Below are 57,671 nucleotides of genomic sequence, written 5' to 3' on the forward strand. Positions count from 1 at the left end.
CGGATCAGGCCCAGGTTGCCTTCCTGCACCAGGTCGAGCATGGTCAGGCCGCGGCCGACGTACCGTTTCGCGACGGACACGACGAGCCGCAGGTTCGCCTCGATGAGACGGCGCTTGGCCATCCGGCCCAGCACGACCAGGCGGTCCAGGTCGAGCGCCAACTGGCTGTCCAGGTCGGGGGCGTTGCTCAGTTTCTCCTCGGCGAAGAGGCCGGCCTCGACCCGGCGGGCGAGGTCCACCTCCTCGGCCGCGGTGAGCAGCGGGATACGGCCGATCTCCCGCAGGTACTGGCGGAACAGGTCCGAGGACGGGCCGCCGGTGTCGACGCGGCCGCGGGGCGGCTCGGGCGGTTCGACCGGCTCGGTCTCCACGTTCTCGATGGCTTCCGCGGGCGGGGCGTCCGGCTCCGTCTCGGGGTGGTGCGCTACACGGCTCTGCGGGGGCACCGCGACGAGTACGTCGGTCTCGGCGTCCTGCTCTGTCGTGTCGTCGGTACTGTTCTCGGTCTGTGCGAGGGTCTGGGTCTGCACGGGGGCGACCTCCAGGATGATCGCTGCCAAGGAGTGCGGCAGCGGTACTTCGGGGGCGGAGTCGGCGGCCTCGCCGCTGTCCGTCCCGTACGCATTGAGCGGAACCGCGGGGGTGTGGGACCCGTTGGGGACGGATCGGCCGCGCTCCGAGGACTCAGGCACCGGAACCCAGTGTGGAGTACGACACACAGCCGCCACGAGGGGCGTGCGGTGACTTTTTGAGTCCGGTCCGTGACCGGGCGGTCACCGGCCGGTTCACGGATGCCCCGCCCTACGGCGATCAGGCCGCTCAGAGCGCGGCGGCGCCCTGGTCTCGTAGAGCCCGGTCGTATTGCTGGAGAACCCACAGCTCGTTCTTCGCAGCAGCCAGTTGGGCCGGATCGCCACCCGCCTCCAGGCGCCTCACCGTGAATTGAATCTCTTGGATACGGCGCTCCACGGCGCGGCGGCGGACGGTGACGAGCTGATCGCCCGCGTAGTTCTCGTCGACCGTCTTGCGCATGATCGCCTCGACGGCCAGCTCGGTGACCATCGCGCGGACCGCGTCGTCGGGGGCGGCCTCGCGGACGCGGACGAGGTAGTCCTGGGAGTCCTGGACGCCGTACTCGGCGCCGCCCGCGTCCATGATCGCCTGGCGTACGGCGGCGTAGGGCGGGGCGGTGAACTCGTCGATGCCGTACGCGTCGAAGGCCGGGGAGACCAGGTCGGGGCGCTGGAGGGCGAGCTTGAGGAGCTCGCGCTCGGTGGCGTAGACGGGGTTGCGCAGGGTGAGGGCGGGACCGGAGACCGCGGGGCGGTGGGCTCCGTCGTACGACGGCTGCTGCGGGCCGCGTCCCGAGGGGGCCGGGCCCTTGCCGCCGCGGTCGCGGGCCCAGCGGGCCAGCTGGGCCACCCGCTTGACCACGAACTGGGTGTCGAGGATGCCGAGCATGCCGGCGAGCTGGACGGCGACCTCGTGCTGGGCGCCGCTGTTCTTGATGCGGGCGACGATCGGGGCGGCCTCGTCGAGTGCGGCGGCGCGGCCGGCGGGGGTGTCGAGGTCGTAACGGACGACGATCTGGCGCAGCGCGAACTCGAAGAGCGGGGTGCGGGGTTCGACCAGGTCGGCGACCGCGTCGTCGCCCTTGGCGAGGCGCAGGTCGCAGGGGTCCATGCCGTCGGGGGCGATCGCGATGTAGGTCTCGGCGGCGAACTTCTGGTCGTCCTCGAAGGCGCGCAGGGCCGCCTTCTGGCCGGCCGCGTCGCCGTCGAAGGTGAAGATCACGCGGGCCGAGCCGTTGTCCATCAGCAGTCGGCGCAGGATCTTGATGTGGTCGCTGCCGAAGGCCGTTCCGCAGGTCGCGATGGCGGTCGTGACACCGGCGAGGTGGCAGGCCATGACGTCGGTGTAACCCTCGACGACGACCGCGCGGGACGCCTTGGCGATGTCCTTCTTCGCGAGGTCGATGCCGTAGAGGACCTGGGACTTCCGGTAGATCGCCGTGTCGGGCGTGTTGAGGTACTTGGGGCCGTTGTCCGCCTCGTAGAGCTTGCGCGCGCCGAAGCCGACGACGTCTCCGCCGATGTCGCGGATGGGCCACATCAGGCGGCCGCGGAAGCGGTCGATGGGGCCGCGGCGGCCCTCCTGGGCAAGACCGGAGAGCAGGATCTCCTTGTCGCTGAAGCCCTTGCCGCGCAGGAACCGGGTGAGGTGGTCCCAGCCCTGGGGGCTGTAGCCGACGGAGAAGTGCGCGGCGGCGGCCTGGTCGAAGCCGCGCTCGGCGAGGAACTGGCGGCCGGTGTCGGCCTCCGGGCTGGTGGCCAGCTGCTCCATGTACCAGTCGGCGGCGATCTTGTGGGCCTCGACCAGGCGGATGCGCTCGCCGCGCTGGTGGGAGGGGTTGTAGCCGCCCTCCTCGTAGCGCAGGGTGATGCCGGCCTGGGCGGCGAGGCGCTCGACCGACTCCGAGAAGGTGAGGTGGTCGACCTTCATCACGAACGTGATGGTGTCGCCGCCCTCCTGGCAGCCGAAGCAGTGGAAGAGACCCTTGCTCGGACTGACCTGGAAGGACGGCGACTTCTCGTCGTGGAAGGGGCACAGGCCCTTGAGGTTGCCACCGCCCGCGTTGCGCAGCTGGAGGTACTCGGAGACGACGGCGTCGATCGGGACCGCGTCCCGTACCGCCTTCACGTCCTCGTCGTTGATCCGTCCTGCCACGCGTGAAGTCTACGGGGAGGTACTGACACCTACGGGACGAGGTTGACGAGGGGAACGTGCGGGTCCGCGAGCGCCTCGGTGTCCACCTGAGCCCTGGACCGGATCAGTTCCTGGATGGGCTCTGTGACGTCCCACACGTTGACGTTCATCCCGGCCAGCACCCGGCCCTGCTTCACCCAGAAGGCGATGAACTCCCGCTTCCCGGCGTCTCCCCGGATCACCACTTCGTCGTACGACCCGGGGGGCGCCCAGCCGCTGTACTCCATCCCAAGGTCGTACTGGTCGGAGAAGAAGTAGGGCACCCGGTCGTACGTCACCTGGCGGCCCAGCATCGCTCGCGCCGCCGCCGGGCCGCCGTTGAGCGCGTTGGCCCAGTGCTCGACCCGCAGCCGGTTGCCGAAGAGCGCGTGGTGGAAGGAGGCCACGTCGCCCGCCGCGTAGATGTCCGGGTCGGAGGTGCGCAGTTGTTCGTCCACGGCGACACCGCCGCCGTGCGCCCGGTCCGCCAGTTCGAGGCCGGCCGCCTCCGCGAGAGCGACGCGCGGGGCCGCGCCGACCGCCGCGAGGACGTCGTGCGCGGGATGCTCCTCGCCGTCGTCGGTGCGGGCCGCGAGGACCATGCCGTCCTGCCCGACGATCTCCGTCAGCCTCGCCCCGAAGTGGAAGCGGACGCCGTGCTCGCGGTGCAGTTCGGCGAAGAGGTTGCCGAGCTCGGGGCCGAGGACCGAGTACAGCGGGGTCGACAGCGGCTCGACGACGGTGACCTCGGCGCCGTACTCGCGGGCCGCCGCCGCCACCTCCAGGCCGATCCAGCCGGCGCCGGCGATCACGAGGTGGCCGTTGTCCCTGCCCAGGGCGGCGAGGACGCCCTTGAGGCGCTCGGCGTGGGCGAGGCGGCGCAGGTGATGGACGCCCGCGAGGTCGGTGCCGGGGATGTCCAGGCGGCGCGGCTCGGCGCCCGTCGCCAGCAGCAGCTTGTCGTAGCGGACGGCGGTGCCGTCCTCACCGAAGCGGACCGTCTTCGCCGTACGGTCGATGGCGTCCACGGTCTCGCCGAGGTGCAGCTCGATGTCGTTGCGCGCGTACCAGGCGGGTTCGTGCACGAAGACGCTGTCGCGCTCCTCCTTGCCGAGGAGGTAGCCCTTGGAGAGCGGCGGGCGCTCGTAGGGGTGGTCGCGTTCGTCGCAGATCAGTATCACGCGGCCGGTGAAGCCCTCCGTCCGGAGCGTCTCGGCCGCCTTCGCGCCGGCGAGACCTCCGCCCACGATGACAAAAGTCTGATCCGCGTCGACCACTTGGTTCCTCCTCGTAAGGGTTCCGCCACATGGGAGCGTCCCGCACGGAGTGTGATGGGGGAAGAGGGAGTGACCCGATCAGGCCACGGAGGGTCACATTCGGACGCGTTTCATGTCACTCCCGTCTCCTCCGCACAACTTGTACCCCGCAAGCATCACAGGTGACCCGTGAGACGGGCGTGAAGCGAACGCGCGGACGCGTCCGTCAGGGACCCGATCTGGTCGACGATCACCCGCTTGCGCGCCCGGTCGTCGGCCGCCCGGTCGAACAGCGCGCGGAACTGGGGGTCGAGGCCGTCGGGGGCGCGGGCGGTGAGCGCCTCCGCGAGTTCGGCGACCACGATCCGCTGGTCGGCCCGCAGCCGCTCCTGCTCGGCGCGCTGCATGACGTACCGGTCGGCGACCGCCTTGAGGACCGCGCACTCCAGGCGGGTCTCGTGCGGTACGACGAGTTCGGCGTCGTATCTCGTGAGCCTCCCGGTGCCGTACCTCCCGCGTGTGGCGGCCTCGGCGGACAGGCAGAAGCGGCCGATGAGCTGGCTGGTGGCGTCCTTGAGGCGGGCCTGCGCCACGGCCGAGCCGTCGTAGCCGTGCGGCCACCACTCCTGGTCCTGGAGGCGGTCGAGGGCCGCGGCGAGCTCCGCCGGGTCGGTGTCCTCGGGGACGTATCTCCCGAGAGCTACCTCGAAGACCGCCCGGCGTTCCGGTTCCGCGTGCAGGTAGTTGGGGTCGATGTGGCCCGCGTGCAGTCCGTCCTCGACGTCGTGGACCGAGTAGGCCACGTCGTCGGACCAGTCCATGACCTGGGCCTCGAAGGTGGTGCGGGTGCCGGGGGCGTCCTTGCGGATCCAGTCGAAGACGGGGCGGTCGTCCTCGTAGACGCCGAACTTCTGGGAACCGGGGTCGGCGGGGTGCGCTCCGCGCGGCCAGGGGTACTTGGTGGCGGCGTCCAGGGTGGCCCTGGTGAGGTTGAGGCCTACCGAGCCCTCCTCGGTGAACCGCTTGGGTTCGATGCGGGTGAGGAGCCTCAGGGACTGGGCGTTGCCCTCGAAGCCGCCGCAGTCCTCCGCGAACTCGTTCAGGGCCTGTTCGCCGTTGTGGCCGAACGGGGGGTGCCCCAGGTCATGGGCCAGACAGGCGGCTTCCACGAGGTCGGGGTCGCAGCCGAGGGCCGCGCCGAGCTCCCGGCCCACCTGGGCGCATTCCAGGGAGTGGGTGAGGCGGGTGCGGGGGCTGGCGTCCCACATCTCGTTGCGGGTGCCTGGCGTGACGACCTGCGTTTTGCCGGCGAGCCTTCTGAGCGCGGCCGAGTGGAGGATGCGGGCGCGATCGCGTTGGAAGGCGGTGCGGCCGGGGCGCTTGTCCGGTTCCGGGGCCCAGCGTTCGGTTGACTGCGGGTCGTACGGCATGTCTTGACAGTACGGGCAGTGACTGACAATTCGCCGGTGGGACTGCCGGGATCTGTCTCATGGCGGGTGCGGCACCACAGTGGCTTGTCGCGCAGTTCCCCGCGCCCCTGACTAGGCCGCCGTGGCCTGCGATGCCCATGCCTGGTGGTAGCGGTGGACGACCAGGTCGGCCATCGCCGGGTGGGTGCCCAAGGGTGCTGACGCGATCCACGGGGCCTTCTGCGCGCACTGCGTCGCGAACAGGCCCGGGGCCGTGAAGTAGGACGCCACCGCCACCCTGTCGCGACCTCGCGCCGCCAGTGCGCGGATCGCCGTGTCGACCGTCGGAGTCGCCGCGGAGGCGTACGCCGGGACCACCGGGACTCCCAGGCGGGCCGCGAGGAGCTGCGCCGTGCGGCGGGTGTCGAGGGCGGACTCCGGGTCGCGGGAGCCGGCCGCCGCGAGGACCACGGCGCTCGTACGGCGGGTCTCCTCGTCCGTCTCCGTGGGCCAGCCCGCCTCCACCAGACGGGCGTGCAGGGTCTCCACGAGAAGGGGGTGCGGGCCCAGCGGAGCCGCCACGCGTGTGCGTGCCGGGGAGGCCGCCGCCATCTCCGGGATGTCGCGCTTCACGTGGTAGCCGCGGGAGAGGAGGAGCGGCACCAGGACGGCCTCCGCCGTGCCCAGGGACGCCAGCGTGTCCGGCAGCAGGGGCTCGTTGAGCTCGATGTGGCCCAGGTGGACCGGCAGGTCGGGGCGCTGTTCGCGGACCTGGTCCAGGAGCCTGTGGACCGTGTTCAGGGTGCGCGGGTCGCGGCTGCCGTGGGCCACGACGACGAGCGCCGGCGCTTCGGAGTGCCGCCTGCCGTCGAGCGGTACGAGGCCCAGGTGGCTGCTGATCCGGTTCATGCACCGATGGTGACGGCCTGAGGTTGCCTCCCCGTTTCACGGCAATAACGCATGCTTTCCAGCGGTTCACCGCGCCGGTCCCGGGGGTGTGAGGAAGCGTGACCTGCGTCTTCGCACGGGGAAGTGAGTCTGGTCACGCGCCGGCGGACGAACCGATCGGCCGGACGGCACGTCTCTGTCTGTCGAACGACCGGGGAGGGACCGTCCGATGCGACTGCCGAGGGTACGCAGACCGCGCCTGCCACGCACGCGTGCCGGGCGGCGCAGGCTCGTGCAGGCGGTGATGGCGGGGTGTGTGCTGGCGCTGCTGCCGTCGACCTGGATGTACGTGACGACGGAGGACCGGCTGCGGACGACGGCCGACGTGCCGCCTGCCCAGGTCGCCGTGGTCTTCGGGGCCGGGCTTTGGGACGGCGAGCCGTCGCCGTATCTCGCCCACCGGCTCGACGCGGCGGCGAAGCTGTACCGGGAGAACCGGATCGAGGTCGTCCTCGTCACCGGCGACAACAGCCGCAAGGACTACGACGAGCCCGATGCCATGCGCGCGTACCTGACCCGGCACGGCGTCCCGGCCACGCGGATCGTCAGCGACTACGCCGGCTTCGACACCTGGGACTCCTGCGTCCGCGCGCGGAAGATCTTCGGCGTGGACAGGGCGGTGCTGATCAGCCAGGGCTTCCACATCCGGCGTGCGGTCGCTCTCTGTCAGGCGGCGGGGGTCACCTCGTACGGCATCGGCGTCGACGCAAGGCACGACGCCACCTGGTACTACGGCGGCGCCCGGGAGATCTTCGCGGCGGCGAAGGCGGCCCTGGACGTGGTGCTGCGGCCGGACCCGCGGTTCCTGGGGCCGAAGGAGACCGGGGTGACGGACGCGCTGGCCTCGGCCCGCTGACCGCGGGTGCGCGGCGCGTTCCTCACCGCTGCGGGGGGTCACGGGGGAGGTCGCCGTCTTGGGCGCGTAACACGGAGCCGTCCCCGGCGTAACACGGCCGACGCACGCTGAGGAGCATGCCGAACTCCGCGACGCCCACGCACTGCCCGTACTGCGCCCTGCAGTGCGGCATGAACCTGACCCCCGCTCCGGACGGGACCGTCGAGGTGAGCGAGCGCGCGGACTTCCCGGTGAACCGGGGGGCGCTGTGCGGCAAGGGCCGTACGGCGCCCGCGGTGCTCTCGTCCCGGGTGCGCCTGACCTCCCCGTTGGTGCGCTCCGGGGGCACGCTGGTGCCCACCGGCTGGGACGAGGCGCTGGACCGGATCGCCGAGGGGCTGTCCCGCACGCGCACGGAGCATGGTCCGGACGCGTGCGGGGTCTTCGGCGGGGGCGGCCTCACCAACGAGAAGGCGTACACGCTCGGCAAGTTCGCCCGGGTCGTCCTCGGTACCTCGCAGATCGACTACAACGGGCGCTTCTGCATGTCGTCCGCGGCGGCCGGCGGGATGAAGGCATTCGGGCTGGACCGGGGGCTGCCCTTCCCGCTGGAGGACATCCCGAAGTCCGGCTGTGTGATCCTGGTCGGCTCGAACCTCGCCGAGACCATGCCGCCGGCCCTGCGGTTCTTCACCGAACTGCGGGAGAACGGCGGCACATTGATCGTGATCGACCCGCGCCGCACCAAGACCGCCGAGCAGGCCGACCTGCATCTGATGCCCCGGCCGGGCTCGGATCTGGCTCTCGCGCTCGGGCTGCTGCACCTGGTGGTGGCGGAAGGCCGCACGGACGAGGCGTACATCAGCGAGCGTACGGTCGGCTGGGAGGACGCGCGGGCCGCCGCGATGGCCCACTGGCCGGAGTACGTGGAGCGGATCACCGGTGTGCCGGTGCCCCAACTCCGCGAGACCGTGAGGCTGTTCTGTGAACCGGAGTCCGCGATGGTGCTCACCGCGCGCGGGCCCGAGCAGCAGTCCAAGGGCACCGACACCGTGAGCGCGTGGATCAACCTGTGCCTGGCGACCGGGCGGGCGGGACGGCCGTTCAGCGGATACGGCTGTCTGACCGGGCAGGGCAACGGGCAGGGTGGGCGCGAACACGGCCAGAAGGCCGACCAGTTGCCCGGCTACCGCAAGCTGGACGACCCGGCGGCGCGGGCGCATGTCGCCGAGGTGTGGGGCGTGGACCCCGACTCGCTGCCCGGCCCGGGGCGCAGCGCCTACGAGTTGCTGGACGCGCTCGGCACGGACATCAAGTCGCTGCTGCTGATGGGCTCCAACCCGGTGGTGTCGGCGCCGCGTGCCGCGCACATCGAGGAGCGCATCAAGTCCCTCGATTTCCTTGCGGTCTGCGACGTCGTCCTGTCGGAGACGGCGGCCCTCGCGGACGTGGTCCTGCCGGTCACGCAGTGGGCCGAGGAGACGGGCACGACGACCAACCTGGAGGGGCGGGTGCTGCTGCGCCGGAAGGCGATCACCCCGCCGGACGGCATCCGCAGCGACCTGGACGTCATGCACGAACTCGCCGACCGCCTCGGGGTGGAGAAGGGCTTCCCGACCGACCCCGAGGAGGTCTTCGAGGAACTGCGCCGGGCGAGCGCGGGCGGCCCGGCCGACTACTCCGGGATCACCTACCGTCGACTGGCCGAGGAGAACGGGGTGTTCTGGCCGTGCCCGACGCCCGTCAAGGACCCGTCCGCCGCCGACGACGCCCACCCCGGTACCCCCCGTCTCTTCCTGGACCGGTTCGCCCACCCCGACGGCCGGGCCCGCTTCGTCCCCGTCTCGCACCGGGCGATCGCGGAGGAGCCCGACGAGGAGTACCCGGTGCTGCTGACGACCGGGCGGGTGGTGGCCCAGTACCAGTCCGGCGCGCAGACCCGCCGGGTGGACGAGCTGAACGCCGCCGCGCCGGGCCCGTTCGTGGAGCTGCACCCGCGGCTCGCGGAGCGGCTGGGGGCGGCCGAGGGCGATCCGGTGGCCGTGGTCTCACGGCGCGGGCGGGCCGTGGCACCAGCCCGCATCACGCTCGGCATCCGCCCCGACACCGTCTTCATGCCGTTCCACTGGTACGGCGAGGGCCGCGCCAACACCCTCACCAACCCGGCGCTGGACCCGACGTCACGGATGCCGGAGTTCAAGGCGTGCGCGGTGCGACTGGAGACGGTGGAGCGGTAGGGCCCGGCTCACCTGAGCAGCCAGTCGCCGCTCTCGATGAGCTTGCCGCGGGCGCGCAGGCGGGCGGCGACGGGGGGGTGCCGCCACGTAGACCCAGGCGCGCACGGGCGTGCCGTCGGCCGTGCGGATCACCTCGCGGGCGACCCTTTCGTACAGGTTGCGTGGGTCTCCTGGGGTGTACTCCTCCAACTCGTCGAGTACGGCCAGCAGTTCGGTGTATGCGTCGGCCTGCGGGGTGACGAGTTCCCCCATGACCACTCCCCCGGCCTCCTCGACGGCGTACGGGTAGCCGGGGCCGTCGTACAGCAGCGCTCCGGCGAGTCGGCCCGGCTCCTCCGCTCGGATACGGCCGCGCAGGAAGAGGTCGTGGTTGACCTCGCCGGGGCGGAGGGTGCCGTAGACGAAGAACGGGAGTCTCGCAGGGGTCACAGAAACGATTCTCTCCCCTCACACACCTGCACGTGACGCGGTATGGACACGGCTTGTCATGACCTCTTAAATCTTCGACAACGTCCGCGCCACCCCCCACGCGCCCCGTTGGCGCCTTTCAGAGGAGACCGATGAGTCGGATACGGCCGTACGTCCGAGGTGCCCGTTCCCGTCGTCTCGCCACCGCCGGAGTGGCCGCCACCGCCGCCACCCTGCTGGCCGCAGCACTCTCCCCCGCCGCCGGTGCGGCCGACAGACCCACCAGGGCCACCGCGCTCGAGAACGCCGCGTCGATCCTGGCCGACCACGCCTCGACGCTGGGGCTCACCTCCGCCCAGGGCACCAAGGTCCGGGACGTGATCGTCGACCCCGACGGCACCCAGCACGTCCGCTACGACCGTACCTACCGCCAACTGCCCGTACTGGGCGGTGACTTCGTGGTCCATCTGGCGCCGGACGGGGCGTACAAGAGCTCCTCGCGCGCCACGAGGAGCGCGATATCCCTCTCCAGCGTCACCCCGGTCCTGTCCGCGCCGAAGGCCGCCGACCTCGCGGCGAACGCCCTCAAGGCGGCCAACCTCGGCGAGACACTGAAGAAGCTGACGGCCAAGCCCCGACTGGTCGTCGACGCCCTGCACGGGGCGCCGAAGCTGGCCTGGCAGACCGACGCCGCCGCCCAGGACTCCCTCGGCAACCCGGTCGCGCGGACAGTCCTCACGGACGCCCGCACGGGTGCGCAGATCGACGCGTGGGACAGCATCGAGCAGGCGGCCGGCGACGGGAAGTCGCTGTACAGCGGCACGGTTTCGCTGGAGACGACCCAGTCGGGATCGACGTACCAGCTCAAGGACGCGACGCGCGGGAACACGTACACGGGCGACGCGGCCAACAAGACCGACCTGTGCTTCCTGAACATCTGCATCAGCCGGGCGCCCGCGACCCTGTTCACCGACGCGGACAACCACTGGGGCACGGGGGCGACTTCGGACCGGGCCACGGCGGCGGTGGACGCGCAGTACGGCACCGACGTCACCTGGGACTACTACAAGAAGGTCCACGGGCGGAACGGCATCGGCGGGGACGGCAAGGGCTCCTACAACCGCGTCCACTACGGCAACAACTACAACAACGCCTTCTGGGACGACAGTTGCTTCTGCATGACGTACGGCGACGGTGACGGGACGCAGCTCGGCCCGCTGGTCTCGCTCGACGTGGCGGGCCACGAGATGTCGCACGGCGTGACGTCGAAGACGGCGGCGCTGACGTACTCGGGCGAGTCGGGCGGGCTCAACGAGGCGACCTCCGACATCTTCGGGACGCTGGTGGAGTTCTACGCGGGCAACTCCTCGGACGCCGGCGACTATTTGGTCGGCGAGAAGATCGTCCGCTCCGGCTTCGGGCGGGACGCCCTGCGCTACATGGACAAGCCCTCCAAGGACGGCAACTCCGCCGACTCCTGGAGCAGTTCGGTCGGCAACCTGGACGTCCACTACTCCTCCGGCGTCGCCAACCACTTCGCGTACCTGCTGGCGGAGGGCAGCGGCGCCAAGACCATCAACGGCGTCAGCTACAACTCCCCCACCTCCAACGGCTCCACGGTCACCGGCATCGGCCGCGACAAGCTGGGCGCCATCTGGTACCGGGCGCTGACGGTCTACATGACGTCCTCGACGAACTACGCGGGGGCACGGACGGCCACCCTGAACGCGGCGAAGGACCTCTACGGGGCGGGCAGCACCGAGTACAACGCGGTGGCGGCGGCCTGGAGCGCGGTCAACGTGAACTGAGAGCTCGTGCGTGTGACACGGCCGTCCCGGGATCCGGGGCGGCCGTGTCATCGGCTTGGGCTGCCTCGGCACCGGGGAGCCCACGGCGGACACTGGGAGTGGGCGCGGTGCACTACCACCGGGGCGGAAGGAGCCCAGCCCTCACTGCGGTGGGGACGCGGGCGATCGAGGAGGCGCTCGCGGCCTACTGACCGAAGTCCGGGAGGGTGAGCGTGCCGTCCTCCGCCAGGGAGAAGCCCGGGTTGTACGCCACCTCCCAGGCGTGGCCGTCCGGGTCCGTGAAGGCGCTGGAGTAGAAGCCGATCTCGTTCACCGCGGCCGGTTTGGTGACGGTGCCGCCCGCCTGCGCCACGGTCGCGAGGAGGGCGTCGACCTCCGCCTCCGAGCGGACGTTGTGGGCCAGGGTGATCCCGCCGAAGCCGTGCGCCGGTCCCGGCTCCAGTCCGCAGTCCTTCGCGAGTTTCTCCCGGCTCCACAGGACCAGGCCCAGGCCCCCCGCCTGGAAGAAGACCGTCTCCGCGACCTCCTGGCCGCGCCAGCCCAGGGCCTCGTAGAACGCCTTGGAGCGGGCGAGGTCCCGGACGCCCAGCGTGATGAGGGTGATGCGCTGTTCCATGCCCATCACCTCACGGTAGCCCCGCTGACGGGAGTCCGGCGCGACACCTCCTGGGACTTCAACCGTCAGTGTCACTCCGTGGCTCTCGGGGATTCTCCTTGGCCTGGCCGAAGTGCCCTGCGAGAAAGCGCCGGACATCCTCGGCCGTGGGATCGTGGAGAGTGTCGAGGACCTCGGCCGCCTCGACCAGCGCCTCCTGGGCGACAGCTGCCCTGCCGACGGCGGCGAGTAGCCTGCCCAGTGCCACGAGGGAGCGGGCCAGACCCGGCATGTCGCCGACCCTACGCCGTACCAGGACGGCCTGCTCGTACCAGCCGATCGCGTCACTCGTGTGTCCCTGGGTCTTGCAGACGTCACCCAGGCCGTGCAGGGATTTGGCCTCCGCGGACAGATCCACCGTCTCGCGCGCGGCGACGAGGGCCCGCTCGTACTCCGCGTACGCCTGGGCCGGGCGACCCAGGTTCAATTCGAGCGCGCCGATCTCGCTCAGACTGATCGACTCACCGCGACGATCACCGGTCTCCTGACGGATGACCAATGCTTCGCGCTGGCGGTGCAGAGCTTCCTCGTACCGTCCCATGAGACGCAGTGTCCAAGCGACGTTGTAGGTGCTCCGGGCCTCCCACCGTCGGTCGTTGATGTCCTGGCTGACTCGCAACGCTTCGGTGAAGTGCACAAGGGCGTCTTCGTGGCGCTCCAGGTCTGATTCCGCCCCGCCGAGGCAGATCAGGCTCCAGGCTTCCGCCCACCGATCACGCAACCGCCGCGAGGCTTCGACCGCAGTCGTCGACAGTTCGAGTCGGTAGATGTTGTGCCTGCGCGAACGCAGGAAGTAGACCAGTGCCACGGGAAGTTTCCAGGCCACCTCGTCCAGGCCGAGTTCCACAGCCTGTTGCACGGCAGGGACCAGGCTGGACAGTTCCGCGTCGCACCACCGGAGGGCTGCGGCGGGATCGGTGAACAACGCCTTCCCTTGGTACCCCCCACGGTCGAGAGGAACGTGTTGCCGTTCGGGGACAAGGACGCGGTCGGCGGCGTCCGCCATCCGCAGATAGAACGACAGCTCGCGTTTCAGCGCGTGGGCCCGATCCTGCCGGGATTCCTCTGCCGCCGCCTGCTCCCGGGCGTAGTCTCGGAGCAGGTCATGGTAGGCGTATCGCCTTTCTCCTGTTTCCTCAAGCATGTTGACGGCGGTCAGCCTGCGCAGGACGCGCAGCGTGTCGGTCTCGGAAAGGCCCGTCAGGGCGGCGGCGGCCGGTACGGAGAAGTCCGGTCCGGCGTGCAGCGACAGTAGCCGGAAAGCCCTGGCGGTCGCTGGGGGCAGCTGTTCGTACGACCATGAGAACACCGAGCGGACCTCCAATTCCTCGTCCAGTGCGGAAAGCGCTTCGAGCCGATCGTTACCGCTTGTCAGCTCCTCCAGGAGTGTCATGAGACTGGCGTCGGAACTCGCCAGACGTGCCGCCATCCTGACCGTGAGAGGCAGACGGCCGCAGCGCAGCACGAGTTGTGTCGCGCCGTCCGTGTCCCGATGACCGGACAGGCGAGAGAACAGTTCCACCGCATGGGGTGTGTCGAGCGGCCTGACGGGCAGATGTGTCGCCCCGTCCACAGCGGTCAGGCTACTCAGCCGGTTCCTGCTCGTGACGACCGTGAAGCAAACGGGTGATGCCGGGAGCAGTGGCCGCACCTGGTCCGACGAGCCTGCGTTGTCCGCCACCAGCAGCAGTCTTTTCCCGTCGATCAGAGATCTGAAGAGCGCCGACATGGCGCTGAGATCACCGGGCATACGGTCGGCCGGCATTCCCAGGGCCGAGAGGAACCCGTGGAGTACCTCCTCGGGCGGCAACGGAGCAAGGCGATCATAGCCACGGAGATTCACGTACAACTGGCCGTCGGGGAACTGCTGTTTGACCGAATGGGCCCAGAAGACGGCGAGAGCGCTCTTGCCGACGCCCGCGGGGCCCGAAATCAGTACGATCTCGTTCTCGGCCATGGCGAGCTCGCTCAACTGGGCCATGGGGTCAGCCCGGTCCGTGAAGCAGGTCGCGGCTCTGGGGAGCTGCCGCGGGGCCGGGAGGCTGTTCTGGCCATTGTTCACGCCGCCGTAGATCGTCCCGGCCTGGACGACATGCGTGGCCTGCCCGTCGAAGGCGTTGCTCTTGCCGTCTGCGTTCATGCACGTGTCTCCGACGTTCGTGGAATGCAGATCAAGGCGTGGGACGGAGGCGGGGAGCCGCTGGGAGCGGAGACCGGCCGGCCTGACGGTCTATCGCGGCGCGCAGACCGGTGGCGAAGCGGACCCCGGCCGGGGCCAGTGCCCCGGCGGCCACGAGGGCGTCCACGGTGCGGTCTGCCTGCTCATGGTGGTACTGGAACGCCGTCTCGACGTTGATCATCTCCCCGCGAGGAACACCCGCCGGGAGGCAGGCCGAACGCGCTTGCCACAGCTCTGCCAAGGAAACATGGGCGTAGAGGCCATGGAAGGCCTGCCTGATCGGCACGGGACGGACACGGTGCGGCACTTCCACCGGGAGGGAGCTCTCCGCCGTGAAGAACTCATACATGTCCATCAGAGCGGTCAGTTTGGTGCGCTGAAACTCGCGAAGCAGGGTAGCCGCGATGTCGGTGTCGGGTGCTCCGTCGAGCAGCGCCACGCCTGCTGCGCCGAACGCGCGCGGCGTGCCGTACACGGCGGTTCCATGATCTACCGGCGTGGCCCGGAGCGGCACTATCGTCCGCAGCCCCGCGCGCAGCGCCCCCGCGTACTCGGGAATGAGCCGGGACAACTCGTCCGCCGCCTCGCTGAGGGCGCGTCGCCAGGCTTCCCACCGCGGAGGGGAAAGACGGTTCCATGCCGTTCGGTCGTGCCCGAGGCGATAGGGGTCGAGGTCGTCGACGGTAACGGGCAGCGATCCAGCGGTCAGTTGCCTGATCTCGATCCACCCGGCCGGCGGCCGATCGGCTCCCTCGACGGACACGATCGCGGTGGCCCCGTCGCCCGCGACGCGTGACGCCCCCAGGCCAGGCAGATGCACCAGTCCCGCTCGTACGGGGAGGGGCAGCCTGGTGGTGACGCCCGCACGCCAGGCGACAGCGGCGGCGAGACCGGCGATGTGAGCCAGGTCCCTTTCTCGACAACTAGTGCCCTCACGAAGACAACGGACCGCCCAGGTCTGCACAAAGGGGTGACGGAGGACTTCCGCCGTGGCGGCAGGATGGCGGCTGTCCAGTTCGATGAGCAGCTCCCGGCCGATTGCCGCCGCCACCGTCAGGTCCGAACGGCCTGCCGACTGGGCCCCTCCCGCGATGAGCGCCCGCGTCATCGAGAGTTGCACCTCCTGCAGAGCCCTGACCCCGTCCACCGTCCCGGCTCCGTCGGCGAGCGCGTCGAAGGCCCCCTTCGGCAGCTGGTGCATGACCGGAGGGTGACCACCGCCGGGCGAACCGGCCGTCCCTGGCCGAATCGCCGTGACCTCGGACGCCAGGAAACGAAGGTCGGCGCAGTAGACCGAGGGGTTGTCGAACCCGTTTTCCGGCCGATAGCGATGGGCGTACAGACCGCCGCCGCAGATATGAACCACCGGGCATGCGAGGCAGGTCTTGCAGAGGTTCGCATGGCCCTCGTTCCTCGCCGCCATGCCCGGGTGCCCCATCACTTGGTCCAGACTTTGGGTGAAGACGGTCATACCCGTCGTCGGTGCCCCCGGGTAAGCCGTCTTCAGCGAGTCGGCCTGCTCCCACGACCCGTCGGTGTCCACCACGGCGAGAGCGACGGGACGGAGCCCCACCGCCTCGCTGCCACTGGATTCCCCGCGCGATGCGGCGACCAGGGCATCGAACAGACGAATTGGGACGGGTCTGCCATCGGCGAGCCAGCGGGAGTGAATACGGCGCAACCACGCGCCGTAGGGCGCCGGAGTCGACCCGTGGCCGGGCGGCGGGTTGGCCCATGTGGCGTGCGGCAACAGAAAGTTCAGACGCGGCGGGGCCTCTTCGAGTAACGCTTCGTAGACCGCAATCGGATCGTTCTCGAGGTCCACTGTGCAGAGGATGCCGGCGTAGAGATGGCGGAACTCGGGCCGTCGCAGCAGAGCGAGTGCGCGCAGCACCCGCGCATGGCTGCTTCGGCCGTTCGCGTAACGGCGGTGCCGGTCGTTCGACGACCTGTCGCCGTCGAGTGATACACCGACCCGTACGCCATGTTCGTCGAAGAGCCTGCAGAACCGGTCGTTCAACGTGACGCCGTTGGTCTGGATGTGCAGGTCCACCCGGACCGTGTCGTCCAGAACTCCACGTAACGTCTCGATGATGTCCCGCAGACGCGAGACCCCCAGGAGGAGAGGCTCGCCGCCATGGAGGGTGATGCGCACCGCGGGCACTCGATGGGTTCGCGCGTGTTCCGCTATGCGTCTGCCTGTCTGGGCCGCGATCACCGGGGTCATGACCCGCGGCTTGACCCGCCAACTCTGATCAGCGTGTTCGTAGATGTAGCAGTGATCGCAAGCCAGGTCGCAGCCGCCGTGAACCTTCAGAACGAATTGGTCGATGAAGGGACGCACTCTTCCTCGCCGATTTCGGAGTCGAAGGCAGCCATGCGCGCCGGCAGGTCGGGGGTGAGAACGCGAACCCGCAATCCTGCGGCCAGGACGGCGGAATCGGTGAAAAGGCTTGCCAGGGAGACGTGTGTGATGTCGGGAAGCGGGTTCCCGGGAATCTCCGTATCGCTCATGGTCACCTCTTCTGCCTCGCAAGCAAGGCGGGTCCGATCGAGAGTGCACGATCTCGGACAGGAGGAGGGCGGATGTGGTCAGTGCTCGAACGGCCCCCAACTGCAGCAGAATAGCAGCGGGTTGACTCACTGTCTGCGGCACTCTTCGGCTCTTTCCCTGCCGAGGGGCGTAGACTTCACCGGTGAGTTTCGAACCCGATCGGATATCACAGGTCGTACTCCGGCCGGTTGCAGTTGATGATGAGGAACGATTTCTCGAGCTGGCCCGCCTCAGCACCGATCTCCACCATCCGTGGGTGGGACTGGCCCGTACACCCAGCGGCTTCTCGGCCTACCTGTCGAAATCCGATCACGTAAACGCCGTCTGCATGGTTCTCTGCCTCAAGGGGCAGGGCGATCTGGTGGGCATGATCAACATAAAGGACATCGTGCGTGGCCCCTACCAGAAGGGCGTACTGGGGTTCGCCGCGTTCCTGCCCTATGCGGGACAGGGCTACATGTCAGCGGGTGTCGCGCTGGCGGTACATCATGCTTTTGAGCACCTCGAACTGAACCGAGTAGAGGCAGACATTCAGCCCGGGAACGGGGCCTCCCTGAGACTTGTTCAGCGGCTCGGCTTCCGCAGGGAGGGCTTCTCGCCCGGCTTCATCAAGATCGCGGGTGTCTGGCGCGACCACGAACGCTGGGCGATTACCCGGGACATGGAGCTTCCTGTCGTTTTCCGGGAGTGAGGTTCTCAGCGAGGCGGCGACAATGGGCCCGCTCATTCCATCGTCAGGCCGCCGTGGATGTCGCGGGCCTGCACCACGTTCTTGGCCTGTCCCCGGAAGGAGTTGGCGACGCCGTCGCCGGTTGCCTGGTTCCACAGGTTCTGGCACTCCTGACGGAACGCGGGGTCGCGGGTGAACTCCTCGTCCAGTGCCGTCGCAAGCTGCGCCCGGGACTCAGGTACCGCGGGGCGACCCGCGAACCGTTCCCTGATCCGCCGCAAGAGCATGGGGAGAGCGGCACCCGTGGATTCGCCCGCTCCGGTCGCCAGGCCGGTGGCGAGGGCTCCGGCGATGGCAAGGGACAAGGGATCCATAGGCCTGCTCCGCTCGGTGAGTTGTGCCCCGTCCATCATGCAGGCGCGGGAACGGCCAGACCATAGGCCGCCACCTGCGGCGCGGCAGAGCGCCGGACTTCGTACCCGGTAACCGGCGTCGGACCGCGCCCCCGGGTACGACCTCGCCGATCTGCGTCCGGCGCGCGAGCCGACGATCCGCGCACCGCCGTCGTCGCGCCTGCGAGTCGATCCATGGCGAGACACCCGGCGACCGGGCCGGTTCACGCCGGTTCGATACCACCGCCGTGCGGCGTGCGAAGGAGGCCACGGGTTTCTCGCCGGGGAGACCGTCCTGCACGCCGTCCAGCGCGTCGCACGCGTCCAGCACCGCCCGGCGGATCAGGGAGTCAACGATTTCGACGACGATTCGGCGGTCGGGGTGCGCGGCGGGAGACCGTTCACCCTCCGTACGGCATGGCGGCCCTCCCCTCCCTCAGCGCCCGCCCCCACCACACCAGCTGGTCCAGCATCGTCTTCGCCGCGGCGTCCGGGCCCGACGGATCCTTCGGGCGGCCGTCGGCGAAAGAACCCCCCGCGTTGTGGAAGCTCACCGTGTCCCTGACCGTCACCGCGTGGAGTTCGGCGAAGACCTGGCGGAGGTGTTCCACGGCTCGCAGGCCGCCCGAGATGCCGCCGTAGGAGACCAGGGCCACCGGTTTGGCCTGCCACTGCGTGAAGTGCCAGTCGATCAGGTTCTTCAGGCCGGCCGGGTAGGAGTGGTTGTACTCGGGGGTGAGGACCACGAAGGCGTCCGCCGACTCGAGTTTCGGAGTCACCGAGGCGAGGGCGGCGGTCGCCTCGGGGCTCGGCGCCATGGTCATGGGCAGGTCGGTCTCGGCCACGTCCACGATCTGGGGGACCAGGTCGTCGCGGTCGCGGAGACGGTCGAGGAGCCAGTCGGCGACGACGGGGCCGAAACGGCCGTGCCGGTTGCTGCCGATGACCAGGGCGACACGGAGAGGAGCGGTTTCTGTCTGCATGAGGGACAGCCTGATACCTCGACCAAAGTTGAGGTCAAGCGGGGAACTCGGCCACCGGGTCACCCGTTCACACGCGCGCCCTGCGCCCTTCGGGTTCTCTTCGCCGACCTGCCCGCAATACCGCGATGACCTGCTGAAACTCGGCCCGAACCGACCCGGGGCACAGCGATCTGACACCCATTCACCACATTTCTGACGCTCCTTCGGGAAGCGGACCCGGCCCACTGCCACTTACCTCGAAGGCACAGGGACCCACCCGAGAGCTCGAGGAGCACCATGCGCCCCACCTCCCGCCTGCTGACCGGCAGCGCGCTCGCCGTCGCCGCCGCGGGTCTCGTCTGTGCGCCCGCGTACGCCGGGGACACGGACGGGCTCGAGGTGTTCCCGTCCTCCGTGGTGCCGGGCGGCCAGGTCACGGTGAACACGTCCGCCTGCGGGGACGGCGGCACGGCCGCGGGGGACGCCAGCGCGGTGGGCGCGGGCACCTTCACGCTGGCGCCCAGCACGCACGAGGGTGACGCGATCGGGCAGTTCCGGGTGCCGCCGAGCGCGCAGCCGGGGACGTACGAGATCGTCGCGACCTGTGCGGGGGACGGCCGACGGGTGACCGGTGACCTGGTGGTCACACTGACCTCGCAGCGTCAGCCGGTGCATCCCAGAGGAAGTGTGAAGACGGGGGTCGGTGGCGCTCTTGGCCCCGATCCCGGACAGACCGCGGCCGGCGTGGCGGCTCTCGCCGTCGCCGCCGCGGGCGGTACCTGGCTCCTGCATCGCCGGGCGAGAGGCGACGGGATCTGACGGACACCCTCCGCTGTCCGTCCGCCGGTACCGCATCTCCCCTCCCCCTCCGGGTCCGACGCCCCTCGCGGCCCGGAGGGGGGCGGGCAGGCCGTCGAGGAGGAGGTTCCTGTGCGCGACCGCAGCTTCGGCAACACCGTCATAGCGGGCGTCACCGTGATGGCCCTGTGCACCGGCGCGTGGCTGCTGCGCAGCGGCGCCGAGACCCACGCCCCGCCGCAGCCGTCCGCGGCCCAGGCGCACGTGGGAGGGAACGACCCGCGGGCCGCCGTGCCCGCCCTGCCGCCGTCCCCGCCCGACCGCGTCCGTATCCCCGCGATCCATGTGGACGCGCCGCTGATGGGCCTGGCCCTCACGGCGAGCGGCAGCCTCGATGTGCCACCGGCCTCGCGGAAGAACCTCGCCGGCTGGTACGAGGCGGGCACCACTCCCGGTGAGACGGGCACCGCGATCCTCGCCGGGCATGTCGACAACGCCGAAGGACCCGCCGTCTTCTACGACCTCGGCGCCCTCCGGAAGGGCAGCGCGATCGAGGTGGACCGGCGCGACGGAAGCGTCGCGGTGTTCACGGTGGACGCGGTCGAGGTGTACGACGCGAAGGTCTTCCCCGACGAGAAGGTGTACGGGGCCGCGAACAGGCCCGAGCTGCGGGTGATCACCTGCGGCGGGGGCTACTCACGCTCGACCGGTTACCGGGGGAACGTGGTGGTGTTCGCTCATCTCACGGGGGACCGCTGACGACCGCCTCGGCGATGGTGCGCGCGCAGTCCAGGGCCTCGGTGTGGGTGGTGTCGACCTCGATGTCGTAGACCACGCCCTGGTGGACGAGTTCCGCCTGCTTCTCGGCCATCCCCCGCGACCGGTCGCCCCGGACGATCTCCCGGCCCGCGGCCACCTCCGCGTCGCACCGGACGCCGACCCACAGCACGTCCAGTCCGTCCAGCGACTTCCGCCACCGTTCCTGCGAGTGCGCGCCGCCCAGGAACACGTCGTCGACGATCACCCGGGCGCCCGCCCAGGCCGTCGCGGCGACCCCGGCCCGCCAGGCCGCCTCCAGCCGCGTGAACTCCTGACCCACGCTCACTCCGCCGTCCGCCGCGAACTCGATGCCCGAGCCGGAGGACTGGAGCGAGGCCGGCATCGACTCGACGAACCCGTCGATCCCGAAGGCCAGCCACGGGTCCGGCAGGACCGCCTGCAGACAGCGCACGATTCCGGACTTGCCGGAGCTGGAACCGCCGTTGAGCACGAGCACCTGTGTCGTCACCGCGCCACCGTAGGTCAGGCGAGCCACTGTTCGTACGCAATATTCGCGACCAGGGCGAAGACCACGAACAGCAGGACGACCCGCACGAACCCGCTGCCCTTCTTCAGCGCCGTGTGCGCGCCCAGCATGCCGCCCGCGAGGTTAAGAGGGCCATCAGGGCGGCGAGCTGCCACAGGACGGTGCCCTGCCAGGCGAACATCGCGCGTGCTCCGGCATCGGTACGCCGGTCACCAGGTCGAGGTGGAGGACGGCGGTGCAGGCGAGGACGAGGAACGTGCCGGTGCCGGGGCCGATCAGACCGTCGTAGAACGCAGGCCGCCGGATGATGAAGGCGGCGACGCCGATGCGGACGGCCAGCCGTTCGTCGACGGGGGCCTTCCGGGCGTACGTCACCGCGGCCCCCGAGGTGCCGACAATGGCGACCGCCTTGTCGGTGCCGAGCGCGTACGCGGCCGGGGTGCCGGCCGGCAGGCCGAGCAGCAGGACCGGCAGCGGAAAAAGCCCTCCGCCGCCGACCACGGCGTCGATCCAGCCGGCCGCGAAGGCGGTGAGGCACAGGACGACGACCATGGTCAGCGATATGTCGGGCATGATCGCGGTCCTGAGGGACGGGTCCTTGCAGGTTGCACCCAGCTGGGCGGTGTCCGGGGAAGCCCCTGGGCGATGCTCCGGGACGGCGTCCTCACAGCGCACCCCCGGCGCCCACTCCCAACCCTCACACCTGCCCCCGGCCCCTGCTGAGGGCAGCGTTCCTCGCGGGAAACAGAGGTGATGCGGTCGGGTAACACCCGCAACGCACGCTCCTAGACATGACCTCGAATACGCGTGTGGTGGTGATCGGCGCCGGGCTCGCGGGCGTCCGGCTCGCCCGGCGGCTCGGAGAGCTCGGCACGCCCGTGACGCTGATCGGCGAGGAGGAGCACCGCCCGTACAACCGGGTGCTCCTCGCCGAGGTGCTGGCGGGACGGTACACCCCGGACGTGATCGCGCTTCCGGCACCGGCCGCGCTGACCCGTGCGCGGGTCCTGGGGATCGACCGCGAGGCGCGGACCGTCGAGTGCGCGGACGGTTCGAAGATCGCATACGACCGGCTGGTTCTGGCCACCGGCTCGAACCCGGTACTGCCGCCGCTGCGCGGTCTGTTCACCCCCGACCACGAGCTGCCGGAGGGCGTCCACGCCTTCCGCACCATGGACGACTGCCTGGGTCTTTCCAAGGCGGTCCGGCCCGGAGTGAAGGCGGTCGTGATCGGCGGCGGACTCCTCGGGGTCTCCGCGGCCCGCGCGCTCGCCCAGCGTGGCGCCCAGGTCATGCTGGCCCAGCAGTCCGAGCGACTGATGGAGCGCCAGCTCGACCCGAGCGCGTCCAAGCTCGTCCGGCGCCACCTGGGGGACCTCGGCGTCGAGGTCCACACCGATCTGCGCGTCCGTGACGTGCGCTGCGTGGGCGGCGCGGTCCGCTCGGTCGAGATGGCCGACGGATACGCCCTCGACGCCGAGATCGTGGTCCTGGCCTGCGGGGTCCACCCCCGTGTCGGCCTCGCGCAGACCGCGGGTCTCGAAGTCCGCAAGGGAATCGTCGTGGACGACGAACTGCGCACGTCCGACCCGCACATCCACGCCATCGGCGACTGCGCCCAGCACGACGGCAACGTCTACGGGCTCGCCACCCCGGCGCTCGAACAGGCCGACGTACTCGCCGAGTTGCTGGCGGTCGGCTCGGGAAACCAAGGCGCCCGCTACACCGGCACCCGTTCGCTGACCCGGCTCACGCTCGCCGGACAGACCGCCTTCGACCTGGCCGCGTTCGGCGAGACCGAGGCACTCCCGGGCGACGACGTCGTCCAGCTCGCGGACGCCACCCGCGGCACCTACCGCAAGGTCGTCGTCCGCGACGACCGCCTGGTCGGCGGGGTTCTCGTCGGCGAACTCGGCACCGTCGGCGCGCTCGCCCGCGCCTGGGAGGGAGCAGAGCCGCTCCCCTCCGACGGCGGCCCGCTGCTCCACCTGCTCACCAACGATGGAGGCTCCTGATGACCGCCACCCCGGAGGCCACGGAGGCCACCCCCACGATCGTGCTCGTCGGCCACGGCATGGTCGGCCAGCGCTTCCTGGAGGCGCTCGGCGAGCGCGGCCTGACCGCCACGCACCGCGTGGTCGTGCTCTGCGAGGAGCCGCGCCCCGCGTATGACCGCGTCGCGCTCACCTCGTACTTCTCGGGCAAGACGCCCGAGGAACTCTCCGTGACGGACATGGAGTTCATCGACACGCACGGCATCGAGCTGTACGTCGGCGACCCGGCCGTCGCCGTCGACCGCGACGCGAAGAAGGTCACCGCGAAGTCCGGGCAGGTCTTCGAGTACGAGACCCTCGTACTCGCCACCGGCTCCTACCCGTTCGTGCCGCCGGTCCCCAACAAGGACGCCCAGGGCTGTTTCGTCTACCGCACGATCGAGGACCTCCTCGCCATCGAGGAGTACGCGAAGACCCGCACCACCGGTGCCGTGGTCGGCGGCGGTCTGCTCGGTCTGGAGGCGGCCGGTGCGCTGAAGGGTCTCGGACTGACCTCCCACATCGTGGAGTTCGCGCCGCGGCTGATGCCGGTGCAGGTCGACGAGGGCGGCGGCGCGGCCCTCCTGCGCACCATCGAGGACATGGGCCTGAGCGTCCACACAGGCGTCGGTACGCAGGAGATCGTGGTCGACGAGACCGGTGCCGTCACTGGTATGAAGCTCTCCGACGGCTCCGAACTCGCCACCGACCTCGTGGTGTTCAGCGCCGGTGTCCGCCCCCGCGACCAGCTCGCCCGCGACTGCGGACTGACGGTCGGCGAGCGCGGCGGCATCGCGGTCGACGAGCAGTGCCGTACGGTCGCCGACCCGCACGTGTTCGCGATCGGCGAGTGCGCCCTGGCCGCCGACGGCCGGGTGTACGGCCTGGTGGCCCCCGGTTACGAGCAGGCCGAGACGGCTGCCGCGACGATCGCCGAGGACGAGGCGGAGTTCACCGGCGCCGACCTGTCCACCAAGCTGAAACTGCTCGGCGTGGACGTCGCCTCCTTCGGTGACGCGCACGGCGCCACCGCGGACTGCCTGGACGTCGTCTACTCCGACTCCCGCGCGGGCCTGTACAAGAAGCTGGTCATCGGCCGCGACGGCACGCTGCTCGGCGGCATCCTGGTCGGCGACGCGGAGGCGTACGGCACGCTGAAGGCGTTCACCGGTTCGGTCCCGCCGGTCAAGCCCGAGTCGCTGGTGCTGCCGGCCGGTGCCGGCGAGTCCGTCCAGCTCGGCCCGACCGCGCTGCCGGACGACGCGATCATCTGCTCCTGCAACAACGTCCGCAAGGGCACGATCCGCGGAGCGGTAACCGAGCACAACTGCACCACCGTGCCCGAGGTGAAGAAGTGCACCAAGGCCGGTACGACGTGCGGCAGTTGCGTCAAGGTGCTCGGCCAGCTGGTCACCGCGGAGCTGGAGGCGTCCGGCGTCGAGGTCGACAAGGGCCTGTGCGGCTGCTTCTCGCAGACCCGCGAGGAGCTGTACGAGATCGTCCTCGCTCTGCGCATCAACACCTACCAGGACCTGCTGGACCGCTACGGCCGCGACGGCGCCAAGGGCGGCGACGGCTGCGAGATCTGCAAGCCGGCGGTCGGCTCGATCATCGCCTCCCTCGCCCCGACCATCGGCGCGAGCGGCTATGTCCTGGACGGCGAGCAGGCCTCCCTCCAGGACTCCAACGACCACTTCCTCGCCAACATCCAGAAGAACGGCTCCTACTCGGTCGTCCCCCGCATCCCCGGCGGTGAGATCACCCCCGAGGGCCTCATCGTGATCGGTGAGATCGCCCGTGACTTCGGCCTCTACACGAAGATCACCGGCGGCCAGCGGATCGACATGTTCGGCGCCCGCGTCGAACAACTCCCCCTCATCTGGACCCGGTTGGTGGACGCCGGCTTCGAGTCCGGGCACGCCTACGGCAAGTCCCTGCGCACGGTGAAGTCCTGCGTCGGCCAGACCTGGTGCCGCTACGGCGTCCAGGACTCGGTCCGCATGGCGATCGACCTGGAGCTGCGCTACCGGGGCCTGAGGTCGCCGCACAAGCTGAAGTCGGCGGTGTCGGGCTGCGCCCGCGAGTGCGCCGAGGCCCAGTCGAAGGACTTCGGCGTGATCGCCACCTCCAACGGCTGGAACCTCTACGTCGGCGGCAACGGCGGCGCGACCCCGCGCCACGCGGACCTGCTCGCCCAGGACCTCACCGACGCCGAACTGATCAAGCTGATCGACCGGTTCCTGATGTTCTACATCCGCACCGCGGACCGCCTGGAGCGCACCTCGACCTGGCTGGAGCGCATCCCCGGCGGCCTGGACCACGTCCGTGACGTGGTCGTGGAGGACTCCCTCGGCATCTGCGAGGAGCTGGAGTCCCTGATGACGGCCCACGTGGCGCACTACGCCGACGAGTGGGCGACCACCATCAACGACCCCGAGAAGCTCTCCCGGTTCGTGTCCTTCGTGAACGCCCCCGACACCCCCGACCCGGTCGTCGGCTTCGTCCCCGAGCGCGAGCAGATCAAGCCCGACCTGCCGCTGCTGACCATCGGCCACCGTCCCCTGGAAGGAAGCGCCCAGCGATGACCCTGGCACCCGAGACCACCGACCTGAAGGTCGAACTCCAGCTGGACGGCGACTGGTTCGCGGTCTGCGAGCTGTCCCGGCTGCTCCCCGGCCGGGGAGTGGCGGCCCTGCTGCCCGACGGCCGTCAGGCCGCCCTGTTCCGCGACCGCGCCGGCAACCTGTACGCCGTCGACAACCGCGACCCCTTCGGCGGGGCGGCGGTCCTCTCCCGCGGCCTGACCGGCACCCACCAGGGACGGCCGTTCGTGGCCTCGCCGCTGCTGAAGCAGCGGTTCGACCTGGAGACCGGGCAGTGCCTGGACGACGAGTCGGTACGGATCACGACGTACGAGGTACGGGCGGCGTAACGAGCGCGCCGACCGCGCGAAGGACAGCGGGGCGACGGCCTGATAATCCGCTGGAGCGGCGAAAGGGCCCCGTGCTTGCATGGGGGCATGGTGCCCACCGACCGTCTCCTCGCCTTCGCGGCCATGTCGTTCCTGCTGATCGTGGTCCCCGGACCCAGCGTGCTGTTCGTGATCGGCCGGGCGCTCGCCCAGGGTCGGCGTGCCGCCCTGACCACGGTGGCGGGAAACACGGTCGGTGCCTACGTCCTGGTCCTCGCCGTGGCGTTCGGGGTCGGCTCGATCGTGGAGCGCTCGGTGCTGGTCTTCACCACGCTCAAGCTCGCCGGTGCCGCCTACCTGGTGTATCTGGGCGTCAAGGCGTGGCGCGGGCGCGGGTCGCTGCGCGCGGCGTTCGCCGGGGACGTGACGGCGGCTGCCGCGGCGGGACACGGCGGTCTGCGCACGTTCTGGGAGGGGTTCGCGGTCGGTGTCACCAACCCCAAGACCATCGTGTTCTTCGCCGCCGTACTGCCGCAGTTCGTGGACCGCGGCCAGGGCCAGGTGGCCGCGCAGATGCTGCTGCTCGGGCTGGTGTTCAACGTCATCGCGCTGGTCTCCGACGCCGTGTGGGGGCTGGTCGCGGCGACCGCGCGGGGCTGGTTCGCCCGCTCTCCGCGCCGCCTCTCCGCGGTGGGCGGGGTCGGCGGATTGACCATGATCGGCCTCGGAGTGACGGTGGCGGTGACGGGCCGGAAGGACTGAGGGCTCAGAGGGCTCAGACCTTCAGGGCGTCGTACGCCACTCCCGTGAGTTCCTCCGAGGCGGCCCAAAGGAGTGGGGCCGCCCTGTCGTCGCGGGTCCAGGGGGCCCGCCAGGAGGGGGCCGGGGAACCGCGCCACCCTGCCAGGGACGGGCCGGTGAAGGAGTCGGGCGGTACGTCGGGGGAGGTGGCCGCGTACAGGGTGGGGAGGGCGCCGGCGTCGGCGGACTGGGCGAAGAAACGGTTGCCGATCCGCATGAAGCGTTCCGTCGCCCTGCGGCCTGACATCTTCGGGCCCGCCGTCTGGAGGTTGGTGGCCGCGTACCCCGGGTGCGCCGCCGCCGCGACCACATCCGAGCCGTGGGCCGCCAGCCTGCGGGCCAGTTCGTGGACGAAGAGGAGGTTGGCGGTCTTGGAGCGGGCGTAGGCGACCCAACGGCGGTAGCGGCGCTCGCTGTTGAGGTCGTCGATGTCGATGTTGGCCAGCGCGTGCGCCGGACTGGAGACGGTCACGACGCGGGCGGCGGGTGTCTCGAGAAGCGTGGGCAGCAGCAGACCGGTCAGCGCGAAGTGGCCCAGGTGGTTCGTGCCGAACTGCGTCTCGAAGCCGTCCGCCGTGGTGCCGTACGGCAGTGCCATCACGCCGGCGTTGTTGATCAGCAGGTCGAGACGGTCGTAGGGATACGCCTCCGCGAACTCCCGTACGGAGGACAGGTCCCCGAGATCCAGGCGGGCGAACCGCACCTCAGCGCCCGGCACTTCGGCGACCAGCCGCTCCCCGGCGCCGGCACCGCGCACCTCGCTGCGACAGGCGAGCAGCACGCGGGCGCCCCTACGGGCCAGCTCCCGTGCGGTGACGTACCCGATCCCACTGTTGGCCCCGGTGACGACGGCGACGCGTCCGCTCTGATCGGGGACGTCCTCGGCACTCCAGCCCGACATGGCCGGCTCCCTCCGCAGACGGGGTGGGGTCCAGCCTACGAGTGCGGCAGGCCGGATGTAACGCCGCATGACATGCAATGGTCACGAATCAAACACTTCACCTCCACAATTGCGACACCCGCAATACGGTCATCCCCTCACGTAACACCTCCAGGGGGACGACATGGCCAACCCGTACAACACCCAGCCCACGCCGCCGTGGCAGCCGTCACCGCCGTCCGCTTCCCGGCCCGCCCCCAAGTGGGCCCGCAAGCGGTACGTCCTGCCCGCCCTCGCGCTCGCCCTCTTCCTCGGCGTCGGCATAGGTGCCGGCGACCAGGACAGGACGACGAACGACGCGAAGCCGGCCGCGGCCAAACCGCAGCCGACGGTGACCGTGACGGCGACAGCGACGGCCACCGCGACCCCGGAGCCGGAACCCGCGGTCACGGTGACCGCCACGAAGACGGTCAAGGTCACCAGGACGGTCACGGCACAGCCCGAGGCGGACACCGGCTCCGGGGCCGACCCGGGTTCCGACAGCGTCTATTACGCCAACTGTTCCGAGGCCCGAGCCGCCGGTGCCGCGCCGATCCACCGCGGTGAACCGGGGTACGCCTCCCACCTGGACCGGGACGACGACGGGGTGGCCTGCGACAGCTGAGCCGCAGGCGAGAGGGCGGCACCCCCGCACAAGGGTGCCGCCCTCTCGTCGTGACCCGGAACCGCCGCCCATCGGATGAGGGTCGGGGACGGGCGGCGGTTCCGGGGCCCGGCGCCCCGGAAGGGACCTACCGGTGGTCGCTGCCGTTCGCCGTGATCGCCGCGCGCCCCGCCTCCAGGCGGGCCACCGGGATGCGGAACGGGGAGCAGGAGACGTAGTCCAGACCCACCTCGTGGAAGAAGTGGACCGACTCCGGGTCACCACCGTGCTCACCGCAGACGCCGAGCTTGAGGTCGGGGCGGGTCTTGCGGCCCGCCTCGGCGGCGAGCTTGACCAGCGAGCCGACGCCGTCCTTGTCGATCGTCTCGAACGGGCTGACTCCGAAGATGCCCTTCTCCAGGTAGGCCGTGAAGAAGGAGGCCTCCACGTCGTCACGGCTGAAGCCCCATACCGTCTGGGTGAGGTCGTTCGTGCCGAAGGAGAAGAACTCAGCCGCCTCCGCGATCTGGCCGGCGGTCAGCGCGGCGCGCGGGAGCTCGATCATCGTGCCGATGGACAGCTTCAGCTCCACGCCCGTCGCCGCCTCGACCTCCGCGACGACCTGGTCGGCCTCCTCGCGGACGATCTCCAGCTCCTGGACGGTGCCGACGAGCGGGATCATGATCTCCGCGCGCGGGTCGCCCTTGGCGTTCTTGCGCTCGGCCGCGGCCTCGGCGATCGCGCGGACCTGCATCGTGAACAGGCCCGGGATCACCAGACCGAGGCGCACGCCGCGCAGGCCCAGCATCGGGTTCTGCTCGTGCAGGCGGTGCACGGCCTGGAGGAGGCGGAGTTCGTTCTCGTGCGGCTCCTGGCGGGACTCGGCGAGGGCGACTCGGACCGACAGCTCCGTGATGTCCGGCAGGAACTCGTGCAGCGGCGGGTCCAGGAGGCGGACCGTCACCGGCAGGCCGTCCATCGCCGAGAACAGCTCCACGAAGTCCTTCTTCTGGAGCGGCAGCAGCGCCTTCAGCGACTCCTCGCGCTCGGCCTCCGTGTCGGCCAGGATGAGCCGCTCGACCAGCTCACGGCGGTCGCCGAGGAACATGTGCTCGGTACGGCACAGGCCGATGCCCTGGGCGCCGAAGCGGCGGGCGCGCAGCGCGTCCTCGGCGTTGTCCGCGTTGGCGCGGACGCGAAGCCGGCGCTTGCGGTCGGCGAACGCCATGATCCGGTGCACGGCCTCGACCAGCTCGTCGGCGTCGTTGGCGCCCGCGTGCATCCGGCCCTCGAAGTACTCCACGACGGGAGACGGGACGACCGGGACCTCACCGAGGTAGACCTTGCCGGACGACCCGTCGATGGAGATCAGGTCGCCCTCCTCCACGACATGCCCGCCCGGAACCGTCATCCGGCGCCGCTTGGTGTCGACCTCCAGCTCCTCGGCGCCGCAGACACAGGTCTTGCCCATGCCGCGCGCGACGACGGCCGCGTGGGAGGTCTTGCCGCCGCGGGAGGTCAGGATGCCCTCGGCCGCGATCATGCCGTCGAGGTCGTCGGGGTTGGTCTCCCGGCGGACCAGGATGACCTTCTCGCCCGAACGCGACCACTTGACGGCGGTGTACGAGTCGAAGACCGCCTTGCCGACGGCCGCGCCCGGCGAGGCCGCGATGCCCCGGCCGACCTGCGCGACCTTGGTGTTCTCGTCGAAGCGCGGGAACATCAGCTGGGCCAGCTGGGCGCCGGTGACCCGCTGGAGCGCCTCGGCCTCGTCGATCAGGCCCTGGTCCACCAGCTGGGTGGCGATGCGGAAGGCCGCGCCCGCCGTGCGCTTGCCGACCCGGGTCTGGAGCATCCACAGCTGACCGCGCTCGATGGTGAACTCGATGTCGCAGAGGTCCTTGTAGTGGTTCTCCAGCGTCTCCATGATCTGCATCAGCTGGTCGTACGACTTCTTGTCGATCCGCTCCAGCTCCGCGAGCGGGACGGTGTTGCGGATGCCCGCGACGACGTCCTCGCCCTGGGCGTTCTGGAGGTAGTCGCCGTAGACGCCCTGGTGGCCGGAGGCGGGGTCGCGGGTGAAGGCGACACCGGTGCCGGAGTCGGGGCCGAGGTTGCCGAAGACCATCGAGCAGACGTTGACCGCGGTGCCGAGGTCGCCGGGGATGCGCTCCTGGCGGCGGTAGAGCTTGGCCCGGTCGGTGTTCCAGGAGTCGAAGACCGCGTGGATCGCGAGGTCCATCTGCTCGCGCGGGTCCTGCGGGAAGTCCCGGCCCGCCTCCTTCTTGACGATCTTCTTGAAGGCGGTGACCAGCTTCTTGAGGTCGGCGGCCTCCAGGTCGGTGTCGACCGTGACCTTCTTGGCCTCCTTGGCCTTGTCGAGGGCCTCCTCGAAGAGGTCGCCGTCGACGCCGAGGACGGTCTTGCCGAACATCTGGATGAGGCGCCGGTAGGAGTCCCAGGCGAAGCGGTCGTCGCCGGCCTGCTGGGCGAGACCCTGGACCGACTTGTCGGAGAGGCCGATGTTCAGGACCGTGTCCATCATCCCGGGCATCGAGAACTTCGCGCCGGAGCGGACCGAGACGAGCAGCGGGTCGTCGGCCTGGCCGAGCTTCTTGCCCATGCGCTGCTCCAGCGCGTCGAGGTGCGCACTCACCTCGTCACGCAGTGCCGCGGGCTCCTCGCCGCTGTCCAGGTAGACCTTGCAGGCTTCGGTCGTGATGGTGAAGCCGGGGGGAACGGGGAGTCCCAGGTTGGTCATCTCGGCGAGGTTCGCGCCCTTGCCACCCAGGAGGTCCTTGAGGTCCTTGTTTCCCTCGGTGAAGTCGTAGACGAACTTCGCTACGTGGGGTTCTTTGTTTTCCGACACGGGTCTCGACTCCCTCGAGGACGCGGTGGCTGCCCTGACGTCGAGGAACATACCCAGATCGAAGGCGCCTGGGTACGTCTACTCGGGCGTCATACGCCCGTAACCAGTCGTCCGCCAACGGATCGAAAGTCAAAGCTTGGCAAGCGACAGGGGCCCGATGTTTTCATTTCTTGAATGCATGGGCGCTCACCCACCTCTCTTTTCGCTCACATGAGCACCCAACAGCTACATCTGAGTTCGCCCGATGAACGATCAAAGGGTGGCACTGAGTGCCACCCTTTGGAGAAGTGCAGTCGCTCAAGATCCGCTCATCTGAGCCCTACCCTTATCAAGCGTGGCGAGAATCACGCTGCCACAGGGCGGCGGATTTCACCATGCGGACGTCATACGCCCATGGCCAGCAACCGCTCCTCGACCCGCTCGGGCGCGTACAGGTGCTCCACGACCAGCGCACCCGCCCCCACCAGCCCGGCCCGCTCCCCCAGCCGTGAGGTCACGATCTCCAGCCGGGCGGTGGAGCGCGGCAGCGCCCGCTGGTACAGCAGCTCCCGGACCCCCGTGAGGAAGGGAGTTCCGGCCAGATCTCCGGCGATCATCAGGACCCCGGGGTTCAGCAGGGTCACCACCGTCGCCAGGACGTCCCCGACGTGCCGCCCCGCCTCGCGGGCGAGCGCCGCCGCCTCGGGATGCCCGGACGCGAGCAGGTCCCGCACATCCGAGCCCGAGGCCGCGGGCACCCCGGCCGCTGCCAGCCTTCGCGCCACGGCACCACCGCTCGCCACGGCGGCGAGACAGCCGTAGGACCCGCACCGGCACAGCGACTCCGCGCCGGCCGGCACCCGGATGTGGCCCAGGTCGCCCGCGCCGCCGTCGATGCCCCGGTAGACCGAGCCGTCGACCACGACTCCGGCGCCGATGCCCGTCGAGACCTTGACCAGCACGAACGCCGAGCAGTCGGGGTAGGCCGTGCACTGTTCGCCGTAGGCCATGAGGTTGGCGTCGTTGTCGACGAGCACGGGGACCGGGCCCGCCCCGGTGTGCTCGGTGAAGGCTCTGGCGAGGCGGCCTCTTATGTCGTAGCCGTCCCAGCCGGGCATGATCGGCGGCTGGACCACCCGGCCGCTCTCCAGGTCGACCGGGCCCGGCACGGCGAGCCCGATCCCGCAGACCTCCTCCGCCCGCTGCCCCGCCTTCTCCAGCAGCTCGGCGAACCAACGGCCCAGCTCGCCGAGCACGGCGTCCGGGCCGTCCTCGATGACCAGGGTGCCGCTGTGCTCGGCGAATATCTCGCCGGTCAGGGACAGCACGGCCGCGCGCGCGTGCCTGGTCTCCAGGTCGGCGGCGAGGACGACGGCGTGGGCGTCGTCGAACTCCAGGGTGATGGAGGGGCGGCCGCCCAGCGGGGAGTCCACGGGGCCCCCGGCGCCCTCGCGCAGCCAGCCCGCGCGGAAGAGGCGGTCGAGGCGCTGGCCGACGGTCGCCCGGGACAGTCCGGTGGCCTGCTGGAGTGCGCCGCGCGTGACGGCACGCCCGCTGCGGACCAGTTCGAGCAGATCTCCGGCGCCGGTCTGACTCCGTCCAGCCATGCGCACCCCCTTGTGTTTCTCAACTCTGCATTACATATTGGGTTTTGCGTGTTAAATAGACGTAACCCTACGGTAGCCCTGACCGAACCGGTCAGCCATACGTCTTTCGGGGAGCCCCGAGTGGATCGCACTGCCCAGCTCATCACCCCTTCCGCGGAGCGTTCGATCGCATACGATCCGCCGGGTTCGTCACATTCCCTGCACGTCAGGGCGGCGAGGGTGCTGGAGGGCAACTGGACCGGCGCCTCCACGGTGCCCTCACGCGGTCTGTACCCGCACCAGTGGTCCTGGGACTCCGCGTTCATCGCGATCGGCCTGCGCCACCTCTCCCCGCTGCGGGCGCAGACGGAGCTGGAGACCCTGCTGTCGGCCCAGTGGGGCGACGGACGCGTCCCGCACATCGTCTTCAACCCCTCCGTACCGCTCGACGCGTACTTCCCGAGCCCCGACTTCTGGCGCTCCTCGACCGCGGGGCACGGCGCGGGCGCCCCGCGCACCGTACAGACGTCCGGCATCGTGCAGCCACCGGTCCACGCCCTGGCAGCGTGGCTGGTCCACCGCGCCGACCCCGGCCTGTCCCGGGCGCGCGGCTTCCTCGCCCGGGTGTACCCCCGTCTGGCCGCCTGGCACCGCTATCTCCTGCACCGCCGGGACCTGGGCGGCGGCGGCCTGGCGTCCGTCGTGCACCCCTGGGAACAGGGTATGGACAACAGCCCCGCCTGGGACCTCCCGCTCTCCCGCGTCACCCCGGCCCCGGCCCGCTCCTTCCGCCGCGCCGACCTCGACCACGGAGCCGCCGAGGACCGGCCGACGGACCTGGACTACGGACGGTACGTACGGCTGGCGACGGACTACCGGGACGGCGGGTACAGGGACGGGCCGGGCGGGGGCCGTGGTGTCGGCGCGGGCGGGTTCGCCGTCGAGGACCCCGCCTTCAACGCCCTGCTCATCGCCTCCGAGCACGCACTCGCCCGGATCGCCGCCGAGCTCGGAGCGCCCGGCACGGCCCGGCACGCGCGCGCGGAGCGGCTCACGGCGGCGCTGGTGGAGCGGCTGTGGGATCCGGCGAGCGGGATGTTCCTGTGCCGGGACCTCAGGGCCCCCGCCGCGGACGGGCGCGGCACCCTGATCCCCGAGCGTGGTGTGTCCGGCCTGGTCCCCCTGCTGCTCCCCGACCTCCCGCGGGGCATCGCCTCGACGCTGGTGCGTACCCTCTCCGGCCCGCACTTCGGGCTCGGCACCACCACCCGCCTCCCCCCGAGCCACGACCTCCTCGGCGAGGCCTTCGACCCGCACCGCTACTGGCGCGGCCCGGCCTGGTTCAACACCGCCTGGCTGCTGGAGCGAGGGCTGCGCACCCACGGCGCGCACCGACGGGCCGACGCGCTGCGCGAGTCGGTCCTCGAACTGGCCGAGGCCACCGACTTCGCGGAGTACGTCGACCCGTACACCGACGAGGCCTGCGGGGCGGCCGGTTTCAGCTGGACCGCCGCGCTCGCGCTCGACCTGCTGCACAGCGACATCACGGTCACGAACGACACCACAGGCACGGCGGACATGGCACTCAAGGGAGGGACCCGGCGATGACGGACCGGCATCATCTGCTCGTGCACGGCGAGACGTTCGCCGCCGTGGGGGACGGCGGGGACATCAGCGGGGTCCGGGGCGGCGGCAGCTCCCCGGACGGACTGTTCGTACGCGACGCCCGGCATCTGAGCCGCTGGCAGCTCACGGTCGACGGCGCGGTGCCCGAAGCACTGTCGCCGGTGGCCGACGGGGACACCGCGCGCTGCGTCCTCGTCCCGCGCGGGGGCCGGCAGGAGCCGCCCGCCTGCACCCTCTTCCGTGAGCAGGCGGTGGGGGACGGCTCGTTCGTCGAGTCCCTCCGGGTCACCAGCAACCGCCCGGTGCCGACCACGGTCCGGCTCGCGGTCACCGCGGACGCCGACTTCGCCGACCAGTTCGAACTCCGCTCCGACCACCGCACCTACACCAAGACCGGCGCCACCCGCTCCCGCGAGGTCCGCGAGGACGGCGTGGAGTTCGGCTACCAGCGCCGCGAGTGGCGGTCCCGTACGACGGTGACGGCCGACCCCGCCCCGGACGGCGTCGAGGAGACGGGCACCGGAGCACGGCGCCTGGTCTGGACGCTCGACCTGGAACCGCACGGCACGGCCGAGCTGATCCTGCGGGTGATGGCCCGCCCGCACGGCGACAGGCGGGCCCGCCGGGTACCGAGCTCTCCCGCCGCCCTGAACCGCCAACTCCTGGCGCTGGAGGGCGAGTTCGTGGAGGGCGTCGCCTTCCCCACGGGTTGGCCGGAGCTGGCGGCCGCCTGCGCCCGCGGGCTCGCCGACCTCGCCTCGCTCCAGGTCCCGGCGACCGGGCCGGACGGGGAGGAACTGCGCGTACCGGCGGCCGGAGCCCCCTGGTTCCTGACCCTTCTCGGCCGGGACGCCCTCCTGACCTCGCTCTTCGCCCTCCCCTACCGCCCCCAGCTGGCCGCCGCGACCCTTCCCGCGCTCGCCGCCACCCAGGCCACCGAGACCGGCGCGGCCTCCGTCTCCCAGCCCGGCAAGATCGTGCACGAGGTACGGCAGGGGGAGCTCGCGCACTTCGAGCAGGTGCCCTACGGCCGCTACTACGGCTCGGTCGACGCGACCCCGCTGTTCCTCGTCCTGCTCGGCGCGTACGTGGAACACACCGGGGACGTCGCGCTCGCCCGACGTCTGGAGTCCCACGCCCGGGCCGCGATCGGCTGGATGCTCGACCACGGCGGCCTCACCTCGCGCGGCTACCTCGTCTACCGCGCCGACCAGGGCGGCCTCGCCAACCAGAACTGGAAGGACTCCCCCGGCGCGATCTGCGGCGCCGACGGGACGCGCGCGAGCGGGCCGGTGACGGCGGCGGGCGCCCAGGGCTACGCGTACGACGCGCTGCGCAGGACCGCGTGGGTCGCGCGCACGGCGTGGGAGGACGAGACCTACGCGGCACTCCTCGAACAGGCCGCGGCGGATCTGCGGGACCGGTTCCAGCGGGACTTCTGGATGCCGGACCGCGCCTTCCCCGCGCTCGCGCTCGACGGAGAGGGCCGGCAGGTCGACGCGCTGGCCTCCGACGCCGGGCATCTGCTGTGGTCCGGGCTGCTCGACAAGGAGTACGGGGAGCTGGTGGGGCGGCGCCTGCTGGAGCCGGACTTCTTCTCCGGGTGGGGGGTGCGGACCCTGGCGGCGGGACAAGGGGCGTACCACCCGCTGTCGTATCACCGGGGATCGGTGTGGCCGCACGACAACGCGCTGATCACACTGGGTCTTGCCCGGTACGGCCTGCACGACGAGGCGCGGGCGGTGGCGCACGGGCTGGTGGACGCGGCGACGGCCACCGGGCACCGGCTGCCGGAGGTGCTGGCGGGGTACGGGCGGGAGTCCCACGGCGAGCCGGTGCCCTATCCGCACGCGTGTGTGCGGGAGGCACGGTCCGCCGCCGCGCCGCTCGCGTTGCTGACGGCGGTCGGGGGCGCCTGATCGAGGCACCTCACCGTTGACCAAGCGTTGGGGCGGTGTTTGCCCTGGAAGGTGAACTGACGGGCTGAGCCCTCCGTACGGGACTGTGGCGGATCCGAGACCCCATATCGGATCCGCCTTCCACCAGGACCGTATGGAAGGACCCTCGGGTGTCCGAGACCCTTGCAGAGAGCACATCGCCCGAGGCCGGGGCGGCGGGTGCGGACAGCCCGCCGGCCGGGAAGCCGTCCTGGCGGGACACGCACCCCACCGCCGTACGCAACACTCGGTGGGCCCTGAACATCCTCGCCGCCCTGCTCGTCCTCGGGGCCCTGCTCCTGCCGAACAAGGTGGCCTATCTGCACCTACGGGCGTTCGTGCGGATTCCGGCGGAGGCAATCATCGGGGCGGCCGTGATGCTCGCGCTGCCGCGTCGGCCGCGGCTGGTGGTGGCCGCGCTGTCCGGTGCTGGGCTCGGGGTGATGACGATCCTGAACCTGCTCGACATGGGGTTCAACGACTATCTCGGGCGGCCCTTCAACCCCGTCCTGGACTGGGAGTTGCTCGACGACGCGCAGTCGTACATCGCGGACTCGATGGGCGGGGCCGCGGCGGTCGGAGCCGCGGTCGGCGCGGTCGTCCTCGTGCTCCTGCTGGTGGCCGTCATGACGCTGGCGATGGTCCGGCTGAGCGGTCTGCTCGTCCTGGACCGGCGGACCGCGACCCGGGGGACCCTCCTCGCCGCCACCGTCTGGGTCACCTGCTCCGCGCTCGGTCTCCAGATCCTCGGCATCCCGCTGGCCTCCGATCACACCGCCGCGCTCACCGCGATCCAGGCCAAGCAGGTGGTGCAGACCGTGCGGGACGAGGCGTCCTTCGAGAAGGTGGCCAAGGTCGACGCCTTCGGGAACACCCCGGGCGCCCAGCTGGTGCCCGACCTGCGCGGCAAGGACATGATCTTCACCTTCATCGAGAGCTACGGCCGCAGCGCCGTCGAGGACCCGGGCATCGCGCCCGGCGTCGACAAGACCCTCGACACCAGCACCGCGGCCCTCGCGAAGGCCGGCTTCCACGCGAAGAGCGGCTGGCTGACCTCGGCGACGTACGGCGGCAGCAGCTGGCTCGGCCACTCGACGACCCTTTCCGGCCTGTGGATCGACAACCAGCAGCGCTACCGGACCGTCATGGCCAGCGACCACCTCAGCCTCACCAAGGCCTTCAAGAAGACCGGCGACTGGGACACGGTCGGGGTGATGCCCGGCATCCAGAAGGGCTGGCCGGAACAGACGTACTACGGCCTCGACAAGGTCTACAACGCCTTCCAGCTCGGCTACCAGGGGCCCAAGTTCAGCTGGTCGACGATGCCCGACCAGTACGCCCTCGAGGCCTACCAGCGTCAGATCCACGGCAAGAAGCGCGACAAGCCGCTGATGTCCGAGATCATCCTGACCTCCAGCCACCAGCCCTGGGCGCCGATCCCGAAGATGGTCGACTGGAACGACCTGGGCGACGGCTCGATCTTCAAGGACATCCAGAAGGCGGGCAACAAGGCCTCCGACATCATCGCCGACCCCACCCGCTCCAAGCAGGAGTACGGCAAGTCCATCTCGTACTCGGTGACGTCACTGACCCAGTGGCTGGAGCGCTACGGCAACGACGACACGGTCCTCGTCTTCCTCGGCGACCACCAGCCGATCGCCCGGGTCAGCGGTGAGCACGCCAGCCGTGACGTGCCGATCTCGATCGTCGCCAAGGACCCGAAGGTCCTCGACAAGATCGCGTCCTGGAACTGGACGGACGGTCTGAAGCCGGCGCACAACGCCCCGGTCTGGAAGATGAGCTCCTTCCGGGACCGCTTCCTGACGGCGTACGGGTCGACTCCGCATCCGTCAAAGGGGTAGCGCTGCGCTGGGCTTGGGCAGGGTGCCTACGGGGGTGCCGGGACGGGTTGTCGGGCGGGTGCGGGTGCGTTGTGGCTGGTCGCGCAGTTCCCCGCGCCCCTGGGTGGGTTGCAGTCACCCGCGTCACGATGGACCGTTGACCACCAACCGGGGGCGCGGGGAACTGCGCGACCAGCCCCCAGCGGCCCGCAGGCGAACGACCGCCGTCAGCCCCCCGACGTGTCCAGCTCCGCGTCCTCCCCGACGCCCGCGCAGTCGTACGGGTCCTTGAGCCAGCCGTCCGGCAGCACCACCCGGTTGTTGCCGGACGTACGGCCCCGCGGACCGTCCGCTCCCGCCGGCCAGGGCTGGTCCAGGTCCAACTCGTCCAGGCCGGACCGGAGTTCCGACAGCGACGACGTGATCGCGAGCCGCTTGCGCATCTCGCTGCCGACGGCGAAGCCCTTCAGATACCAGGCCACGTGCTTGCGGAAGTCGATCACCCCGCGGGACTCGTCCCCGATCCACTCCCCCAGCAACGTGGCGTGCCGGACCATGACATCGGCCACCTCGTGCAACGAAGGCCGGGCGATGTCCTGCGTACGCCCCTCGAACGCCGCCACCAGATCCGCGAACAGCCACGGCCGCCCCAGACAGCCCCGCCCGACGACGACCCCGTCGCACCCGGTCTCCCGCACCATCCGCAGGGCGTCCTCCGCCGACCAGATGTCGCCGTTGCCGAGCACGGGGATCTCCGGCACATGCTCCTTGAGCCGCGCGATGGCGTCCCAGTCCGCCGTGCCGCCGTAGTGCTGGGCGGCCGTACGACCGTGCAGCGCGATGGAGGTGACACCCTCCTCGACCGCGATCCGCCCCGCGTCCAGGTACGTGATGTGATCGTCGTCGATCCCCTTGCGCATCTTCATCGTGACCGGCAGGTCCCCCGCCCCGCTCACGGCCTCGCGCAGGATCGCCCGGAGCAGCGGGCGCTTGAAGGGCAGCGCGGACCCGCCGCCCTTCCGCGTCACCTTCGGCACCGGGCACCCGAAGTTCAGGTCGATGTGGTCGGCGAGATCCTCTTCCGCGATCATGCGGACGGCCTTGCCGACGGTGGCGGGGTCGACGCCGTACAGCTGGATCGAACGAGGCTTCTCGCTCTCGTCGAAGTGGATCAGCTGCATGGTCTTCTCGTTGCGCTCGACCAGCGCCCGGGTCGTGATCATCTCGCTGACGAACAGCCCCTTGCCCCCGCTGAACTCCCTGCACAGGGTACGGAAGGGCGCGTTGGTGATCCCGGCCATGGGAGCCAGGACGACCGGCGGCTGCACGGTGTGCGGGCCGATTCGCAGGGGCGTGTTCTCGGTGAGCGCGGTCGTGGACATTCCCCCATTGTCACGTACGGCTCGGGGTACCCGTGCATCGATCATGTAGCAACCATTAGTTAGACACACTATCGAAATCGGCGTACGATGAAACGCATGCCCGAGCTCAGTCATCGCCGACGCATGCTGGTGCTCGCGATCTGCTGTATGAGCCTCCTGATCGTGAGCCTCGACACCACCGCCCTCAACGTCGCCCTGCCCGCCATGCAGCGGGGCCTGGACGCGAGCACGGCCGGCCTGCAGTGGACGATCGACGCGTACACCCTGGTCCTCGCCTCGCTGCTGATGCTGGCCGGCTCCACGGCCGACCGGATCGGCCGCAAGCGCGTCTTCATGGCGGGCTTGATCGTCTTCACGATCGGCTCGGCGCTGTGCTCCGCCGCACCGAACCTGGAGGCGCTGATCGCGTTCCGGATGGTGCAGGCGGTCGGTGGTTCGATGCTCAACCCGGTCGCCATGTCGATCATCACCAACACCTTCACCGACCCGCGCGAGCGGGCCCGGGCGATCGGGGTGTGGGGCGCGGTCGTCGGCATCTCCATGGCCGCGGGACCGCTGGTCGGCGGGGTGCTCGTGGACTCGGTCGGCTGGCGCTCGATCTTCTGGGTCAACCTGCCGGTGGGGCTCGCGGCCCTGCTGCTCACCCTGCGGTACGTGCCCGAGTCCCGGGCGCCCAAGGCCCGCCGCCCCGACCCGGTCGGGCAGCTCCTGGTGATCGCGCTGTTCGGCTCGCTCACGTACGCGATCATCGAGGCGCCGGCCTCGGGCTTCTCGTACGTCCTGCCCTTCGCCGTGGTGACCGTCGTCGCGCTGGCGGGACTCCTCTGGTACGAGCCCCGGCGTGACGAGCCCCTCATCGACCTGCGGTTCTTCCGGTCCGCGCCGTTCAGCGGGGCGACGGTGATCGCGATCAGCGCGTTCGCGGGTCTTGGCGGGTTCCTGTTCCTGTCGACGCTGTACCTCCAGAACGTGCGCGGGCTGGACGCGCTGCACGCGGGCCTGTGGATGCTACCGATGGCGGTGCCGATGTTCCTGTGCGCGCCCCTCGCCGGGCGGCTGGTGGGGAGCCGGGGGCCGAGGCTGCCGTTGGTCGCCGCCGGAGTCATGATCACCGCCAGTGGGGTGCTGTTCGCCGCGTTCGACGCGGAGACGTCGAACGTGACGCTGTTCCTCGGCTATGTGCTGTTCGGGATCGGGTTCGGGCTGGTGAACGCGCCGATCACCAACACGGCGGTGTCGGGGATGCCGCGCGCCCAGGCCGGGGTCGCGGCGGCCGTCGCCTCCACGAGCCGTCAGCTGGGGCAGACGCTCGGGGTCGCGGTGGTCGGGGCGGTGCTGGCCTCGGGGGTGGGGGCGTCGTCGTACAAGGAGACGTTCGTGTCCGCCGCAGTGCCGGGGTGGTGGATTCTTGCCGGGTGCGGGCTCGCCGTGCTGGTGCTCGGGGCGGTGACCACCGGGCCGTGGGCCCGGCGTTCCGCTGAGCGTACGGCCGAGCGGCTGGAGTCGGTGGAGGTTCGCGAGGCGGCGGGGGTCAGCGCGTAGGCCTCCGGCCGGTCGCCGGTCGAGGGTCAGCGCGTGGTTCTGCGGCCTCCCGCCGGTGGGGGCTGGTCGCGCCGTTCCCCGCGCCCCTGGGGGTGGGGTTCATCTGGGTCGAGTCGGCACCGTTCGCTGCGGGGGGGAGGGGCAGCGCGTCGTTCCGCGGCCTCCCACCGGTGGGGGCTGGTCGCGCCGTTCCCCGCGCCCCTGAGGGTGGGGCTCACCTGGGTCGAGTCGGCACCGTTCGCTGCGGGGGGAGGGGCAGCGCGTCGTTCCGCGGCCTCCCACCGGTGGGGGCTGGTCGCGCCCACGCGGCGGTAGCCGCACAGAGTAGTTACACCTCACCAGAGTCGAGACAGCACCCTTCGCTCCAGTACGGGGAGAGAGCGCTGACCCGCCAGCGCCAGTGCTATCGCCGCCGCCACCCCCGCCCACGCCAACGGGCCCAGCGGCGTGCAGCCGAAGAGTTGGCTTACTCCTGGCGTCTCCACTAGGGCGATCAACGCCACCGCCGAACCCAGGGACGTGAAGCGGACCAGCGGGCTGTCCCGGCGGTCCGCCAGGGTCTGGGCCAGCTGTGTGCCGACCACCGCGCACAGCGCCATCGTCGTCGAGCGGCGGGCCGTGCCCGGGGTGAAGCGGCCGATGAGCCAGGCCACCGTGGCACCCAGGCAGGTGGTGAGGGCGCGGTCGCGGATCTGCTGGGTCAGGGCGGTGCCCAGGACCGTGTCGACCGAGGGCTCGTCCTCCGTGGGTTTCTCCGTCGGCGTCACCGCCACGGCCATCGCCGGGAACAGGTCGGTGAAGAGGTTCACCAGGAGCATCTGGCGGGTGGACAGGGGCGCGGCGCCCGACAGGAGGGTGCCGAGGATGCCGAAGCCCACCTCACCGGCGTTGCCGCCGATCAGGATGGCGATGGCGTCGGCGACGCTGTGCCACAGGGCGTGGCCCTCGCGGACGGCCTCGATGAGGACGGTGAGGTCGTCCCCGGTGAGGACCAGGTCCGCGGCGTTGCGGGCGGCGGCCGAGCCGCGGGCGCTGATGCCGACGCCGATGTCGGCCGCACGGATCGCGGCCGCGTCGTTGGCGCCGTCACCGACCATGCCGACGACCCGGCCCGCGTCCCGGAGGGCCTCGACGACCTGGAGTTTCTGCTCAGGCGCGACCCGGGCCACGACATCGGCGTCGCGCAGCATCCGGGAGCGGGCCGAACGGTCGGCGGCGGCCAGTTCGTCGCCGGTGACGACCGTGGCGTCCTCGGGCCAGCCGAGGTCGGTGGCGATGGCGTGGGCGGTCTGCGGGTGGTCGCCGGTCAGCACGACAGGCCGTACGCCCGCCTCGCGCAGTCCGCGAACCAGGTCCGGGGAGGTCTCCCGGGCCACGTCGGCGAGGGCCAGCAGACCCACGAACTCCAGGTCCCGCAACGGCTCTTCGAGTACGGCCTGCTCGTCGCCGTCGAGCGGACGCCGGGCCACCGCGAGGACGCGCAGGCCGTCCGCCGCCAGGGAGTGGGCCCGCTCGGATGCCTCGGCGGGGAGGTCGGCGCAGGCGGGCAGGACGGTCTCCGGGGCGCCCTTGAGCACCAGGACCGGGGAGTCGTCGCCGGCCTGTCCGACGGCGGCGGCGTAGCCGCGGCCGGCCTCGAAGGGCAGGCCCTCCAGCTGGGTCCACTCCTCGTCGGGGGCGGCCGCGTCCAGGACGGCCTCGTCGGTGGCGTGGGCCGGGCGCTGCCCGGAGTCGCCGTCGAGCTGCGGGCAGGCGCGGGCCGCGATCCGCAGCGGGCCGTCCGCGTCGGGCTCGTCGAGGGTGTGGACCGTGCCGTGCGCGTCGGTGACCCGGACCAGGCGCAGCCGGTTCTCGGTGAGGGTGCCGGTCTTGTCGAAGCAGATGGTGTCCATGCGGCCCAGGGCTTCCAGGGTGCGCGGGGCGCGGACCAGCACGCCGTGCGCGCTGAGCCGGCGGGCGGCCGCCAGCTGCGCGACCGTGGCCACCAGCGGCAGCCCTTCCGGTACGGCGGCGACCGCGACCGCGACCCCGCCGCTGACCGCCTGGCGCAGGGGCGTGCCGCGTACCAGGGCGAGTCCGGTGACCGCGGCGCCGCCCGCCATCGTCAACGGCATTGCCTTGCGGGTGAGTTCCTGGAGCCGGGCCTGGACTCCGGCGGCGGCCGGGTTACGGGCGGCGAGCGCGACGGCGCGGGCGGCCTCGGTGCGGTCGCCGGTGTCCACGACGACCGCGCGGGCGTTCCCGGCCACCACGGTCGTCCCCTCGAAGACCATGCAGTGCCGTTCGGCGACGGGGGCGCGCGGGCTCGGGTCGGTGCGCTTGCCCACCGGGAGGGACTCGCCGGTCAGCGCGGACTCGTCGACCTCCAGGCCGTCCTCCCACAGCAGGCGGGCGTCGGCGGGCACCACGTCGTCCAGCGTGAGCTCGATGACGTCACCCGGGCTCAGCTCGGCGGCGTCGACGACATGCGGTTCCGCGTCGTCCTCCTCCGCGACCCGGGCCTTCTGCTTCTGCTGGGCGAACAGCCCGGACAGGGCCCGCTCGGCGCGCAGCCGCTGGAGTCCCCCGACGAGGGCGTTCAGGTCGAGGGCGCCGACCACCAGCAGGGCGTCCATCGCGGATCCGAGGATCGCGGACGCGGCCGATCCGACCGCGAGGACGGGGGTGAGCGGGTCGTCCAGCTCCCCGCGCACGGCCCGGGCAAGCTGCGCCGACCACCTGGCGGGGGCCAGCACGGGCAGTCGTACGACGGCGTCGGCGGCGGTGCGGACCCGTGCGGTCGTCTGCTCGACGAGCGTCGGCTCGGGGGGTGCCTGCTGTTCCAGCCGGTCGCGTACGTCGTCCGGGTGCAGGGCGTGCCAGGCCACCCGTGGACGCGGGTGCGGGAGGTCCGCGCCGGCCACCCGGAGGGCGGCGCGGGTGCCGCTGAGGAGGGCGGCGGCCGCGGCCGCGTCGACGGGTGCGTGCCGGAGGCCGGGCAGTGCCGTACGGCGTCCGCCGCGGCCCGACTCGCCGACGGCGACGAGGAGTCCGGACAGGGCGGCGCCCGAGCGAGCCAGGGTCTGGGAGCGGCGGCCGACCCCGCGGGCCGCCGGTACGGCGGTCAGCAGCCGCCAGACGTCGGGCAGTCCGTGCGGTGCGAGGACGTCGGCGCCCCAGGCGACCGCGCAGCCGCCGTCGGTGAGGGAGACGGCCACGTCGCCGCGCAGGAGACCGGCGACGGTGTCGGCGTCCTGGGGGCGGGCGATGGTGAGCACGCCACCGCCGGCTCCACTGTCGTCGCCGTCCTCCTCGTCTCCGTCGTTGCGGAGTTGGTCGACGATGTCCCGCAACGGCCTCTCGGAGCTGACGACTTGGTCGGCGAGGCCGGTGAAGTCGGCCAGGGCGGGGTCGTCCAGGACGACGACCCGCAGTCCGGCGCGCCGGGCGGCGTCCAGCACCGGCTCGGCCCAGGCGTCGGCGCCCGCGCCCGGGGTGCGCAGGGCGCTCGGGTGCAGGAGGACGGTGCCGACGGTCTCCAGCTGCCGCAGCCGGTCCGGGTCGCGCACCAGGACGCCGGAACGGGACAGGGCCGCGCTCAGTACGGCGTGGAAGGCGGCTGGGCCGTAACGCGCGGCCTTGGGAGAGCCCGCGAGGACGGCCTCCGCGGCCTCGGTCACGTCGTGCTTGACCAGGAGCGCGGCGACGGCGCCCGCGATGCTGCCGGCCGAGGCGTGGCCGGCGTACTCCTGGGCGCGCGAGGGGAGTGGGGGCGGCCGCAGGGTCAGGTCGGCGGGCACGCTGTCCCGGTCGGGGACGCACAGGTCGTCGTGCACCAACTCGAAGGCGGCCGTCCGGACGAGGGCCTCGGCCAGCTGGCAGGTGCGCAGGGTTCCGTCGAGCAGCAGGGAGGTGGGGCTGTGACCGGCGCCGTGCACGGCGGCGTTCACGGCGGCCAGGGCCACATCCGCCCGCGCGCTCCCGAGCCGCCGTCGCAGCCAGCCCCTGAAGCGAGGGTTCTCCCGCAGCAACATCACCACCGCGGTCACCGGCCGCGGGGAGGCGGGCAACCGCAGCGCGGACCCGGTGAACGCGGCGGCGGCCCCGACGGCGTCGGCGCCGAGCGCCAGGGCGGCGGTGCGCACGGAGCCGGGGTCACCGGGGTGGGCGAGCTCCTCGACATCCTGGCCGTCCGCAACCAGCCCGTACCGCTCGGCGAGGACCGCGATCCGCTTCTCGACCCGCTCCGTGGCCACTCCCTCCACCGCGGTCACGACGAGTCGCCCGAGGCCCTGGTCCCAGTAGGCCAGAGCGATGTCGGGGTGCTCGGCGAGGGCGGTGACGAGGCGGCGGGCGCGGTGTTCGGTGGGGGTGTGTTCTCCGTGTCCGCCGTGCCCCGGGTCCGCTTCCGTTTCCGTTTCCGTTTCCCCTGCCGCTTTTGCGCGCAGTGGCACATGGACGCGGGGGCCCGCCCGCCAGTGCGGGGGTGCTCCCGGGAGGGCCGCTCGGGCGGCCCGCGTGGTGCGGGCCGCGAAGTCCGCGGTGCGTACGCCGGCCCGTGCCGTTCCGGCCACCGCTCCGGCTGCCGCGCCGACCGCGGCGGGCGTACCCCTGGCAAGCAGCCGGGGGCCGGCCAGGACGAGTCCCGCGGCGGCCGTCGTGAGTCCTCGGTTCATCGTTCGTCCTCAGTCGCCGGATCGGGTACGGCTCGCGGTGGAGCCCCCGGGGCCCCGGTGGCCGGACGGTGACGCCGTCTCGTGCGGCGGGAGTTTGTCGGAGGGCGTGCGGACCGACGGTCCCGCTGACGCCGGGTGGTTCGGAGTGCCGTGGGTGGACGCCAGGACGCGGGGGGTGGGCCTGCTCTCCTCGCCGGACTCCTCCAGCTCCCCCGGCTTCGGCTGGGTCAGCCACGCCACCGCCGCCCCGGTGACCGCGACGGGCCACTCGACGATGCCCGCGACGCCGAGCACCCCGGCCCCGGCGTACACCGCGAGCCGTCGGCCGCGCGGGGACACCGCTCCGACCCGGTCCAGCGCTCCCTCGGCCATCCGGCCCACGGTCCCGGCCCCTGGCACCTTTCCCAGCACCGACGCGGCCGCCCGCAGCGGCTGCGGAAGCCCCTGTGCCGGTGACCGTGATTCTGCTGCCTGCTGCGACGACTTCTGCTCGGCCATGGCTCGCCTCGCATGTGGGGGGTTTTCTCTTCCGGACCGACCGAGTTCCCGCACTCCGGACGCTCACCCCCACCGACGACAACCGATCGGGCGCTCCGCAGCACCGGCCGCTCCGCGTCGCGCAGCGCCTCGGCGAGGTTCGCCGCGTGGGGATGCGGGGTTGGTGCGCGGACAGACGTACCGCAGGACCGCGGCGGTGCGCCGGTGAGCGGGAGGTACAGGACGTCGGGGTCGGGATGCTGGGCGGCGACCGATGCCGCCCGGGGTCAGGGTGCCGCTCACCGTGTTGCGGACGAGGCAGCGGCGGCCGAGGTCCCGCCGGCCGACCTGGGAACGCCTGGCGAGGGTCGAGCGGACCGACACCGCGGCGACCCGCACCTCGCGAGCGATCTCCACCGCGGTCGGAGAAGGACGGTTGAGATCTCGCTCACGCCGGGACGCGCGGGTCCCGCTCCAGGGCGATCGCGTGCAGCTTCTCCAGCTTCCGCCGGGTCTCGTCGTCTGCGGGCGCGTAGGTGACCATGCGGGGGCCCGCCTCGGGCCCGAGCCAGAGGTCGGTGTGGTCGACCAGGACGTGGCCGACGTAGCTGTTCATGAACTCCTTGCGGCGGCCCCGGTGTTCGATGACCTCGTGCCGGTCCCAGACCTCGCGGAACTCCGAGGACTCGGCGCGCAGCCGCTTCAGGAGCATCTGACAGCCGGGCTCGGCGAGGTGGCCGGCCATGGTGGCACGGAAGCGGGCGGCCATCAGACGCTGCGCCTCCGGCAGGTGGACGATCGAGGAGCGCCAGTCGTCGTTGGTGTAGGAGAGGATCATGCAGTTGCGGTCCTCGGGCGGCACCGCGTCCAGGTCGCACAGCAGCAGGCCGTAGGTGCGGTTGTACGCGAGGATGTCGTAGCGGCTGTTCTGCACACAGGCCGGGACCGGCTCCAGCTGTTCGAGTACCTGCTGGATGGCGGGGGTGATCGACGGGCAGGCGTGGGCCGGTGTCGGGTCGACCGCGCCGGCGAGCTGGAACAGGTGCGAGCGCTCGCTCCGGTCGAGCATCAGCGCGCGGGCGAGGGCGTCCAGGACCTGCACGGAGACCTGGATGTCCCGGGCCTGCTCCAGCCAGGTGTACCAGGTGACGCCGACCGCGGAGAGCTGGGCTACCTCCTCCCGGCGCAGACCCGGGGTGCGGCGCCTGCGGCCGCGGGGCAGGCCGACCTGCTCGGGGGTGATGTGCTCGCGGCGGTGGCGCAGGAAGGCGGCGAGTTCATGGCGCCGGATCACCGCAAGGGACGCGGAAGCGAGGGGCGGTACGGCTGTCTCCTGGGCCATCGTCGTCATGCCTCCAGCCTGCCCGCACCGGGACCCTGTTGCCAGGTGGTTCTTCTACCAGGATAAGAAGACTCTGGTACCCCTCTGCGGCCGGGCGCAGGCTCAGTGACGTGACCACCGAAACCACGACTCCACGCCCCGTCCGCGCCGCCGCGCCACCCGAGTTGGGCGGCCTCGGACTGTTCACGGTGCTGCTCGCCGCGGCACTGCCCCTCATCGACTTCTTCATCGTCAACGTCGCCCTGCCCAGCATCGGCGCGGACCTCTCCGCGAGCGAGTCGGTCCTCGAACTCGTCGTGGCGGGTTACGGGTTGGCGTACGCCGTCCTCCTCGTCCTCGGCGGCCGGCTCGGTGACCTCTTCGGGCGGCGCCGGCTCTTCCTGGGCGGCATGCTGGCGTTCGGGGTGACCTCGCTGGCGTGCGGGCTCGCGCCCACCGCCTGGACGCTGGTCGCGGCGCGGGTCGCACAGGGCGCCGCTTCGGCCGCGATGCTGCCGCAGGTCCTCGCCACCATCCAGTCGGCGACCACCGGGTCCCGCCGGGCGCGGGCGATGGGCCTGTACGGCGCCACGGCCGGCCTCGCCATGGTGGCGGGCCAGATCCTCGGCGGTGTCCTGGTGGCGGCCGACATCGCGGGCACGAGCTGGCGGGCGGCGTTCCTGGTGAACGTCCCGGTCGTCCTGCTCGGCCTGGTCCTCGCGGCCCGTACGGTCCCAGAGACCCGCTCCCCGCGCCCGGAGCCGGTGGACGGCCCCGGCACGGTCCTGCTGGCGGCGACCCTGCTGGCGCTGCTCGCCCCGCTGACCGAGGGCAGGGCGGCGGGCTGGCCGCTGTGGACGTGGCTGTCGCTGGCGGCGTCCCCGTTCCTCGCGGGGGCGTTCCTCGCGGTGGAGCGCAGGGCGGATCGCGGCGGCCGTACGCCTCTCGTGCCGCCGAGCCTGTTCGAGCTGGTGTCCCTGCGCCGCGGCCTGCTGCTGATCCTGCCCTTCTCGATGGGCTTCGCCGGCTTCATGTTCGTGATCGCGGTGGCCCTCCAGGAGGGGGCGGGCCGCAGCCCCGTCCAGGCGGGCCTCGCGCTGGTCCCGCTCGCGGTGACGTTCCTGTGCACGTCGATCGCCGGGCCGCGGCTGATCTCCCGCTTCGGCACCCGGGTGGTGACCGCGGGCGCGCTGATCCAGGGGGTCGGCCTGGGCCTGATGATCCTGGCGGCCCGTTCGTCCTGGCCGGACCTCGGCCTGCTGCCCCTCCTGCCCGGCGGCGCGATCGCCGGAGTGGGCCAGGCCCTCCAGCTGCCCGTGGTCTTCCGGATCGTGCTGTCCGAGGTGCCGCCCGCGCGGGCCGGTGTGGGCAGTGGCGTGATGGTCACCACCCAGCAGGCGTCCCTGGCCCTGGGCGTGGCCACGCTGGGCAGCCTCTTCCTCGCTCTGGTGCCGGGCCTGGGCATGCGGGACGCCCTGGTGACGACTCTCCTGGTCCAGCTGGCCGGGGTGGCCCTGACCGGCGTACTGAGCCTGCGGCTGCCGCGCACGATCGACTGACCAGGCCCCCCGCCGGCCCCGGTCCGGCTCAAGTCCTGGCGAACGCCCCGTGAAGATACTGCTGTTGATGTTGTTTCTGCTGCACACTCCTAGCCGGAGGCGAGGCAGATGGTGCAGATCGGCACGAGCAAGGTGAGCCGCTGGGACGGGCACGGCCGCGAACACGTCGTCCAGGTGCAGCGCAAGGGCGCGCAGCGCACGATCAGATGTGACACCTGCGGGTGGCGCAAGGCGGCTCAGTTCCTGCCCTGGCTGAAGGCGGAGGAGCACCTGGCGGAGGTCCACCAGGCGACGGTGGACCCGTCGAAGTCGTAGCGGGGTGGCGGCGGTCAGGCCTTGAGGCCCCGCAGCAGCAGGTCCACCAGCGCCGTGAACTCCTCTTCCACGCCCGGCTGTTCCCACTCCCCGGCATAGCCGGGGTCGTGGAAGCGGCCGGTGGCCTGGAAGACGGCTCGGGCGGCGACGGCCGGGGCGGCGACGGTGAAGGTGCCCGCGTCGACACCGTCCCGGATGACGCGGGTCAGCTGGTCGGTCAGCTCGGTGAGGTGCTCCATGACCGCCGTGACGTTCTCGCCGGTCAGGACCGTGTAGGTGGCGAACAGTTCCGGATCGTCGCCCGCCTTGCGGCGCTTGGCCTCGAAGAGTGCGGCGAGCCAGTCCCGCAGCCGGGCCTCCGGATCACGGTCCTTCTCGGCGATCGCGGCCAGCATGCCCGTCGCCCGGTCCAGCCAGCGCTTCGTCACCGCCTCCCGCAGCGCCGCCTTCGTCCGGAAGTGCCGGTAGACGCTGCCATGGCTGACGCCGAGCGCGCGTGCCACGTCGACCACGGTGGCCTTGGCGGGGCCGTGGCGGCGCAGCACCTCCTCGGTGGCTTCGAGGATGCGCTCGGCGGTCAGGGTCTCGATGGTCGGCGGCATGCCTAGACGGTACCTGGCACGGTGTTCACCGCTCGCTGTCGAGCATGGCCATCAGCGGCGCCGGATACCGCTCACCCGCCACCGCATCCGCCGGCACGGCCTCCTCGATGGCGGCGAGATCGCCGGCGTCCAGGGTCACGTCCAGCGCACCCAGCGCCTCACCGAGCCGCTCGCGGGTCTTCGCGCCGATCAGCGGCACGATGTCGTCGCCCCGGGAGAGCACCCAGGCGATGGAGATCTGCGCGACCGTGACGCCCTTCTGTTCGGCGATCTTGCGCAGGGACTCGACCAGCGTGAGGTTGTGCTGGAGGTTCTCGCCCTGGAAGCGGGGCGAGTGGGCGCGGAAGTCGGTGGCGGCGAGTCGCCGGTCGGCCGTGAGGTGACCGGAGATCAGTCCGCGCGAGAGCACTCCGTACGCGGTGACGGAGATGCCCAGCTCGCGCAGGGTGGGCAGGATCTCCCGCTCGGGGCTCCGGGACACGAGCGCGTACTCGATCTGGAGGTCGGAGATCGGGGCGGTGGCGGCGGCCCGGCGGATGGTGTCGGCGCCGACCTCGCTGAGCCCGATGTGCCGGACCCAGCCCTTCTCGACCAGTTCGGCGATCGCGCCGACGGTCTCCTCGATCGGCACCTGGGGGTCGAGCCGGGAGGGGCGGTAGACGTCTATGTGGTCGACGCCGAGGCGCTGGAGGGAGTACGCGGCGAAGTTCTTCACGGCGGCGGGGCGGCCGTCGAAGCCGGACCAGCCGCCTTCCGGGTCGCGCAGGGCACCGAACTTCACGCTGAGCAGCGCGTTCTCGCGCGAGGCGGCCGGAGCGGTGCGCAGTGCCTCGTTGATCAGCAGTTCGTTGTGGCCCATGCCGTAGAAGTCGCCGGTGTCCAGCAGGGTGACGCCGGCCTCCAGGGCGGCGTGGATGGTGGCGATCGACTCGGCGCGGTCCGTCTCGCCGTACATACCGGACATGCCCATGCAGCCCAGCCCGAGGGCGGAGACCTGGGGGCCGGTGGTTCCGAGGGTTCGGGTTCGCATCGTCATGCCGTCCACCCTGCCATGACAGCTGACAGATTTCAATATCTGTCAGCTGTCATTCGTCATGCGTGTTCACACGTCAAGTCGTGGCCAGCTTGGCTCCCAGCAGAACGAAGGACCCCGCGAAACTCCGCCGCAGCCAGCTCATCACCCGGGGCCGTGAGATCACATGGCTGCGGACCGAGGCGGCGAGCACCCCGTACCCGGCGAAGACCACGAAGGTCGCGAGCATGAAGACCCCGCTCAGGGCCAGCATGTGCGGCAGGGCGCGCGGCTCGGAGGGGCTCACGAACTGGGGCAGGAACGCGAGGAAGAAGATCGTCAGCTTCGGGTTGAGGAGGTTGATCAGCACCCCGCGGAGGATCACGCGGCCCGCGGACCGGGGCGCGCCGCCCTCGTCGACGTCGATCACCTCCTTGTCGCGCACGGTCGCCCAGGCCATGTACAGCAGGTAGGCGACCCCGGCGTACTTGACCGCCTGGAAGGCCACGGCACTGGCGTTCAGCAGCGCGGCGAGTCCGGTGACGGTGGCCAGGACGTGCGGCACGATCCCGAGGGTGCAGGCGAACGCGGCGACGACGCTCGCACGCGGACCGCGGGAGAGTCCGGCGGCCAGCGTGTAGACGACGCCGGTGCCGGGCGTGGCGACCACGACGAGGGTGGTGAGGAGGAAGGCGAGGCTCATGCGGGCCACCCTGTCGTCGCCGTGGACCGGGATACAGGGCCAATCGCCCACCGGGCAACAGGACCAATGTGCGGTCCGCCGTTCCGTTCGACACGCTTCACAGCAGCCCGGAGAATAGAGGCTGTCGGCGTGCAGTCATCCAGGCGGCGCCTGGCGTCGACCGTGCGGTGATCCAGCGCCGCCCAGGGAGGCCGCGATGGCCGTCCGTATCGGCACGTTCAACACCGAGAACCTCTTCCGTCGTCCCTCCGTGTTCCGCCTTTCGGACGCGACGGAGCGCAAGGAGGTCCTCGACGATTTCGACACCTTGGTCGCTCTCCTGGACAAGAAGACGTACACCGACGGGGACAAGCAGAAGATCTCGGAGCTCATCCTGAAGCACCGGGCGTACAGCAGCGACCCCGAGAACCCGCCGCTGATCTACGTCAACCAGAACCGCCCCGGGAGGAAGAGCGGGCTCTTCGACACACCCCCGCCGGGGACAGAGCCGACAGAGCTGCCGATCCGCGCCGGCGGCCGGGCGGAGTGGGCCGGCTGGGCCGAACTCGGCCAGGACGACCTGGACATGGCCGCGGTCAGCAACACCGGGCGGGTCGTCAGAGAGGTGAATGCCGAAGTCCTTCTGACGCCCGAGGTCGAGGACCGGCTCACCCTGGACCGCTTCAACGAGCAGGTTCTGGGCCTGGGCTGGCAGCCGTACCCCGTCGATCTGCTGATCGACGGCAACGACCCGCGGGGCATCGACATCGGGATCCTCAGCCGCTTCCCGGTCACATCCGTCCGTCCGCACCTCTTCGATCCGGACCCGGAAGACCCGACGAAGCACCTGTTCAGCCGTGACTGTCCCGAGTACGAGATCCAGCTCGACCAGGAGAGCCTGGTGGTCCTCGGTAACCACCTCAAGAGCAAGTTCAACGACGACCCGGAGCTGCGCCTGCACCAGGCCGAGCGGGTCGCGGAGATCTACCGGGCCGCGCTGGAGCGCACCCCGAACGTCGTGGTCGCCGGAGACCTCAACGACACCCCGAACAGCAAGCCGGTCGAAACGCTGCTGGACGCCGGCCTGCGCGATGTGATGAGTCACCCCTCCTACCAGGGCGACGACCTCGGCACCCACGGCACCTGCAAGCAGCAACGCGACAAGCTCGACTACATCATGCTGTCGCCCGCGCTGTGGGAGAAGGTGCAGCACGTGGGCCTGGAGACGCGGGGCATCTTCGCCCACTCGAACCACTTCAATACCGTCAGGACGAAGATCGACGAGGCATCGGACCACGCCGCGCTCTATGTGGACGTGGCGATGTGACGAAAACGCCCGCCCTCCGGCCGACAGGGTCGGCCGGAGGGCGGGCGTAGAGCGAAGCGGACGTCAGCAGCCCAGCAGGCGCCCGGCCAGGTAGCCCTCGATCTGGTCGAGGGAGACGCGCTCCTGCTTCATGGAGTCGCGCTCGCGGACCGTCACCGCGTTGTCCTCGAGGGTGTCGAAGTCGACCGTCACGCAGTACGGCGTACCGATCTCGTCCTGACGGCGGTAGCGGCGGCCGATCGCGCCCGCGTCGTCGAACTCGATGTTCCAGTTCTGGCGCAGCGTCTGGGCGAGGCCCTTGGCCTTCGGGGACAGCTCGGCGTTGCGGGACAGCGGGAGGACCGCGACCTTCACCGGGGCCAGGCGGTGGTCGAGGCGCAGCACCGTGCGCTTCTCCAGCTTGCCCTTGGCGTTGGGGGCCTCGTCCTCGACATAGGCGTCGAGGAGGAACGCCAGCATCGCGCGGCCGACACCGGCCGCGGGCTCGATGACGTACGGCGTCCAGCGCTCGCCGGCCTCCTGGTCGTAGTAGAAGAGGTCCTGGCCGGAGGCCTTGGAGTGGGCGGTGAGGTCGTAGTCGGTGCGGTTGGCCACACCCTCCAGCTCACCCCACTCGTTGCCGCCGAACTGGAAGCGGTACTCGATGTCCGCGGTGCGCTTGGAGTAGTGGGAGAGCTTCTCGGCCGGGTGGTCGTACCAGCGCATGTTCTCCTCACGGAGACCGAGGCCGGTGTACCAGTTCCAGCGCTGCTCCATCCAGTACTCCTGCCACTTCTCGTCCTCGCCCGGCTTGACGAAGAACTCCATCTCCATCTGCTCGAACTCGCGGGTGCGGAAGATGAAGTTGCCGGGCGTGATCTCGTTGCGGAAGGACTTGCCCATCTGCGCGATGCCGAAGGGCGGCTTCTTGCGCGAAGCGACCTGCACCTGGGCGAAGTTGGTGAAGATTCCCTGTGCGGTCTCCGGACGCAGGTAGGCCACGGAGCCGGAGTCCTGGGTCGGGCCGAGGTGGGTGGAGAGCAGACCCGAGAACTGCTTGGGCTCGGTGAACTGGCCCTTGTTGCCGCAGTTGGGGCAGTTGATGTCGAGGAGGCCGTTCTCCGGGGCGTGCCCCTTCTTGGCCTCGTAGGCCTCCTCCAGGTGGTCCGCGCGGAACCGCTTGTGGCAGGAGGTGCACTCGGTCAGCGGGTCCGTGAAGGTGGCCACGTGACCGGACGCGACCCAGACCTCGGGGGCCAGGATCACGGACGAGTCGATACCGACCACGTCCTCGCGCGACGTGACCATGTAACGCCACCACTGACGCTTCAGGTTCTCCTTGAGCTCGACACCCAGCGGTCCGTAGTCCCAGGCGGCGCGCTGACCGCCGTAGATCTCACTACAGGGGAAAACGAAGCCACGGCGCTTGCTCAGGCTGACGATGGTGTCGATCTTGTCGGCGGCCACGGTGCTCTCTTCATTACGAATGGACGGCAGCGAATGCCTCAGGTTACCGGCGGGGCCACCCCCGGTATCAAATCGGTTCGAGACCCGGACTTTGTTGACAACGGTTTCCATATTTGATGAAAATGACTGTCATGAACGTACGACGTCGCCTCATACCCTCGGTGGCCGCGGCCGCCGCCCTCGCCGCCCTGTCCGCCTGCTCCACCGACAGCGCCGCCGCGGGCGGCAGCGGCAGGTTCGACGTCGTCGCGTCCTTCTACCCGATGGCCTTCCTCGCCGAGCAGATAGGCGGGGACCACGTGCACGTCACGAGCCTGACCGAGCCCGGCCAGGAGCCGCACGACCTGGAGATCAGCGCCAAGCAGACCGCGCAGCTCCAGGAGTCCGACGCGGTGCTCTACCTCAAGAACCTCCAGCCCTCCGTCGACGACGCGGTGAACCAGTCCGAGATCAGGACGAAGATCGACGCCGCCTCCCTCACCTCGCTGGAGAAGCACGGCAACGAGGTCGGCGGCCACGCGGCCGAGCACGACGACCACGCCGACGACGAACTCGCAGGTCTCGACCCGCACGTCTGGCTCGACCCGGTGCGCTACGCGCAGATCGCCCAGGGCGTCGGCAAGGCCTTCGAGAAGGCCGACCCGGCCCACGCGGCCGACTACAAGGCCAACACCGCGGCCCTGGTGAAGAAGCTCGACGCCCTGAACACCGAGTTCCAGAAGGGCCTGAGCGACACGAAGACCAAGGTCTTCATCACCACGCACGCCGCATTCGGCTACCTCGCCGAGCGCTACGGCCTGACCGAGGAGGCCATCAACGGCCTCGACCCGGAGTCCGAGCCGAGCGCCAACCGCGTCAAGGACCTTGAGAAGATGGCGAAGGCCGACGGCGTCACGACCGTGTTCTACGAGACGCTCGTCAGCGACAAGACCGCGAAGACCATCGCCTCCGACGCCGGTCTGAAGACGGACGTCCTCGACCCGATCGAGGGCATCACCGGGAAGTCCCGCGGCAAGGACTACTTCTCGGTCCAGGAATCCAACCTCAAGGCGCTGCGGAGCGCCCTGGGAGCGAAATGACACCGGAGGACGGCATGACCGAGCCCGTCATCGCACTGCGCGGAGTCCGCGCCGACCTGGGCTCGCGGCCCGTCCTGCGCGGCATCGACCTGACCGTGCACCGCGGTGAGGTCGTCGCGCTGCTCGGCGCCAACGGCTCCGGCAAGTCCACCGCCATCCGCACGATCATCGGCCAAGTACCCACTTCCGCCGGGGAGATCGAGCTGTTCGGCACCCCGCGCGGGCGCTTCCGGGACTGGGCCCGGGTCGGGTACGTCCCGCAGCGCACCACCGCCGCGGGCGGCGTCCCCGCGACCGTCACCGAGATCGTCTCGTCCGGGCGGCTGTCCCGGGCCCGCTTCGGCGTCCTGCGCAAGGCCGACCACCAGGCCGTACGGCGGGCCCTGGAGCTGGTCGGCATGGCGGACCGGGCGAAGGACTCCGTGAACGCCCTCTCCGGCGGCCAGCACCAGCGGGTGCTGATCGCCCGCGCGCTCGCCGCCGAACCCGAACTGCTGATCATGGACGAGCCGATGGCGGGCGTGGACCTGGCCAGCCAGGAGGTGCTGGCCCGGACGCTGCGGGATCAGGTCGCCGAGGGCGCCACCGTCCTGCTCGTGCTGCACGAACTCGGGCCCCTGGAGCCCCTGATCGACCGGGCGATCGTCCTGCGCGACGGCTGTGTCCAGCACGACGGCCCGCCCCCGCGAGCGGTCGGCCAGCACGCCCTGCCGGGCCACGACCACGTCCACCCCCACGACCACGAGCCGATGCGTACAGGACTGCTGAGCTGATGGACTTCCTCGACTACGCCTTCATGCAGCGGGCCCTGCTCGCCGCCGTCCTGGTCGGCGTCACCGCCCCCGCCGTCGGCATCTACCTCGTCCAGCGCCGCCAGGCCCTCATGGGCGACGGCATCGGCCATGTCGCGATGACCGGCGTCGGCCTCGGCTTCCTGCTCTCCTGGTCGCCGGTGTGGATGGCGACCCTGGTCTCGGTGCTCGGCGCGGTCCTCATGGAGCTGATCCGCTGGTACGGCAAGACCCGCGGTGACATCGCCCTCGCGATGCTCTTCTACGGCGGTATGGCCGGCGGCGTGATGTTCATCAACCTCGCGCCCGGCGGCTCCAACGCCAACCTGACGTCGTACCTGTTCGGTTCGCTGTCCACGGTCTCCGAGTCGGACGTGACGGCGATCTGCGTGCTGGCCGCGTTCGTGGTGCTCGTCACCCTGGGGCTGCGTCGGCAGCTGTTCGCGGTCAGCCAGGACGAGGAGTTCGCGCGGGTCACCGGGCTGCCGGTGCGCGCGCTCAACCTGTTGACCGCGGTCACGGCCGCGGTGACGGTGACCGTGGCGATGCGCGTGGTCGGGCTGCTGCTGGTCAGCGCGTTGATGGTGGTGCCGGTGGCGGCGGCGCAGCAGCTCACCCGGAGCTTCGCGGCCACCTTCGCGATCGCGGTGGCGATCGGCGTGACGGTGACCATCGGCGGCACCGTGACCTCGTACTACCAGGACGTGCCGCCCGGTGCGACGATCGTGCTGCTGACCATCGGGGCGTTCATCGTGCTGACGGGTCTGGCCACTCCGCTGGCCAGGCGACGGGCCCGGGCGGCCGCCGCCGCGCAGCCCGCCCCGGACCCCGCCGAGTGTGCGATTCCGGCCAGTCGGGGAGCGGACGGCCCGGTCGGTGTCTGACCCGGCACAGGCCGGGCTGGCACAATGGCCCGGCAGGTGCCGAACGAAGGAGGAACCCGTGACGACCGCAGGACCGCCAGTGAAGGGCCGCGCCACCCGGCAGCGGGCCGCCGTGGCGGCGGCCCTCGACGAGGTCGACGAGTTCCGCAGCGCGCAGGAACTGCACGACATGCTCAAGCACAAGGGCGACGCCGTCGGTCTGACGACGGTCTACCGCACCCTCCAGAACCTCGCCGACGCGGGCGAGGTCGACGTCCTGCGCACCTCCGACGGCGAGTCCGTCTACCGGCGCTGCTCCAGCGGCGACCACCATCACCACCTGGTGTGCC

General features: G+C 71.0%; 45 protein-coding genes and 2 pseudogenes (2 of these 47 cut by a window edge). 22 read left to right on the forward strand and 25 right to left on the reverse strand.

Annotated features, from left to right (window positions below):
• From ABZT93_RS22655 to ABZT93_RS22675, 5 genes are all read right to left on the reverse strand, one after another.
• A protein-coding gene (locus ABZT93_RS22655) for an RNA polymerase sigma factor (protein ID WP_356107111.1) crosses the window boundary here: on the reverse strand, nt 1-692 show its 5' portion. 598 nt of this gene lie to the left of the window's left edge; 692 of the gene's 1,290 nt are visible here — the first part of the coding sequence; its start codon is at nt 690-692; its stop codon lies beyond the left edge, outside the window.
• A gap of 127 nt (nt 693-819) precedes the next feature.
• Nucleotides 820-2,727 (reverse strand): DNA primase, encoded by a 1,908-nt coding sequence (dnaG, locus tag ABZT93_RS22660; RefSeq protein WP_356107113.1) that lies wholly within the window; start codon nt 2,725-2,727, stop codon nt 820-822.
• 29 nt (nt 2,728-2,756) lie between these two features.
• Complete coding sequence (locus ABZT93_RS22665; RefSeq protein ID WP_356107116.1) at nt 2,757-4,022, reverse strand: FAD-dependent oxidoreductase; 1,266 nt, start codon at nt 4,020-4,022, stop codon at nt 2,757-2,759.
• 155 nt (nt 4,023-4,177) lie between these two features.
• Nucleotides 4,178-5,431 (reverse strand): deoxyguanosinetriphosphate triphosphohydrolase, encoded by a 1,254-nt coding sequence (locus ABZT93_RS22670; protein ID WP_356107119.1) that lies wholly within the window; start codon nt 5,429-5,431, stop codon nt 4,178-4,180.
• Between the two features lie 111 nt (nt 5,432-5,542).
• The gene (locus ABZT93_RS22675) at nt 5,543-6,319 is read right to left on the reverse strand and encodes a sirohydrochlorin chelatase (protein WP_355738353.1); all 777 of its coding nucleotides are present in this window, start codon (nt 6,317-6,319) and stop codon (nt 5,543-5,545) included.
• A 208-nt stretch (nt 6,320-6,527) separates the two neighbouring features.
• Between ABZT93_RS22675 and ABZT93_RS22680 the strand changes: the two genes are divergently transcribed.
• Complete coding sequence (locus ABZT93_RS22680; RefSeq protein ID WP_356107122.1) at nt 6,528-7,214, forward strand: ElyC/SanA/YdcF family protein; 687 nt, start codon at nt 6,528-6,530, stop codon at nt 7,212-7,214.
• 116 nt (nt 7,215-7,330) lie between these two features.
• On the forward strand, nt 7,331-9,430 hold the full coding sequence (locus ABZT93_RS22685) for a molybdopterin oxidoreductase family protein (protein ID WP_356107125.1): 2,100 nt from the start codon (nt 7,331-7,333) through the stop codon (nt 9,428-9,430).
• Nucleotides 9,431-9,438: 8 nt separating this feature from the next.
• Here the strand turns inward: ABZT93_RS22685 and ABZT93_RS22690 are convergent.
• Nucleotides 9,439-9,859 (reverse strand): annotated as a pseudogene (locus ABZT93_RS22690) (gamma-glutamylcyclotransferase family protein).
• A 131-nt stretch (nt 9,860-9,990) separates the two neighbouring features.
• Between ABZT93_RS22690 and ABZT93_RS22695 the strand changes: the two are divergent.
• Nucleotides 9,991-11,646, forward strand: coding sequence for a M4 family metallopeptidase (locus ABZT93_RS22695; RefSeq protein WP_356107128.1), 1,656 nt, complete (start codon nt 9,991-9,993; stop codon nt 11,644-11,646).
• Nucleotides 11,647-11,830: 184 nt separating this feature from the next.
• Here the strand turns inward: ABZT93_RS22695 and ABZT93_RS22700 are convergent, their stop codons facing one another.
• The 4 genes from ABZT93_RS22700 to ABZT93_RS22715 are packed head-to-tail and all read right to left on the reverse strand — an operon-like array spanning nt 11,831 to nt 16,994.
• Nucleotides 11,831-12,262 carry a VOC family protein gene (locus ABZT93_RS22700; RefSeq protein WP_356107131.1) on the reverse strand — a complete coding sequence of 144 codons (432 nt, stop codon included), beginning with the start codon at nt 12,260-12,262 and terminating at the stop codon, nt 11,831-11,833.
• Between the two features lie 58 nt (nt 12,263-12,320).
• Nucleotides 12,321-14,441 carry a tetratricopeptide repeat protein gene (locus ABZT93_RS22705; protein ID WP_356107134.1) on the reverse strand — a complete coding sequence of 707 codons (2,121 nt, stop codon included), beginning with the start codon at nt 14,439-14,441 and terminating at the stop codon, nt 12,321-12,323.
• Between the two features lie 31 nt (nt 14,442-14,472).
• Nucleotides 14,473-16,824, reverse strand: a complete 2,352-nt coding sequence (locus ABZT93_RS22710; protein ID WP_356107137.1) for an FxsB family cyclophane-forming radical SAM/SPASM peptide maturase — start codon at nt 16,822-16,824, stop codon at nt 14,473-14,475.
• The gene (locus ABZT93_RS22715) at nt 16,794-16,994 is read right to left on the reverse strand and encodes a hypothetical protein (RefSeq protein ID WP_356107140.1); all 201 of its coding nucleotides are present in this window, start codon (nt 16,992-16,994) and stop codon (nt 16,794-16,796) included. Before ABZT93_RS22715 ends, ABZT93_RS22710 begins: the two co-directional genes overlap by 31 nt.
• 182 nt (nt 16,995-17,176) lie before the next feature.
• Here ABZT93_RS22715 and ABZT93_RS22720 point away from each other — a divergent pair, with 182 nt between their 5' ends.
• The gene (locus tag ABZT93_RS22720; RefSeq protein ID WP_356107144.1) at nt 17,177-17,725 is read left to right on the forward strand and encodes a GNAT family protein; all 549 of its coding nucleotides are present in this window, start codon (nt 17,177-17,179) and stop codon (nt 17,723-17,725) included.
• Nucleotides 17,726-17,757: 32 nt separating this feature from the next.
• Here ABZT93_RS22720 and ABZT93_RS22725 read toward each other — a convergent pair whose 3' ends face one another.
• Complete coding sequence (locus tag ABZT93_RS22725; protein ID WP_356107147.1) at nt 17,758-18,078, reverse strand: hypothetical protein; 321 nt, start codon at nt 18,076-18,078, stop codon at nt 17,758-17,760.
• 419 nt (nt 18,079-18,497) lie between these two features.
• Nucleotides 18,498-19,079, reverse strand: coding sequence for an NAD(P)H-dependent oxidoreductase (locus ABZT93_RS22730; RefSeq protein ID WP_356107149.1), 582 nt, complete (start codon nt 19,077-19,079; stop codon nt 18,498-18,500).
• 276 nt (nt 19,080-19,355) lie between these two features.
• Here ABZT93_RS22730 and ABZT93_RS22735 point away from each other — a divergent pair, with 276 nt between their 5' ends.
• Both ABZT93_RS22735 and ABZT93_RS22740 read left to right on the forward strand, forming a co-directional pair.
• Nucleotides 19,356-19,877, forward strand: coding sequence for a hypothetical protein (locus ABZT93_RS22735; RefSeq protein WP_356107152.1), 522 nt, complete (start codon nt 19,356-19,358; stop codon nt 19,875-19,877).
• Between the two features lie 111 nt (nt 19,878-19,988).
• Nucleotides 19,989-20,615: a class F sortase gene (locus ABZT93_RS22740; RefSeq protein WP_356107155.1), complete on the forward strand. Its 627-nt coding sequence runs from the start codon at nt 19,989-19,991 to the stop codon at nt 20,613-20,615.
• Here the strand turns inward: ABZT93_RS22740 and cpt are convergent.
• The gene (cpt, locus tag ABZT93_RS22745; protein ID WP_356107157.1) at nt 20,599-21,144 is read right to left on the reverse strand and encodes a chloramphenicol phosphotransferase CPT; all 546 of its coding nucleotides are present in this window, start codon (nt 21,142-21,144) and stop codon (nt 20,599-20,601) included. The two genes, ABZT93_RS22740 and cpt, sit on opposite strands and share 17 nt — an antisense overlap.
• 14 nt (nt 21,145-21,158) lie before the next feature.
• Nucleotides 21,159-21,735 (reverse strand): annotated as a pseudogene (locus ABZT93_RS22750) (TSUP family transporter).
• Between the two features lie 218 nt (nt 21,736-21,953).
• On the opposite strand from ABZT93_RS22750, the gene ABZT93_RS22755 reads away from it, so the two are divergent.
• The 4 genes from ABZT93_RS22755 to ABZT93_RS22770 all read left to right on the forward strand — a co-directional run bounded on the left by ABZT93_RS22755 (nt 21,954) and on the right by ABZT93_RS22770 (nt 26,868).
• Nucleotides 21,954-23,177: an FAD-dependent oxidoreductase gene (locus ABZT93_RS22755; RefSeq protein WP_356107160.1), complete on the forward strand. Its 1,224-nt coding sequence runs from the start codon at nt 21,954-21,956 to the stop codon at nt 23,175-23,177.
• A complete protein-coding gene (nirB, locus tag ABZT93_RS22760) occupies nt 23,177-25,780 on the forward strand; it encodes a nitrite reductase large subunit NirB (RefSeq protein WP_356107163.1) in 2,604 nt (867 codons plus the stop codon). The genes ABZT93_RS22755 and nirB overlap by 1 nt, the downstream gene beginning before the upstream one ends.
• Nucleotides 25,777-26,127 carry a nitrite reductase small subunit NirD gene (gene nirD, locus ABZT93_RS22765; RefSeq protein ID WP_356107166.1) on the forward strand — a complete coding sequence of 117 codons (351 nt, stop codon included), beginning with the start codon at nt 25,777-25,779 and terminating at the stop codon, nt 26,125-26,127. The genes nirB and nirD overlap by 4 nt, the downstream gene beginning before the upstream one ends.
• Before the next feature lie 87 nt (nt 26,128-26,214).
• Nucleotides 26,215-26,868 carry a LysE family translocator gene (locus ABZT93_RS22770; protein ID WP_356107168.1) on the forward strand — a complete coding sequence of 218 codons (654 nt, stop codon included), beginning with the start codon at nt 26,215-26,217 and terminating at the stop codon, nt 26,866-26,868.
• Nucleotides 26,869-26,881: 13 nt separating this feature from the next.
• On the opposite strand, the gene ABZT93_RS22775 is transcribed toward ABZT93_RS22770, so the two are convergent.
• Nucleotides 26,882-27,808, reverse strand: a complete 927-nt coding sequence (locus ABZT93_RS22775) for an oxidoreductase (protein WP_356107170.1) — start codon at nt 27,806-27,808, stop codon at nt 26,882-26,884.
• A 163-nt stretch (nt 27,809-27,971) separates the two neighbouring features.
• On the opposite strand from ABZT93_RS22775, the gene ABZT93_RS22780 reads away from it, so the two are divergent.
• A complete protein-coding gene (locus ABZT93_RS22780; RefSeq protein ID WP_356107173.1) occupies nt 27,972-28,451 on the forward strand; it encodes an excalibur calcium-binding domain-containing protein in 480 nt (159 codons plus the stop codon).
• Nucleotides 28,452-28,578: 127 nt separating this feature from the next.
• Here the strand turns inward: ABZT93_RS22780 and ppdK are convergent, their stop codons facing one another.
• Nucleotides 28,579-31,299: a pyruvate, phosphate dikinase gene (ppdK, locus tag ABZT93_RS22785; RefSeq protein ID WP_356107176.1), complete on the reverse strand. Its 2,721-nt coding sequence runs from the start codon at nt 31,297-31,299 to the stop codon at nt 28,579-28,581.
• Between the two features lie 383 nt (nt 31,300-31,682).
• Complete coding sequence (locus ABZT93_RS22790; protein WP_356107179.1) at nt 31,683-32,885, reverse strand: ROK family protein; 1,203 nt, start codon at nt 32,883-32,885, stop codon at nt 31,683-31,685.
• A 120-nt stretch (nt 32,886-33,005) separates the two neighbouring features.
• Between ABZT93_RS22790 and ABZT93_RS22795 the strand changes: the two genes are divergently transcribed.
• From ABZT93_RS22795 to ABZT93_RS22805, 3 genes are all read left to right on the forward strand, one after another.
• Complete coding sequence (locus tag ABZT93_RS22795) at nt 33,006-34,472, forward strand: hypothetical protein (RefSeq protein WP_356107182.1); 1,467 nt, start codon at nt 33,006-33,008, stop codon at nt 34,470-34,472.
• Nucleotides 34,469-36,409: a glycogen debranching N-terminal domain-containing protein gene (locus ABZT93_RS22800; protein ID WP_356107185.1), complete on the forward strand. Its 1,941-nt coding sequence runs from the start codon at nt 34,469-34,471 to the stop codon at nt 36,407-36,409. Before ABZT93_RS22795 ends, ABZT93_RS22800 begins: the two co-directional genes overlap by 4 nt.
• Nucleotides 36,410-36,558: 149 nt before the next feature.
• Nucleotides 36,559-38,289: a CDP-alcohol phosphatidyltransferase gene (locus ABZT93_RS22805; RefSeq protein ID WP_356107188.1), complete on the forward strand. Its 1,731-nt coding sequence runs from the start codon at nt 36,559-36,561 to the stop codon at nt 38,287-38,289.
• A 206-nt stretch (nt 38,290-38,495) separates the two neighbouring features.
• On the opposite strand, the gene dusB is transcribed toward ABZT93_RS22805, so the two are convergent.
• Nucleotides 38,496-39,650, reverse strand: a complete 1,155-nt coding sequence (gene dusB, locus ABZT93_RS22810) for a tRNA dihydrouridine synthase DusB (protein WP_356107191.1) — start codon at nt 39,648-39,650, stop codon at nt 38,496-38,498.
• 96 nt (nt 39,651-39,746) lie between these two features.
• Between dusB and ABZT93_RS22815 the strand changes: the two genes are divergently transcribed.
• Complete coding sequence (locus ABZT93_RS22815; protein ID WP_356107194.1) at nt 39,747-41,192, forward strand: MFS transporter; 1,446 nt, start codon at nt 39,747-39,749, stop codon at nt 41,190-41,192.
• 335 nt (nt 41,193-41,527) lie between these two features.
• On the opposite strand, the gene ABZT93_RS22820 is transcribed toward ABZT93_RS22815, so the two are convergent.
• The 3 genes from ABZT93_RS22820 to ABZT93_RS22830 form a co-directional block, all read right to left on the reverse strand.
• Entirely contained in the window at nt 41,528-45,847 is a 4,320-nt protein-coding gene (locus ABZT93_RS22820) for a cation-translocating P-type ATPase (RefSeq protein WP_356107197.1), read from the reverse strand.
• A gap of 9 nt (nt 45,848-45,856) precedes the next feature.
• Complete coding sequence (locus ABZT93_RS22825; RefSeq protein ID WP_356107200.1) at nt 45,857-46,345, reverse strand: hypothetical protein; 489 nt, start codon at nt 46,343-46,345, stop codon at nt 45,857-45,859.
• Nucleotides 46,346-46,772: 427 nt separating this feature from the next.
• Nucleotides 46,773-47,675: a helix-turn-helix transcriptional regulator gene (locus tag ABZT93_RS22830; RefSeq protein ID WP_356107203.1), complete on the reverse strand. Its 903-nt coding sequence runs from the start codon at nt 47,673-47,675 to the stop codon at nt 46,773-46,775.
• A gap of 101 nt (nt 47,676-47,776) precedes the next feature.
• Here ABZT93_RS22830 and ABZT93_RS22835 point away from each other — a divergent pair, with 101 nt between their 5' ends.
• A complete protein-coding gene (locus tag ABZT93_RS22835) occupies nt 47,777-49,204 on the forward strand; it encodes an MFS transporter (protein ID WP_356107206.1) in 1,428 nt (475 codons plus the stop codon).
• A 108-nt stretch (nt 49,205-49,312) separates the two neighbouring features.
• Complete coding sequence (locus ABZT93_RS22840) at nt 49,313-49,519, forward strand: hypothetical protein (RefSeq protein ID WP_356107209.1); 207 nt, start codon at nt 49,313-49,315, stop codon at nt 49,517-49,519.
• Nucleotides 49,520-49,533: 14 nt separating this feature from the next.
• Here the strand turns inward: ABZT93_RS22840 and ABZT93_RS22845 are convergent, their stop codons facing one another.
• The 3 genes from ABZT93_RS22845 to ABZT93_RS22855 all read right to left on the reverse strand — a co-directional run bounded on the left by ABZT93_RS22845 (nt 49,534) and on the right by ABZT93_RS22855 (nt 51,836).
• Nucleotides 49,534-50,121, reverse strand: a complete 588-nt coding sequence (locus ABZT93_RS22845) for a TetR family transcriptional regulator (protein ID WP_356107212.1) — start codon at nt 50,119-50,121, stop codon at nt 49,534-49,536.
• A gap of 25 nt (nt 50,122-50,146) precedes the next feature.
• Nucleotides 50,147-51,157 (reverse strand): aldo/keto reductase, encoded by a 1,011-nt coding sequence (locus ABZT93_RS22850; protein ID WP_356107215.1) that lies wholly within the window; start codon nt 51,155-51,157, stop codon nt 50,147-50,149.
• Between the two features lie 73 nt (nt 51,158-51,230).
• Entirely contained in the window at nt 51,231-51,836 is a 606-nt protein-coding gene (locus ABZT93_RS22855) for a LysE family translocator (protein ID WP_356107218.1), read from the reverse strand.
• 196 nt (nt 51,837-52,032) lie between these two features.
• On the opposite strand from ABZT93_RS22855, the gene ABZT93_RS22860 reads away from it, so the two are divergent.
• Nucleotides 52,033-53,142, forward strand: a complete 1,110-nt coding sequence (locus ABZT93_RS22860; protein ID WP_356107220.1) for an endonuclease/exonuclease/phosphatase family protein — start codon at nt 52,033-52,035, stop codon at nt 53,140-53,142.
• Nucleotides 53,143-53,205: 63 nt separating this feature from the next.
• Here ABZT93_RS22860 and ABZT93_RS22865 read toward each other — a convergent pair whose 3' ends face one another.
• Nucleotides 53,206-54,588, reverse strand: coding sequence for a glycine--tRNA ligase (locus tag ABZT93_RS22865; RefSeq protein WP_356107223.1), 1,383 nt, complete (start codon nt 54,586-54,588; stop codon nt 53,206-53,208).
• Nucleotides 54,589-54,719: 131 nt separating this feature from the next.
• Between ABZT93_RS22865 and ABZT93_RS22870 the strand changes: the two genes are divergently transcribed.
• The 4 genes in view from ABZT93_RS22870 to ABZT93_RS22885 are tightly spaced (at most 58 nt apart) and all read left to right on the forward strand, a layout consistent with a single transcriptional unit that may run on beyond the window.
• Nucleotides 54,720-55,667, forward strand: a complete 948-nt coding sequence (locus ABZT93_RS22870) for a metal ABC transporter substrate-binding protein (protein ID WP_356107227.1) — start codon at nt 54,720-54,722, stop codon at nt 55,665-55,667.
• Nucleotides 55,664-56,440 (forward strand): metal ABC transporter ATP-binding protein, encoded by a 777-nt coding sequence (locus ABZT93_RS22875; protein ID WP_356107230.1) that lies wholly within the window; start codon nt 55,664-55,666, stop codon nt 56,438-56,440. The genes ABZT93_RS22870 and ABZT93_RS22875 overlap by 4 nt, the downstream gene beginning before the upstream one ends.
• Nucleotides 56,440-57,342: a metal ABC transporter permease gene (locus ABZT93_RS22880; RefSeq protein ID WP_356107232.1), complete on the forward strand. Its 903-nt coding sequence runs from the start codon at nt 56,440-56,442 to the stop codon at nt 57,340-57,342. Before ABZT93_RS22875 ends, ABZT93_RS22880 begins: the two co-directional genes overlap by 1 nt.
• A gap of 58 nt (nt 57,343-57,400) precedes the next feature.
• Nucleotides 57,401-57,671 carry the 5' portion of a transcriptional repressor gene (locus ABZT93_RS22885; RefSeq protein ID WP_123989037.1) on the forward strand. 146 nt of this gene lie beyond the right edge of the window, so the window shows 271 of its 417 coding nt (coding positions 1-271); its start codon is at nt 57,401-57,403; the stop codon falls past the right edge of the window.

It is taken from the genome of Streptomyces sp. NPDC005303 (assembly GCF_040607335.1).
Taxonomy (GTDB): Bacteria; Actinomycetota; Actinomycetes; order Streptomycetales; family Streptomycetaceae; genus Streptomyces.

Bases quoted from the DNA above. Each gene is read 5' to 3' on its own strand.
- ABZT93_RS22670 (WP_356107119.1), bottom strand. From the start codon at position 5,431: ATGCCGTACGACCCGCAGTCAACCGAACGCTGGGCCCCGGAACCGGAC.
- ABZT93_RS22675 (WP_355738353.1), bottom strand. From the start codon at position 6,319: ATGAACCGGATCAGCAGCCACCTGGGCCTCGTACCGCTCGACGGCAGG.
- ABZT93_RS22680 (WP_356107122.1), top strand. From the start codon at position 6,528: ATGCGACTGCCGAGGGTACGCAGACCGCGCCTGCCACGCACGCGTGCC.
- ABZT93_RS22685 (WP_356107125.1), top strand. From the start codon at position 7,331: ATGCCGAACTCCGCGACGCCCACGCACTGCCCGTACTGCGCCCTGCAG.
- ABZT93_RS22695 (WP_356107128.1), top strand. From the start codon at position 9,991: ATGAGTCGGATACGGCCGTACGTCCGAGGTGCCCGTTCCCGTCGTCTC.
- ABZT93_RS22700 (WP_356107131.1), bottom strand. From the start codon at position 12,262: ATGGAACAGCGCATCACCCTCATCACGCTGGGCGTCCGGGACCTCGCC.
- ABZT93_RS22705 (WP_356107134.1), bottom strand. From the start codon at position 14,441: ATGAACGCAGACGGCAAGAGCAACGCCTTCGACGGGCAGGCCACGCAT.
- ABZT93_RS22715 (WP_356107140.1), bottom strand. From the start codon at position 16,994: ATGAGCGATACGGAGATTCCCGGGAACCCGCTTCCCGACATCACACAC.
- ABZT93_RS22725 (WP_356107147.1), bottom strand. From the start codon at position 18,078: ATGGATCCCTTGTCCCTTGCCATCGCCGGAGCCCTCGCCACCGGCCTG.
- ABZT93_RS22730 (WP_356107149.1), bottom strand. From the start codon at position 19,079: ATGCAGACAGAAACCGCTCCTCTCCGTGTCGCCCTGGTCATCGGCAGC.
- ABZT93_RS22735 (WP_356107152.1), top strand. From the start codon at position 19,356: ATGCGCCCCACCTCCCGCCTGCTGACCGGCAGCGCGCTCGCCGTCGCC.
- ABZT93_RS22755 (WP_356107160.1), top strand. From the start codon at position 21,954: ATGACCTCGAATACGCGTGTGGTGGTGATCGGCGCCGGGCTCGCGGGC.
- nirB (WP_356107163.1), top strand. From the start codon at position 23,177: ATGACCGCCACCCCGGAGGCCACGGAGGCCACCCCCACGATCGTGCTC.
- nirD (WP_356107166.1), top strand. From the start codon at position 25,777: ATGACCCTGGCACCCGAGACCACCGACCTGAAGGTCGAACTCCAGCTG.
- ABZT93_RS22770 (WP_356107168.1), top strand. From the start codon at position 26,215: ATGGTGCCCACCGACCGTCTCCTCGCCTTCGCGGCCATGTCGTTCCTG.
- ABZT93_RS22775 (WP_356107170.1), bottom strand. From the start codon at position 27,808: ATGTCGGGCTGGAGTGCCGAGGACGTCCCCGATCAGAGCGGACGCGTC.
- ABZT93_RS22780 (WP_356107173.1), top strand. From the start codon at position 27,972: ATGGCCAACCCGTACAACACCCAGCCCACGCCGCCGTGGCAGCCGTCA.
- ABZT93_RS22790 (WP_356107179.1), bottom strand. From the start codon at position 32,885: ATGGCTGGACGGAGTCAGACCGGCGCCGGAGATCTGCTCGAACTGGTC.
- ABZT93_RS22800 (WP_356107185.1), top strand. From the start codon at position 34,469: ATGACGGACCGGCATCATCTGCTCGTGCACGGCGAGACGTTCGCCGCC.
- dusB (WP_356107191.1), bottom strand. From the start codon at position 39,650: ATGTCCACGACCGCGCTCACCGAGAACACGCCCCTGCGAATCGGCCCG.
- ABZT93_RS22815 (WP_356107194.1), top strand. From the start codon at position 39,747: ATGCCCGAGCTCAGTCATCGCCGACGCATGCTGGTGCTCGCGATCTGC.
- ABZT93_RS22820 (WP_356107197.1), bottom strand. From the start codon at position 45,847: ATGAACCGAGGACTCACGACGGCCGCCGCGGGACTCGTCCTGGCCGGC.
- ABZT93_RS22825 (WP_356107200.1), bottom strand. From the start codon at position 46,345: ATGGCCGAGCAGAAGTCGTCGCAGCAGGCAGCAGAATCACGGTCACCG.
- ABZT93_RS22830 (WP_356107203.1), bottom strand. From the start codon at position 47,675: ATGACGACGATGGCCCAGGAGACAGCCGTACCGCCCCTCGCTTCCGCG.
- ABZT93_RS22840 (WP_356107209.1), top strand. From the start codon at position 49,313: ATGGTGCAGATCGGCACGAGCAAGGTGAGCCGCTGGGACGGGCACGGC.
- ABZT93_RS22845 (WP_356107212.1), bottom strand. From the start codon at position 50,121: ATGCCGCCGACCATCGAGACCCTGACCGCCGAGCGCATCCTCGAAGCC.
- ABZT93_RS22850 (WP_356107215.1), bottom strand. From the start codon at position 51,157: ATGACGATGCGAACCCGAACCCTCGGAACCACCGGCCCCCAGGTCTCC.
- ABZT93_RS22855 (WP_356107218.1), bottom strand. From the start codon at position 51,836: ATGAGCCTCGCCTTCCTCCTCACCACCCTCGTCGTGGTCGCCACGCCC.
- ABZT93_RS22860 (WP_356107220.1), top strand. From the start codon at position 52,033: ATGGCCGTCCGTATCGGCACGTTCAACACCGAGAACCTCTTCCGTCGT.
- ABZT93_RS22870 (WP_356107227.1), top strand. From the start codon at position 54,720: ATGAACGTACGACGTCGCCTCATACCCTCGGTGGCCGCGGCCGCCGCC.
- ABZT93_RS22875 (WP_356107230.1), top strand. From the start codon at position 55,664: ATGACACCGGAGGACGGCATGACCGAGCCCGTCATCGCACTGCGCGGA.
- ABZT93_RS22880 (WP_356107232.1), top strand. From the start codon at position 56,440: ATGGACTTCCTCGACTACGCCTTCATGCAGCGGGCCCTGCTCGCCGCC.